At 40.9% G+C, this 57,671-nt stretch carries 39 protein-coding genes (2 of these 39 running past the window's edge); 14 read left to right on the top strand and 25 right to left on the bottom strand.

All coding sequences use genetic code 11. From position 1 onward, the window contains the following. Both glpK and LRQ06_RS14985 read right to left on the bottom strand, forming a co-directional pair. Window positions 1-224: the beginning of a glycerol kinase GlpK gene (gene glpK / locus LRQ06_RS14990; RefSeq protein WP_232767821.1), read on the bottom strand. Its footprint begins 1,291 nt before the window's first position; 224 of the gene's 1,515 nt are visible here — the first part of the coding sequence; it begins with the start codon at window positions 222-224; the stop codon falls past the left edge of the window. Between the two features lie 44 nt (window positions 225-268). Then, window positions 269-1,129: an MIP/aquaporin family protein gene (locus LRQ06_RS14985; RefSeq protein ID WP_232767819.1), complete on the bottom strand. Its 861-nt coding sequence runs from the start codon at window positions 1,127-1,129 to the stop codon at window positions 269-271. A 312-nt stretch (window positions 1,130-1,441) separates the two neighbouring features. On the opposite strand from LRQ06_RS14985, the gene LRQ06_RS14980 reads away from it, so the two are divergent. The 6 genes from LRQ06_RS14980 (at window position 1,442) to LRQ06_RS14955 (ending at window position 9,185) form a co-directional block, all read left to right on the top strand. After that, window positions 1,442-2,203 carry a DeoR/GlpR family transcriptional regulator gene (locus LRQ06_RS14980; RefSeq protein ID WP_232767817.1) on the top strand — a complete coding sequence of 254 codons (762 nt, stop codon included), beginning with the start codon at window positions 1,442-1,444 and terminating at the stop codon, window positions 2,201-2,203. A gap of 210 nt (window positions 2,204-2,413) precedes the next feature. Further along, on the top strand, window positions 2,414-4,060 hold the full coding sequence (glpA, locus tag LRQ06_RS14975; protein ID WP_232767815.1) for an anaerobic glycerol-3-phosphate dehydrogenase subunit A: 1,647 nt from the start codon (window positions 2,414-2,416) through the stop codon (window positions 4,058-4,060). Window positions 4,061-4,066: 6 nt separating this feature from the next. Then, on the top strand, window positions 4,067-5,407 hold the full coding sequence (glpB, locus tag LRQ06_RS14970) for a glycerol-3-phosphate dehydrogenase subunit GlpB (RefSeq protein WP_232767813.1): 1,341 nt from the start codon (window positions 4,067-4,069) through the stop codon (window positions 5,405-5,407). Next, window positions 5,404-6,615 (top strand): anaerobic glycerol-3-phosphate dehydrogenase subunit GlpC, encoded by a 1,212-nt coding sequence (gene glpC, locus LRQ06_RS14965; protein WP_232767812.1) that lies wholly within the window; start codon window positions 5,404-5,406, stop codon window positions 6,613-6,615. Before glpB ends, glpC begins: the two co-directional genes overlap by 4 nt. 227 nt (window positions 6,616-6,842) lie before the next feature. Continuing rightward, window positions 6,843-7,277 carry a universal stress protein gene (locus tag LRQ06_RS14960; RefSeq protein WP_232767810.1) on the top strand — a complete coding sequence of 145 codons (435 nt, stop codon included), beginning with the start codon at window positions 6,843-6,845 and terminating at the stop codon, window positions 7,275-7,277. Window positions 7,278-7,979: 702 nt separating this feature from the next. Further along, window positions 7,980-9,185: a hypothetical protein gene (locus LRQ06_RS14955; protein ID WP_232767808.1), complete on the top strand. Its 1,206-nt coding sequence runs from the start codon at window positions 7,980-7,982 to the stop codon at window positions 9,183-9,185. A 403-nt stretch (window positions 9,186-9,588) separates the two neighbouring features. Here LRQ06_RS14955 and LRQ06_RS14950 read toward each other — a convergent pair whose 3' ends face one another. The 8 genes from LRQ06_RS14950 to LRQ06_RS14915 all read right to left on the bottom strand — a co-directional run bounded on the left by LRQ06_RS14950 (window position 9,589) and on the right by LRQ06_RS14915 (window position 25,498). Then, entirely contained in the window at window positions 9,589-10,578 is a 990-nt protein-coding gene (locus LRQ06_RS14950; RefSeq protein WP_232767799.1) for an MARVEL/CASP family protein, read from the bottom strand. A 5-nt stretch (window positions 10,579-10,583) separates the two neighbouring features. Next, window positions 10,584-14,528, bottom strand: a complete 3,945-nt coding sequence (locus LRQ06_RS14945; protein ID WP_232767797.1) for a toxin VasX — start codon at window positions 14,526-14,528, stop codon at window positions 10,584-10,586. Next, complete coding sequence (locus LRQ06_RS14940; RefSeq protein WP_232767796.1) at window positions 14,518-15,342, bottom strand: DUF4123 domain-containing protein; 825 nt, start codon at window positions 15,340-15,342, stop codon at window positions 14,518-14,520. The genes LRQ06_RS14945 and LRQ06_RS14940 overlap by 11 nt, the downstream gene beginning before the upstream one ends. After that, entirely contained in the window at window positions 15,342-17,489 is a 2,148-nt protein-coding gene (locus LRQ06_RS14935) for a type VI secretion system Vgr family protein (RefSeq protein ID WP_232767794.1), read from the bottom strand. Before LRQ06_RS14935 ends, LRQ06_RS14940 begins: the two co-directional genes overlap by 1 nt. Window positions 17,490-17,624: 135 nt before the next feature. Continuing rightward, window positions 17,625-18,143, bottom strand: a complete 519-nt coding sequence (locus LRQ06_RS14930; RefSeq protein WP_232767775.1) for an Hcp family type VI secretion system effector — start codon at window positions 18,141-18,143, stop codon at window positions 17,625-17,627. A 287-nt stretch (window positions 18,144-18,430) separates the two neighbouring features. Continuing rightward, window positions 18,431-20,608 carry a 1,4-alpha-glucan branching protein GlgB gene (gene glgB, locus LRQ06_RS14925; RefSeq protein WP_373054854.1) on the bottom strand — a complete coding sequence of 726 codons (2,178 nt, stop codon included), beginning with the start codon at window positions 20,606-20,608 and terminating at the stop codon, window positions 18,431-18,433. A gap of 191 nt (window positions 20,609-20,799) precedes the next feature. Continuing rightward, window positions 20,800-22,980 (bottom strand): 4-alpha-glucanotransferase, encoded by a 2,181-nt coding sequence (malQ, locus tag LRQ06_RS14920; protein ID WP_232767768.1) that lies wholly within the window; start codon window positions 22,978-22,980, stop codon window positions 20,800-20,802. Between the two features lie 64 nt (window positions 22,981-23,044). Further along, window positions 23,045-25,498, bottom strand: a complete 2,454-nt coding sequence (locus LRQ06_RS14915; protein WP_232767765.1) for a glycogen/starch/alpha-glucan phosphorylase — start codon at window positions 25,496-25,498, stop codon at window positions 23,045-23,047. Between the two features lie 405 nt (window positions 25,499-25,903). On the opposite strand from LRQ06_RS14915, the gene malT reads away from it, so the two are divergent. Next, entirely contained in the window at window positions 25,904-28,600 is a 2,697-nt protein-coding gene (malT, locus tag LRQ06_RS14910) for an HTH-type transcriptional regulator MalT (RefSeq protein ID WP_232767763.1), read from the top strand. Window positions 28,601-28,614: 14 nt separating this feature from the next. Here the strand turns inward: malT and cyoE are convergent, their stop codons facing one another. From cyoE to LRQ06_RS14865, 9 genes are all read right to left on the bottom strand, one after another. Then, on the bottom strand, window positions 28,615-29,481 hold the full coding sequence (cyoE, locus tag LRQ06_RS14905; protein WP_232767761.1) for a heme o synthase: 867 nt from the start codon (window positions 29,479-29,481) through the stop codon (window positions 28,615-28,617). Window positions 29,482-29,500: 19 nt separating this feature from the next. Continuing rightward, complete coding sequence (cyoD, locus tag LRQ06_RS14900) at window positions 29,501-29,812, bottom strand: cytochrome o ubiquinol oxidase subunit IV (RefSeq protein WP_232767757.1); 312 nt, start codon at window positions 29,810-29,812, stop codon at window positions 29,501-29,503. Beyond that, window positions 29,812-30,408, bottom strand: a complete 597-nt coding sequence (cyoC, locus tag LRQ06_RS14895; protein ID WP_232767754.1) for a cytochrome o ubiquinol oxidase subunit III — start codon at window positions 30,406-30,408, stop codon at window positions 29,812-29,814. The genes cyoD and cyoC overlap by 1 nt, the downstream gene beginning before the upstream one ends. Continuing rightward, a complete protein-coding gene (cyoB, locus tag LRQ06_RS14890) occupies window positions 30,398-32,434 on the bottom strand; it encodes a cytochrome o ubiquinol oxidase subunit I (RefSeq protein WP_232767753.1) in 2,037 nt (678 codons plus the stop codon). The genes cyoC and cyoB overlap by 11 nt, the downstream gene beginning before the upstream one ends. A gap of 5 nt (window positions 32,435-32,439) precedes the next feature. Continuing rightward, window positions 32,440-33,402: a ubiquinol oxidase subunit II gene (gene cyoA / locus LRQ06_RS14885; RefSeq protein ID WP_232767749.1), complete on the bottom strand. Its 963-nt coding sequence runs from the start codon at window positions 33,400-33,402 to the stop codon at window positions 32,440-32,442. 371 nt (window positions 33,403-33,773) lie between these two features. Beyond that, window positions 33,774-34,490, bottom strand: coding sequence for a YebC/PmpR family DNA-binding transcriptional regulator (locus tag LRQ06_RS14880; RefSeq protein ID WP_232767737.1), 717 nt, complete (start codon window positions 34,488-34,490; stop codon window positions 33,774-33,776). A gap of 76 nt (window positions 34,491-34,566) precedes the next feature. Beyond that, window positions 34,567-34,776, bottom strand: coding sequence for a DUF3283 family protein (locus LRQ06_RS14875; RefSeq protein ID WP_232767736.1), 210 nt, complete (start codon window positions 34,774-34,776; stop codon window positions 34,567-34,569). Between the two features lie 160 nt (window positions 34,777-34,936). Further along, entirely contained in the window at window positions 34,937-35,134 is a 198-nt protein-coding gene (locus LRQ06_RS14870; protein ID WP_232767734.1) for a PA3496 family putative envelope integrity protein, read from the bottom strand. Window positions 35,135-35,531: 397 nt separating this feature from the next. Then, the gene (locus LRQ06_RS14865) at window positions 35,532-37,508 is read right to left on the bottom strand and encodes a replication initiator protein RctB domain-containing protein (RefSeq protein ID WP_232767732.1); all 1,977 of its coding nucleotides are present in this window, start codon (window positions 37,506-37,508) and stop codon (window positions 35,532-35,534) included. Between the two features lie 1,230 nt (window positions 37,509-38,738). Here LRQ06_RS14865 and LRQ06_RS14860 point away from each other — a divergent pair. From LRQ06_RS14860 to LRQ06_RS14840, 5 genes are all read left to right on the top strand, one after another. Beyond that, the gene (locus tag LRQ06_RS14860) at window positions 38,739-39,956 is read left to right on the top strand and encodes a ParA family protein (protein WP_232767730.1); all 1,218 of its coding nucleotides are present in this window, start codon (window positions 38,739-38,741) and stop codon (window positions 39,954-39,956) included. Window positions 39,957-39,962: 6 nt separating this feature from the next. Continuing rightward, window positions 39,963-40,934, top strand: coding sequence for a ParB/RepB/Spo0J family partition protein (locus tag LRQ06_RS14855; protein ID WP_232767729.1), 972 nt, complete (start codon window positions 39,963-39,965; stop codon window positions 40,932-40,934). Window positions 40,935-41,147: 213 nt separating this feature from the next. Then, complete coding sequence (locus LRQ06_RS14850; RefSeq protein WP_232767727.1) at window positions 41,148-43,157, top strand: tRNA(Met) cytidine acetyltransferase TmcA domain-containing protein; 2,010 nt, start codon at window positions 41,148-41,150, stop codon at window positions 43,155-43,157. Window positions 43,158-43,328: 171 nt separating this feature from the next. Further along, entirely contained in the window at window positions 43,329-45,005 is a 1,677-nt protein-coding gene (locus LRQ06_RS14845; protein WP_232767725.1) for a flagellar assembly protein A, read from the top strand. Window positions 45,006-45,160: 155 nt separating this feature from the next. Further along, window positions 45,161-46,156, top strand: a complete 996-nt coding sequence (locus tag LRQ06_RS14840) for an ABC transporter substrate-binding protein (protein ID WP_232767722.1) — start codon at window positions 45,161-45,163, stop codon at window positions 46,154-46,156. Window positions 46,157-46,278: 122 nt separating this feature from the next. Here LRQ06_RS14840 and LRQ06_RS14835 read toward each other — a convergent pair whose 3' ends face one another. The 4 genes from LRQ06_RS14835 to LRQ06_RS14820 form a co-directional block, all read right to left on the bottom strand. Beyond that, window positions 46,279-48,393, bottom strand: a complete 2,115-nt coding sequence (locus LRQ06_RS14835) for a type I secretion system permease/ATPase (RefSeq protein WP_232767719.1) — start codon at window positions 48,391-48,393, stop codon at window positions 46,279-46,281. 11 nt (window positions 48,394-48,404) lie between these two features. Continuing rightward, entirely contained in the window at window positions 48,405-50,315 is a 1,911-nt protein-coding gene (locus LRQ06_RS14830; protein WP_232767716.1) for a bifunctional diguanylate cyclase/phosphodiesterase, read from the bottom strand. Between the two features lie 10 nt (window positions 50,316-50,325). Next, window positions 50,326-50,967, bottom strand: coding sequence for a transglutaminase-like cysteine peptidase (locus LRQ06_RS14825; protein WP_238484048.1), 642 nt, complete (start codon window positions 50,965-50,967; stop codon window positions 50,326-50,328). 74 nt (window positions 50,968-51,041) lie between these two features. Further along, complete coding sequence (locus tag LRQ06_RS14820) at window positions 51,042-52,433, bottom strand: HlyD family type I secretion periplasmic adaptor subunit (RefSeq protein ID WP_232767706.1); 1,392 nt, start codon at window positions 52,431-52,433, stop codon at window positions 51,042-51,044. Window positions 52,434-52,669: 236 nt separating this feature from the next. Between LRQ06_RS14820 and pdxH the strand changes: the two genes are divergently transcribed. Beyond that, a complete protein-coding gene (gene pdxH / locus LRQ06_RS14815) occupies window positions 52,670-53,305 on the top strand; it encodes a pyridoxamine 5'-phosphate oxidase (RefSeq protein WP_232767705.1) in 636 nt (211 codons plus the stop codon). Between the two features lie 66 nt (window positions 53,306-53,371). Here pdxH and LRQ06_RS14810 read toward each other — a convergent pair whose 3' ends face one another. Together LRQ06_RS14810 and LRQ06_RS14805 are read right to left on the bottom strand one after the other, a co-directional pair. Then, window positions 53,372-55,339 (bottom strand): SUMF1/EgtB/PvdO family nonheme iron enzyme, encoded by a 1,968-nt coding sequence (locus LRQ06_RS14810; protein WP_232767703.1) that lies wholly within the window; start codon window positions 55,337-55,339, stop codon window positions 53,372-53,374. 156 nt (window positions 55,340-55,495) lie between these two features. After that, on the bottom strand, window positions 55,496-56,611 hold the full coding sequence (locus LRQ06_RS14805; protein WP_232767700.1) for a PEGA domain-containing protein: 1,116 nt from the start codon (window positions 56,609-56,611) through the stop codon (window positions 55,496-55,498). Window positions 56,612-56,964: 353 nt separating this feature from the next. On the opposite strand from LRQ06_RS14805, the gene LRQ06_RS14800 reads away from it, so the two are divergent. Next, a protein-coding gene (locus tag LRQ06_RS14800; RefSeq protein ID WP_232767697.1) for a helix-turn-helix domain-containing protein crosses the window boundary here: on the top strand, window positions 56,965-57,671 show its 5' portion. The gene runs 118 nt beyond the window's last position; 707 of the gene's 825 nt are visible here — the first part of the coding sequence; it begins with the start codon at window positions 56,965-56,967; its stop codon lies off the right edge, out of view.

The following is a 57,671-nucleotide window of genomic DNA, read 5'->3' as shown; positions in this document are numbered from 1 at the left end:
GCAACCTGATCAGACCGGATACCTTTTTTACCAAGCGCTTCGATCATTGTTGAACTTTGAGTCGCATAAATTTCCAGAGGATCATGTTCAACCCAACCAGCCTGCGGATAAATCTGAGTAAACTCTCGCTGAGATACACTAACAATATTAGCATTATGATCCAGAACAACCGCCCGGGAACTAGTGGTGCCCTGATCAAGAGCGACTATATATTGATCGTTCATTTTAAAATTCCTTGTTTCATTTTATTGGATTATTTTTTTATTATTTATATGTGTGCTTCGTTATTATCAGTCACGTCAGTTTCTTCACACTGATTCGGTATCGTACAACCGGTACCAACAGTAGGAAGATAAGCGCCAACCAGCTTTGGATATGCCCAGCTTCCAAAACAGGCTCCGAATGTGGTAGCAAAAACCGGAACCAGAAAATAAGGAATATCTCTCGCCCCGGTTAACGCATAATCCCAACCGGCTAAATAAGCAAATAATTTCGGGCCAAAATCTCGGGCCGGATTCATTGCAAACCCGGTTAAAGGTCCGAAAGAGCCACCGATAACAGCAACCACTACACCAATTAGCAATGGATTAAGAGGACCTCTGGCAGCACCGTTATTCTCATCACCCAATGCTAAAATCGCAAACATCAGCACAGCGGTAATACAGAATTCCACGGCAAATGCTCCAGAAAAAGAAAGTGCTGGATTCGGGTAAGTTGAAAAAATACCGGCAGTCGCTAAAGCCTGAGGTGAATTTCTGGCAATATCATGACTCACCTCCCAAGCAACAAACAAATTGCTATATAGCGCATAAACCAGTGCTGCGGCGCAGAATGCCCCTGCAGTCTGAGCCACAATGTATGGTATGACTTTCCTTTTATCAAACCCCTGAAAAGCTGCAAGACCAATAGTGACAGCAGGGTTAATATGAGCACCCGAAACCCCGGCAGTACAATAAACGCCGATAGCAACAGCAAGGCCCCACATAATGCTGATTTCCCATTGTCCAAATTTTGCGTTGGTTAGTACGAGTGCAGCGACACACCCGACACCGAAAAAAATAAGTAGCCCCGTACCTACAAATTCGGCTATGCACTCACCAAGGAGTGTATGTTCTTTTTTACTAGCCATAGTGTATTCCCCTGGAAATAAATGGAACACTATCCCACATAGATAGCGTGGTTATAATTATAGAGCCACCACCAAAAACGAAAACAAACCGAACTCATAAAACGATCATACGAACATAAAAATGCTAATTTTTTATTCGTTTTTGTTAAATAACGCACAAACATAGTTCCAAATAAAATGGTAACAACCGTAAAACAAACATTCTTATTCTTACAGTAAACAATTGAAAATATTATCCAAATTTAAGGGTTTCCAATCCTATGATGAACAATTAGACTATTATTAGTCACAATTGAATGGACAATATCAACGGTGAAAGCAAATAAACGGCACGAAAAAATTATCGAACTGGTTAAAAATCATGGCTATGTGAATACTGAAGAGCTGGTAGATAAATTTAATGTCAGTCCGCAAACCATCCGCCGGGATCTCAACGAACTGGCCGAGCAAAATAAAATTAAACGCAATCACGGTGGCGCCACTTTATTCACCAGCTCCGAAAACTCATCTTATCAAATACGAAAAATAGCAAACCGGGATGAAAAACAAAAAATCGCTCAAAAACTCGTTGAGCACATACCCGACGATGCTACTCTTTTTATTGATATCGGAACCACTCCGGAAGCGGTCGCATACGAACTTCTTACCAGACATCAAAACCTGAGAATCGTCACAAATAATATTAATGTTGCCTCTATTTTAATGGTGAAACCTGATTTTAAAGTCATACTGGCCGGTGGAGAAGTCCGTAACCGTGACGGTGGAGTGACCGGTGAAGCCACGATGGATTTTATTTCACAATTTCGTTTAGATTTTGGGATTTTAGGTATCAGTGGTATTGATTTCGACGGTTCACTACTGGATTTCGATTATCATGAAGTTCGGGTGAAAAAAGCCATCATAGAGAACAGTCGAAAAGTCTTTTTAGGGGTTGATCACAGCAAGTTTGGCCGGAATGCAATGGTCAAACTAGGACGCATCGATGAAGTCAACCTGGTGATCACCGACCAAACGCCACCAGAAGAAATTTGCAACATATTAAAAGAAAATAGTATCCCGCTCGATATCGTTTAAAATTTTCGTTTACCCACCAACCAGCCTCTCCGGCTGGTTTTTTGTTTCTGATATATGAATTCTGCTCATATATTGAACTCAATCACTCTATTCTGTGCTATTGTTATGATAATTTATTTTCGAACGAACATTAAAACCATAAAAACGAGCGTTTAATTTGTTTTAAACAATTCATTGTCACACTGAAAATGAACAATAACGGGCGAAAAGATGAAGAATCAGTATCAGACAGACGTCATTATCATCGGAGGAGGCGCAACCGGATCTGGGATTATGCGCGATTGTGCTCTGAGAGGCATTGACTGTATTTTGATTGAAAGAGATGACCTGGCTTCAGGAACCACAGGAAGAAATCATGGTTTGTTGCACTCTGGTGCCCGTTATGCTGTTACCGATCAGCATTCAGCAAAAGAGTGTATTCAGGAAAACCGGATACTGAAACGCATTGCCAGACACTGCGTAGAAGATACTCAGGGACTTTTTATCACACTTCCTGAGGATGATTTAAATTTTCAGGATACTTTTATTTCGGCCTGTCAGTCCGCCGATATTGAAACTGAACAACTGTCACCCAAAGAAGCTCTTCTTCTCGAACCCAATGCAAACCCATCCATGCTCGGTGCAGTAAAAGTTCCGGATGGAACACTTGACCCATTTCGGCTTACCGCCTCAAATGTCTTAGACGCAAAAGAGCACGGCGCACGTTTATTTAATCATACTCTGGTGACATCATTAATCCGTCAGAGCGATCAGGTACTGGGGGTTAACTGCATCAATACTCAGACCCACGTTAAATTTCAGATTTTTGCTCATCAGGTCATCAATGCTGCCGGAATATGGGGGCAGGGTATCTGCGAATATGCAGAACTCGATATTAAAATGTTTCCGGCAAAAGGCTCATTACTCATTCTGGATTACCGTATAAATAATCTGGTCATCAACCGTTGCCGTAAGCCGTCCGATGCCGACATACTGGTCCCCGGCGATACGATCTCTCTTATCGGTACCACTTCGGAACACATCGATTACGACAAAATCGATGATTTGCATGTTACCACCGATGAAGTCGATCTGTTACTGAAAGAAGGCACCAAGCTGGCTCCCATCATGGAGAACACTCGGGTTTTGAGAGCCTATGCAGGAGTCAGGCCTCTGGTTTCAATCGATAATGACAGCAGTGGCCGTAATATAAGCCGTGGCATTGTTCTGCTGGATCATGAAAAAAGAGATGGATTGAAAGGATTTACGACTATTACCGGTGGAAAACTCATGACTTACCGCCTCATGGCTGAAATGGCAACGGATGTGGTGGCAGAAAAACTGAGTAACACAACCCCCTGTACAACTCATACCACCCCACTTCCGGGATCTGTCGAATCACCAAAACAGCTGAGAAAAAATGCCAGTATTGCAAAACCAGTTTATGAGTCGGCAATTTACCGTCATGGGGAAAGAGCTTTGTCGTTTCTCTCAGAACAACCCCGCAACCAGAGCATTATTTGTGAATGTGAGATGGTTACAGCCGGTGAAATTGAATATGCCATCAAAAATCTCGACGTCCGAAACCTGATCGATCTGAGACGCCGGACAAGGCTGGGCATGGGCCCCTGTCAGGGAGAGCTGTGCACTTACCGGGCTGCCAGTTTGTTTCATGAATATGGCAACTTATCTGGCTACGAGTCAGGTCAGCTGCTGACAGACTTCCTTGAAGAACGCTGGAAAGGCATTAAACCTATTTTCTGGGGAGATGCGTTGAGAGAAGCCGAATTCAGTTACTGGATATACGAAGGTTTGTTCGGTGCCGGTGATATTGACCATTCCCAAAGCACAGCCAAACATCCTGAACAGGGAGAGTAACGCCTTATGTTAAACTACGATGTGATTATTATTGGAAGTGGTATTGCCGGTTATTCTGCCGCACTGAGATGCCTGGATCACGGTTTGAAAACCGCCATTATCAGCAGCGGGCAAAGTGCACTGCATTTTTCTTCCGGTTCAATTGATCTCTTATCCCACTCTCCTATTTCTCACCAATTAGTAAGAGATCCATGGAGTGAAATAAGCAGGCTTCACACTTCTCTACCACAGCATCCATACGCAAAAATAGGCGTTCGGAATATTCGTCAGGCAATGAGCTGGTTTCAGTCTATCCTATCTGATGCCGGTATACCAATGAGCAGTTTACCCACTCAGGAAAACCATCTTCGTATCACTACCCTAGGGACATTAAAACCGGCCTGGTTATCACAACCTTATGTAAAAAAACTGGATTTTGACTGCCGCAACCTTCAGGACATAAAACAAATCGTCATGGTTTCCATTGAAGGTTTCCGGGATTTTCAACCTAATATTGCCAAAGAAGTGTTGCAGCGCAATGCCCTTCCGGTCGGGAACATCCCCATTAGGATCGTCAAAATTAACCTGAGTGCATTTAATCAGCTACACAGAAATCCAAACGATTTCCGCTCTATTGATATATCAAGAGTGTTACGTAATAAACAGAATTTCGATGAATTCTCTGATCAGTTATCGGCTACTGCAACACCTGATGATTTGGTGATCATTCCGGCAATACTGGGCAATGGAGACGGGTTACAGCTGATGCATAAATTAAGCAATCAAACCGGTTTACATTTTCACGAAGTGCCAACAATGCCCCCGTCATTGTTGGGTATCCGGATAGAAGAAGCTTTAATGAAAACATTTACTCATCGGGGCGGCATTCTGCACAAAGGCGACGAAGTTCTCGGCGGTAAATTCAACACCAACGAAAACAAGTTGCAGTTATCTGACATCCGTACCAGAAAAATGGGCGACCTGACGTTATCCGCCAAACACTATATCCTGGCTTCAGGCAGTTTTTTCAGCAAAGGGCTTATCGCCGACCGAAACCACGTCACAGAACCGGTTTTCGGGCTGGACATATCAGAGACCGGAGACCGTTCATTCTGGCATCAAAAAGACTTTTTTACCCAACACCCTCATGAATTCCTGTCATTCGGTGTTGAAACCGATGAACAGTTCGTGCCTTGTATTCAGGGCCAGAAAGTTCATAACCTGACGTGCGTTGGCTCTGTCTTATCAGGGTATAACCCGATTACTCACGGGTGTGGCGGAGGTATAGCTATCAGTACGGCATACGCCGCGGCTGAAAAAATAATGGCAGAACGAAACCCTAATATACCACTGGAGGCGAGAGCATGAATGTCGCCAAGAAAGATACTACCTTTGATCAATGCATAAAATGCACAGTATGTACTGTCTATTGCCCTGTCGCGAAAGCAAATCCAGACTTTCCGGGACCCAAACAATGTGGCCCGGATGGTGAACGACTGAGAATGAAAAGTCCTGAATTTTACGATGATATACTCAAATATTGTACGAACTGTAAACGCTGCGAAACAGCCTGTCCATCTGGTGTCAGAATCGGCGATATTATCGCCGTCGCCCGGGGAAAATACGGCAAAAAACCACTTAATCCAAAACTGATCAGAGACTACATTCTCAGTCATACCGATCTGTTTGGCTCTCTGGCTACGCCCGTCGCTCCGGTGGTAAATGCAGCAACCTCATTACCCGTAATAAAAAAAATCATGCACAAAACCATTGGTGTGCATAATCATAAATCCCTGCCAAAATATTCACATGGCACTTTCAGAAAATGGTTTAAAAAACAGGAATCCGAACAAGCGCAGTTTTCCAGACAAATCAGTTACTTTCACGGATGTTATGTTAATTACAATCATCCTCAGCTGGGAAAAGATTTCATCCGGGTAATGAATGCCATGAATATCGGTGTCCGTCTTCTGGATAAAGAAAAATGCTGTGGAGTTCCTCTTATTGCAAATGGCTTTTATGATAAAGCCAAAAAAAATGCGGAATTCAACATTAAAAATTTAAAACAATCCATCGATTCCAACAGTGAAGCCATACTCTCTACTTCTTCAACCTGTTCCTTTACCCTTCAGGAAGAGTATCCTCATGTTCTCGGTGTCGATAACCATCAGGTCGCCGATAAAATTCATTATGTGACCCGCTTTTTACTCAAAGAGTTTATGAGTGGCAATATGCCCCAAATGAAGCCATTGAACAAACGCATCGTTTATCATACACCGTGCCATCTGGAAAGAAGTGGCGGCAAAATTTTCACTATTGAAATGCTGAAAATGATTCCGGGACTGGAAGTCATCGTCCTCGACAGCGAATGCTGTGGCCTTGCAGGAACCTATGGCTTTAAAGAAGAAAACTACGATACTTCCATGAAAATCGGTGAAGGTTTATTTGAACAAATTAACCATTCAAATGCTGACTACGCAATCACTGACTGCGAAACCTGCAAATGGCAAATTGAAGAAAATACCGGTTTAAGCTGTATTCACCCTGTCAGCCTGCTGGCTGAAGCACTTCTATAACTCAGCAAATCATTACAAAAATAATGGTTACCTGTCACATTTATCTGTAAGTCCTCACTTACAGATAAATGGTCATCGTCAATCTATACTAATATGAATAAAGTTGTATTTGTAAGAATGAAACTTTTGTATGTCACTGCCCTACTTTAGATGAATATATTGTCAGTGAGTATTTGATTGCGACATTTATGAAATCTGAAGTAAATTCAATCAGGTAGGAGTTGAATATGACTTATAAACATATTTTAGTCGCTGTTGATACAAATGAAGATTTGGAAAACATCGTAAGTAAAGGAGTGAATATTGCGAAGAATAATGAGGCCGACATTTGTACAGTACACATTGATATGAAGCTTGAAAATTACTATATCAGCCCATTAGAATTTGATGCAGAAAAATACGATAAAACATCCAGAACACATTCCAAAGCCAATTTACTTGATAGATTGAAACGTATTGGTTTTCCAATTAAAAATTCGATTATCTGCTCTGGTGATATACCCGTAAAAATTCAGGAAATGATTGATCGCTACGAAATAGATCTGTTAATTATCGGGCACCATCATTATGGTAAATTAGGACAGGTTTTCATTTCCACCGCCGCCCCGTTAATTGAAACAATGCCATGTGATATTCTACTGATTAAATTGACTAATGATTAAAGCACCCAGACAGTGGCGTATTTAGGTCATAACTGAATACGTCCTGTTTCTCACGATTCCGTAATAGTTCTTAGCATATAATCTCACTCAGCAGAAACCGTATTTGCTCATCAACAAAGCTTTCAAACTCCCGGATATCCTTTTCTCCATGACTCTTTAGCCAGAGAAAAAATCAGATCAATCCCCTGGCCGATGGCATTCTTTATAACCCCAATGCCCGAAAAACATTCCTCTACAGCTATTGATAAATTGGGAAGTCATTAACTTTCAGCACACGCCATTATAAAAATAAATCAATGATTCCCTTTTATGAATATTTAGTGACAGAGTTGGCAAAAATTAGAAACCGGTTTCCAATTTTCTTCTAGATGTGTACAAAGTGTGCACTAAAGCACATATTTATTTCAAATATATGAATAACCTTATAGCTGTTTTAGAGTAATTAAACGTATAAAATCATAAAAAATCATCGATAAAGCATAAACACAGCGGTGGTCAATCTTTGTTTTATCTTTATTTTTTATTTATTATGGAAACCGTTTTCCATAATTTGCCAATTTATGGAGTATGTTTTCCCTAATTTAATTTAGGTATGCCTGCTCTGATAGCAATACGTGATGATGCTCTGAAACTGTTAAAGCAATGAAACAACGAAACAACGTTTGCCAAATAAGCAGACCCTACACTTATAGGATAGAGTTAATGAGAAAAAAACTATTAGCATCCTCGATTGCTATCAGCTGCGCATGCTGGTCTCTTTTATCAGCCCCGGTATTTGCCGACACATCGGTTGATCAAAAGGCCCTTGATGCACAAATGCAACGTATGGAAGAAATGCATAAAAGCTACGAAGCAGAACTGCTTAAAATGACTCAAATGCGTAAGGAGTATGAAGCCAGACTGGAACAAGCTAAAACGGAAGAAGCTACGCCAGGTGCTATGAGTGAAGAATCCTACGAAAAGCTTAAGTCTCTGGTTGACAGAATTTATTTTTACGGTTTTTTCAGAGCGAAATACGATGTTGATGATTTAGATACAGATGTCGGCTCCGGAACCAACAACCGTCACTTTTATTTAGACTTCGAAGCTAAAATGAAAGTCAATGATAACTGGAATGCCTTCTTCCAAAGCGAGACGAGAAAAGGCTATACCGTCAATCAATCCTGGCGTGAAGGGGATGCCGGAAGCAGTGACCAGGATGGCACAGTTCAACGTATCTGGACAGAAGGTAATGTACACGGTGTCGGTGTAACTGTTGGTACCAAATGGTGGGGACTGGGTTTTCAGGCTGTGCCATTCGGCCACGCAGCCGATGGTATTCAGTTTGATTACGACGTCTATAAAGACTGGAACGCAAAAGCCTTCTGGTGGCGGCCTCGTCAGGGTGATCTGATCTCAATGCCGAATGGTCAGGAATCATCAATCTATGGTACTAACCTTACCGGTAGTATCACGGATGAGTTAGCAACCAGTCTGACGGTTGCTGGCAACGAAAACCATGGTGACGATCAAAAAATGAGCCGTATGGCAGCTGCTGAACTTCAGTGGAAAGCGTATAAAGACATAACGTTGACCGGTAGTTTTGCCTGGACAAATGCGGATACCGATAACACCAGCCAGGAATACCGTATTGACTATAAAGCAACCGATTTAGACAAGATAGGCTCTTACAATTTATATGCACGGTATATTGATTTTGAAAAATACGGTGACTACTCACACGATGACGAATGGGGTTCTCTTCCATCCGATACCCAGGGATGGATCGCCGGTGTGAAATATGTATTGTTTAAAAATGTTGTATGGGAAACATTCTACTCAATACAAAGAAGAAACCGTTCCGAAGAAGCAAATGGCTTAGGAGGGCACAGAGATCTATTCAGAACACAAATCGATTTTCATTTCTAAACTGCTTTATGCTTAACACCTAAAATTCATGTCTGTTCTTTTGCCGCATTCACTCAGACTCTGTGAATGCGGCCTTTTTTTGTCTATTCACAAACTATTCATAAATATCAATCTCAGGGCCACTTGCCGGTATTTTCTTTTGCTTTTCCACAATCTCTTTTAACGTGGCCATATACTTTCATTTGTCATTGAACGCCAATATCTGGGATTGCGACCCGTTTTTTTATCATCTTCAGCGGTTATCGGATCCAAATTTCTGAATGGTTCTAACATGGGAATATCGGGTAATGGCTGACTTATATCCATATAACGCTGAATTACATTCCAGAAGCGATGATAGTCAGCCACCGGGGCACAAGCATTAAACGATAACTAAGAATATCCAGAGTCTTTTAAGCTAAACCTATGTAGCCTGAAATATATCTATCTTATTTCCCAAGGTTTCATTAAATCCACTTTGCCTTCTCTCAATGGCAAGCATGGCATCAACATATTCCTGATCATTCATATCTCGCCAATACGTTGGATTTCTACCGGTTTCTTCATCATACGCTTTCGTTGTTGGATCCAATGATCGAAACTCTTCTAAATAGTAGGTATCCGGTAGAGGCTGGCTGATATCCATATATAATTGAATCATATTCCAGAGACGGTAATAATCTGAAGAGACCCCTTTCACTGAAAGAATAACATGCAGTGGAACGCCTTCTGCATAATCGGTATAACGATGTTTCAGCATTAAACGGTGATTTAATGCTCCCCCCGCAACCGGAATGGTCTGAAAAATACAGTCAAATTCTAAAAAGGGATGAGAAAATTTAACACTGCCATCTTTATCAAACAGCGTCACCATCCCCGTTTCCCGGTTAAGTTCGAAGTATTTAAATGAGGCTAATTTCTTTTCAATTGCCTTTATCCGAAATCGCCCTGACACATGCAACTCCTGATATTTCCATATAATTAAACCCGGTAATCCAAACAGAAAAAAATACCAAGAAAAAAAAACAAGTGTTGAAGAAAAACTATCCCCGGCAAAAAGAAAGAAAAGACAGCTAAGAATCGTCACTGGCCCAACAAACAAAACAAATACTTTCCCAAGTAAGCCGAGTAACGATAACGCACTCATCCAGCCATTACCCTGAAAAGCCATTAAGGTTTTATGATTCCAGTCATCTAACTTCCCCCCATTTTCTTGTCTTATTCTCTGGTAACCACTTGGTAGTACACCGCCGTAGACTTTAGTACAAATAGTCCTAATTGGCTGCGTCCAGGGTAATATCTCTTGGCCCGTCTCAAGAATGCGGGTAAATGTCGATTTGTTTTCGGGCGGTACCTGTAACGAAGTAGCCTGACTGTTATACGCTGTGTGTGTGTAGTGTGTTTCTGCTTGCATAGTTATCAATCCCGAGTATCAGCCCAATACGCATTTTTAGGTATGGCTGGTGCATCAAACATGTATTGAATAATTCCATGAGTCTGACCATCAGAAAAATTCGCCACAGATTTAGCAATTTTATTATCTTTTAAATACTGCAGTGTCTCTTTATATTCATCTAAAGACGGTTGAGGGAAAATATAATTACCCACTTCTATCTGAGCAAGGGCTTCAATTTCTGTCGAATACATTGTCGTATACCCGCCAAAACCTGAAACAAACGGTTTTTGAGCATACTCAGACTTAAACAGATACAGTTTTCCATCGGGTAACTCTATCACTTTAAAAGGTTTTATTGATACAGGTTTGGATTTTTGATTTGTCACCATACCGTTACTGATAATGGTTTTAATGTCTGTTGCCTGAAACTTCTGATGGAATTTAATATCTTTGGCTTTTAAGCCAAAGAATGCCATCGCATTTGTGGACAAACGAACAAAATGTGTTGCACCTTCTTGCTTGCACTGAACTCTTAACTGTTTGGAAAGTTGGGCTTCTTGTTCGTCGGTCAATTTATATTGAGTGGATGTAGAACTGATAATTCCTGAATATAATTGTACACAAACAAAAATATTTAATAGTTGTAGATACGCTACCTGAGGATCCTCTCTGATAAAGTCATAATCTGAACTATGGTCTGCTTCATAACCAAAAACGCTTTGTTTAATCCACTTTTCCAAAGGAGAGTCTGTCCATAATGCACCAAGCAGGCAAAAGATGGACACCAGTGCAAAAATAATCCAGCCAATAATAGGAATGGATAAAAAGGAAACAGAAGTGATAAATACGGTCAGAATGGAGCCAATAATCAGGATAGTACCGGCAGCAATCATAGCTAACCCGGCATCAGTATCACCATGACAAAATAAAACAATTCCCTGAACGACAAGTAAACACCCCGTCAAAACACCAAACACAGCACCAGCAAGAGTCAGAAAAGTAATTTCACCGCCCACAGCCAAACCAATACGAGAGGCACTACTTTCTGCTGCTTCTGTTGCCGATACCCCTGCACTATTAGCATTCAGTTTGAATGCTTTAGCAAGCCCTTTACCAATACGTGTTTCTTCCGCATTCCAGAGCGTCTTAAAGGTATTTTGTGACAGAGTCTCATACACCTGAGCAATAGCAACTCCAGAATCTCCTAAAGCACTGAGGATGTTTAATTGATCTAAAAAAGCTGGTTCATATCCTAACTTTTTCTTTTGCATATAAACACTCATCGCAGAATGCAAATTCCACATTTCAAAAAAGAGGAACACCATAGGAATTCCTGCTTTCTTATAGGCTGAAGCAGCATTAAATTTATCCATGTGTTCGCCCCGGGCAATATCTCTCACATTCTTACTTTTATATCGCTTCAAATCCGCAATATTATTCTCAAGCGTTGGCGCTATTTTTGCCGCTTCCGGTGACTTATTTTTATCAATGAAGAAGGCTTTTACCTGACTAAGTGTTGTGTTTTCACCTGCCCCAAGTCTTGCTTTGCTGGTACTGGCAACCGTGTTACCTGATGCATCATGAAAATCTCCGGTCATACTGGTTCTTGTTCCACCACGACCAAAATTATTGGTTTTCTCCTGATGAACTGGCGCACTGTCTACTCTTAACAGGTTATTACCAAATTCTTCAATAACACCGGCATTATTTGTCCCTTTCATATAAAGCATGATCATATCCAGGTTTGGATTTGCTTTAAAGGTTGATTTAAATGACAAACCATCTGCAATTTTTGACATCCACGCTTTTGAATAAGCCGATACCTTGGTCATTAGTTTACCGATATGCATTTCTTCCAATGCATTCTGAACAGTCTTTAAATCCTTTCTTAGATTTTCAGACTTACTGTCGTAGGTCATTTTTGCAGTTAATGCCGCAGTATAATAACTACTAAACATGTTATTCACTTTATCCAATATAAGCCGCTCTTGATAAAGTGTGTAACCTTCAGCTAAAGAACCTGTTTGAGCTAGGGAGGCAATAGCTTCTGGTTGTTCTAATACATAATTCTCATCAGGCTTAATATCCTGAGACCCAAGACGAATAATATGAGCTAATTGGGCAATACCTGTACCGTCATTCACATAATCTGCATTCAGATAATCTTTGGTACTTGTTGTCCCCTCAATATAATTGCTGACTTCATCATACTCATCATCTTCACCAAGTAAGGTCAGCTTCAGTGGATGTTTGCTATCATTAAAGAATAGTTTGTTTAATTTAATGAATAAGTTAGGGTCTCTTATTTTTTCATATTCCGGTAACAAACTATCCTGATCGTGAGAATCCAGTTGTATTGCATGACGACAATTGTTCACGATATTGTAAGCCCCTCGGGCTCGCTCATTGTCGTTCAAACTAGTAATGTCTCTAAGCGCAAAAGAAAAGGACTTTTCTGTTAAAGCATCAAATACCGTTTGCTGTAATTCTCTAATATCTCGACGAACAAAAAGCCGAAGATAAGTTCGCATTGTCTTGTGGTAGATACTATGTGATGCATACCGATAGTTTATATTATCGGCAAATTTGTGGAGTGGATTTTCTTTGTCACCATATTTAGGTGGGATAACAAACATTTGCAACAACTGTGCACTCCTAAAATCTCTTTGAAGAGTTGCATCTGTATGAATAAACTGTAAATATTGTTGAGCACTCACTAACACAGCATTATGATGGCGAAGGAGAAAAATCGGATCATTAACAATACAAAAGCGTAGCTTTCGTTTTTGGGCATCCAATAAGTAATTACTTTTTGCCTCTGCTGTCCACGACTTTTCAATGTCACAAGATAAATCGCCTAGCTCTTTTTCTTTATTCCGAGCATCAGAGACCAATTTCTTTGCTACTTTTGTTTTTTCACTATTGCTCGAGTGATCCGTAATATCACCAGAGTCATCAGCTGTTTCTTTTTTCTTGAAGCTTTTATTAAGATCTTCAGACAGTGAAGTCATTCTGGCTTTGTATTCAAAAAGGATGTCATGATCCTGAGTATAATCATCTAATTTTTTATATTCATAACTCAAATGTCTGGCTTGATTAAGACGCTCTAATAACTTTTTTCCTGTTAAATCCCGGTTAAAAGCAATTGGATTAGATAGTTTTAATTCAAACTGTTGCTCTCTTGCTCTCATCTCTGGTAAGTCTGTCGAAAGCTGATACGAATGAGCAGTTAATTTTTCCATTCTCTGAAAAATATGCGATTCTTTTTCTTCGAAATATTTTAATCGCTCCATACTCCACTGAACTTCCGAGTATGCAATATAAAGAGAAGAAACATTCTTATTATTATCTTTAACCGGTATCCAAATATCTTTCAAAGCAACCCCGGTTGGTTTACGTTGATCAGAACCGATTTTAAATTCCTTATCTCTTCCTTTTCTGTAGGAATACAAGTTGATATCTCTGAATTCAGGTAATCCATCCTCTGTTGAGGTGATTTTTATTTCGCGCCAAACTTTACCTTTATATGCAATATACAAATACCCTTCTTTCAATGGAGCAACACGATCTTTGTCATCCACTTTTGAGATCGTTTTCCCATCTTTCGTTATAATAGATGGCATCAACGTCATCGGTACTACGGACTGTAGCAGGTAATCCTGATCTCCACTTCTTAAGTTATAAGATGTCACATCTTCAAATAACGGGAGCTTAATCGGCTGATCTTCTGTCGGAATACTCAACCAAACATTGCGATTTTCTGTTTCATCACACCAATCCCAGCTAAAGATCGACGTTTCCTCTTTTTCATCAACTTCCTGCTTATTTTCCAGAGCCTCCTGTTCCGTCATGTTCGTCAGATCATAAAATTGTATCGCCTGCTCTTTACCATGTTGTACGCCAGTCACTTCAACATAGAATTTCTTTCCTTCACAAGCGGTTTTTCCTACATATGAACTACCTGACATGAATAAGCTCCCTAACCATTGTTTCTTTTATTTGTTTTAATTTGTCGAACTGATCTAATGAACTGAGTTGTTTTTGATCGAATATAAATTTATCAATATCTGCCTTTTCTTTATGGACAAAATTCCTCAGAGAAACAATCAAAGAGAGATGACTCAACCCAACCTGTTCTGTAAACGTTTTGACTTTCAGTTGGTGAGTCCAGTTGATTTCTGAATGACCATTCTCTTTCATCCATTCAACAATATCTTTTTCATCCATTTGCTGGATTAAGGCATTATGCTGAGAATAAGCAATACTCCAGACGCCCCTCTGAAGCTCTGCATCAGGACGATTGTCAGATGGACTGATTAACACCCAATCATCAGCACAACTGTGAATTTGACGATAGACAAGCACAGCCAAAAGCGGCGCTAACCACTGCGATGTATCCTTCGGCTCTGATAACCCAAAAAAATAACTGGCGACGGCCGGATGATAGAAATGAAATAAGCCTTTTCGGTTTCCATCGAAAAGAATGTTCATTCTTAAACGTAAATGATCGATGACCTGCTCAAAAGAAACGGTTGATTCGGCAAAAAAATACAAAGAATGAGAATCCGGTAACTTCTCTGTAATAGGGTCATCCGCATCTTTTAACTGGATCAATACCGGACTTTTCTCAATTAATGGTTCAAGCATGGTTTCAACATACAATGGTTCTATTTCATGCTTATCAAGCACAGAATAAACCTGCTCACGCATGCCTTCATAATCACTAATCAGGGCATACCAGTTTCCATCCAGCCCAAGATCATAATAAGACAAATCAACCATTACACATTATTCCCACATGGACAATCACTTAACGGACAGGTTCCATCCGATCGCTTCTGACATAGCTGAGTAATGGGTGTACCCTGAGCTAAATCATATTGCACCTGCTGAAAAACCACCGGCTCTGCGGATTTCAGAGTCGCAGCTGCAGAAACCAGACTCGCTGTCACCTCATCCTGCACCAACTCATCCGGGGCTTTCAATGCCTCAAGCGTGGTTGGTAACTCAGCCACTTTGCCCGCATAACCGGAGCCGCTACCGGCACTGCCACCAGAGTTCAGCCCGATTTTCGGGCCAATCACATGCGCACCTGCGGCATCAAGCTTGATAATTCCGCTTCCTCCTTTGAGAGTCACTTCATTACCCGCCTGCAATACAATTTTATTCGACGCTTTTAGATGCACTTCCTGACCAGCCTGAAGCGCCGTTTTCTTACCCACCTTCTGTTGCAGAGACTGACCCACATTCAGACTGCAATTATTGGCAATTTTAATCCTTTGCTCCCCATCAATGGTCAGGTGATCGTTAACTTTTACATTGGAATAACGGTCATTATCAACCGTAAGGTGACGGTCATGTTTTATATGGCGGGTAGCATCATTTTCCACCAGCGACTCTATATCCTTCTGAGCATGAATATAAATCTTCTCACTGCCGGACTGATCCTCAAAACTGAGTTCATTGAACCCTTTCCCCTGATGACTTTCAGTACGGATCACCGTCTTCGTCTTATTATCCGGTAATGTATAGGGAGGCGTATTTTGGGCATGATAAGTACGACCGGTTACGATTGGCTGATCCGGATCGCCATTTAAAAACGACACTATCACCTCATGGCCGATACGGGGAATCATCATCATACCATACTGAGCCCCGGCCCAGCCCTGAGACACCCTGACCCAACAAGAACTTTGATCATCTCCATTGCCGTAACGATCCCAGGGAAACTGCAGTTTCACCCTGCCATACTCATCGCAATAAATCTCTTCTTTATCCGGCCCCACAACTAACGCAATCATCGGTCCGTCAACTCTGGGTTTGGGTTGCGGTGTCGCCCGCCAGGTAATGTTCGCCGGAATCACCGTAAACTGATTGGCATAAGTGGTTGCGCCATGTCCGCCCATTTCTTCCAGAGCCTGAGGCTGAGTTCCCTGATGCGCTACCGCAACTAGCAGCCAGTCGCGGTTCATTTCAGCGTTAATATGATCCGTCAGCACAAATGTGCTTCCGGCTTTAAGATGAGACTGATTGCTTTTCCCGGTTGCGGTATGGGCATTACGGCGCAGATATTCCAGCCGGACCTGATTAATCAGCTTGCCTTGTGCATCATCTTTAAAACGGCCGGGGGCATCAAAATGTTCGTAAGTATGCAACTGATATTCCATATCAGAGCCCTGCGCCGACTGAGCAAAATGGTAAGCCGGCTTTTTAAAACTGTAATCCTGCATGGCAATACGGTCTGGCTCCGACTGGCGGTGTTCATCCATCTGAGAAACATAAGGCGTATCGGTTGTCCCACCTGACAGTACATTGTAAGGCACACCTTCTCCAATATCCGGAAGACTTTCACTGCTATCGGTGAAGAATAAAATGTGCCGGTCATCTTTATGAATGAAGCTGTAAACCAGCCCTTCTTCTGCCGCTAAGCGGTGGAAAAAGTCCAGATCCGATTCCCGGTACTGCACGCAGAATTCCCGTTTAGCGTACTCATTTTTCAGCGCATAGGTGTAATCGGTAATGTTCATTTCCTGCAGCAGGACCGACAAAATCTCCGGTACACTCTGCTGCTGGAAAATGCGGCTGTTATGACGCAATGACAAACGTTCTAGAGAAGGCACCACTGTGATCGAGTAAAACGTATGATGGTGTCCGGTATCACCTTTGGAAAAAGAACGTACAATACCATGAACTTTCTGGACTACTTCTCCATTACGCACAATCTGAAGCAATGCTTTACTGTCCACGATATCATCCGCCGTTAAGTCCATACGGCGGCTGGCCAGTTCAATCTGATACCGGTAACCAAAACAAGGTCTTCCGGCCCAGTCAACGGAATCCGAAATGGATTCATGTCCCTGATATTCCCGCACCACTAACGTATCATCATCTAAACCATCGATGGTTATCTGAAAGCCTAACGTTGCCATTTGTATCCTTTTCTTTTTATAGGTTTGTTTTATACGGCGAAAACCTTAAGCGCCATACACTCATTAAAATGCATTGCGCTTAAGGCTTGAAAAGTCACCTGCCGGAGCAGGCGACTATGAATTCGAGACGTAAAATTACGCTTCGATTGGTTTACGCCAGTCATCAGCACCTGAAGTACCAGAATTAACGTGATCCCAGGTAATTTTACGGTAAGACATAGACACAGTTAGGTTCTGAGTGAAATCTGCATCTTTAGGATCCTGACAGTGTGGCATTTCACAACGAACGTCAACGATGGTGGCGTTTTCCAGCGTGGTTGTGAAGAAGTTTTCCTGTTTACCTTCGATTGAAGTGCGGTACCATTTCAGTTTCACCGATGTCATTTTTTCACCAGAAGACAGCGCATTGTAAAGTAGCGGCACTGCTTTGTTCAGGTTCACAGTAAATTTGAATGGTTTGTGAACACGCTGACCGGCAGGCTGACCAGATTGAGGATCAGTCGGTACTGTCACCACGTGATCAAACTGCTGAACCAGCATTTCATCTTCATGACCTTCAACGTAAGCATCACCGATAGAGTCAGAAGTACATGCACCGGAAGTGATAAGACCCTGAGTTTCCCCTTCAATAGAGATATAACATGGAGTTGGCATTGCAAATTCCTTATATATGTGTGAGTCAAGCAGGACTCACGAATTCAACTGAAATTGTTAGATGTGTTGTGTTTTCACAAACACGGTCACAGAAGAGCAAGGACAATGCCATTTTTTGAGGTAATAAAAATCAATAAGTTATAAATACACTATCATCAATTGAGCAATATATTGCCCAGACGCAAGCAATATATTGCTTATTTAGCAAAGAATTACTTCAAAAAAATACCCGATTCACACTGTAAATCGGGTAATCCCATTCAAAGGTAGTAATATTTTAAAAGCTGCTATGCTTTTTTGAATTTATAAAACACCGTTGATAGCGGAGGTAACTGCACCAGAATAGACTGATCCAGCCCTTCGCTCTGAACTTTCTGCGTTTTAATCAGTTTAGTGATAGGGAAGCTGCTACCGTAATATTTTTTATCGTCGGTATTCAGTAACAATTCATAGCTGCCGGCAAGAGGGACTCCCAAACGAAAACGCTCATGTGGAACCGGAGTAAAGTTTGAAATGACTAAGATACGCTCACCCAATTCACTCATACGCTCATGTGCCAGAACACTGGCATCAGCCGAATCCGATAACCGCCATTCAAAACCTTTTGGCTCATTATCACATTCAAATAACGCCTTTTCTTTGCGATAGAGTTTATTCAGATCCCGGGTCAGTTCTCTTACTCCCTGATGACGTTCATAATCCAACAGGAACCACTGAAGCTGACTGTCATGCTCCCATTCACCGGTCTGACCAAATTCCGCCCCCATAAAGTTCAGCTTCTTACCCGGCTGACCATACATATAACCAAAATAGGCTCTCAGGTTAGCCGTTTGCTGCCATTCATCTCCCGGCATTTTGTTATGCAAAGAGCATTTACCGTAGACCACTTCATCATGTGATAAAGACAAAATATAGTTTTCGCTATGAGCATAGATTAACGGAAACGTAATCGTATTGTGATGATATTTGCGGTGAATCGGCTCATGCTGAATATACTCCAGGCTGTCATGCATCCAGCCCATATTCCATTTGAACCCGAAACCCAAACCGCCAACAAATGTTGGGGCGGAAACTCCGGGATACGCCGTGGATTCTTCAGCAATGGTCATGGCATTAGGGAAATGCCGATAGACTTCCTCATTCATCCATTTTAAGGTTGCAATGGCGTCATAATTCTCATTCCCGCCATCAATATTCGGAACCCATTGATCGTGACTTCGGGAATAATCCAGATACAACATCGATGCAACCGCATCCACCCGGATCCCATCGATATGATAAAAATCAAACCAAAAAAGTGCATTAGCAACCAGAAAGCGACGAACGTGCTCTTTACCCATATCATAAATGAACGAATTCCAGTCCTGATGCCAGCCCCTTTTCGGATCCGGATCATTAAATAATGGCGTACCATCAAAGTTATTAAGACCATGCCCATCTGCCGGGAAATGCGCAGGCACCCAGTCAACAACAACGCCGATGCCCGCCTGATGGCAAAGATCAACAAAATATTTGAAGTCATCCGGCGAACCATACCGGCTTGAGGGCGCAAATAATCCCACGGGCTGATACCCCCATGAGCCATAAAACGGATGTTCGGCAATGGGCATCAGTTCAACATGGGTATACCCCATGTCTACCAGATATGGAACCAACTCATCGGCTAATTCACGGTAGGTCAGGAATTCATTATTCAGTCCCCGTTTCCACGAGCCAACATGAAGTTCATAAAATGACAAGGCTTCCTTTCTCTTTTCCGTAACAGGTCGGTTTTGCCATTTTTTGTCACGCCATTGATATTGAGAATGGTCATAAGTGACAGAAGCAAGAGAAGGAAACTGCTCGGAATAATAACCCCAGGGATCCGCTTTATGTGGCAGCCCTTCACCATTCGGGCCTTTTATTTCAAACTTATACTGAGTCCCGACCGGTAAATCAGGAATAAAAATACCCCAGATGCCATAATCAAGCCTCTGCATCGGATGACGCCTGCCATCCCACTGATTAAAACCACCAACCAGGCTACAAGCAGAAGCATGAGGAGCAAAGACCAGAAAACGGGTTCCCTGAATTGTCTTTCCATCACGCTCCTGAGTCACCAGTTGGGCCCCAAGATTTCGGTACATGTTCACAGGAGTATGCAGATCTTCATATTCCGCATAAATAGAGTGATACTGGTACGGATCATCTATAACCTGCTCAACACCATCCCAGTCTATCGCGAGTCGGTAATGTGTAAATTTAAGATCATTCTCAGCAAAAAGAACAAATCCATCGCCCTCCTGCTCCTTCGTCAGTGGACGTCGGTCACCATCATCCAGTAATAAATCGACCCCCGTTGCACCCGGCATCCATACTCTGAGCACCCCCTGTTCCGGTGAAAGATACGGACCTAAAAATGAAAATGGATCAGCAAAAGCCGCCTTATTTAAAGACTGATAAATTTTTTGCTTTTTAGATAACACTTTTTTAGTTGTAACGGTTTTCAATATCCCTACTCCTAAACCTGCACATGGAGAAAAATACCCGTCAGACACGGGTATTTATTTAAAAAACAATGTGTTTAAATTATTCAAACATAATCAACCGAACTTCACTAGTATTGATTATGCAACTAGTCGAAATCGTCACGATTTTACATATAAAACTTCAATTTTTATGACTTACCTTTTTGTCTGACCTGAGTGATGTGTCTGGCTAAAGACCGGATATCTTCACGGGTGAAAATATCTTCCAGAGTTAAACTTAATTTTCTTCGCCAGTTGGGATACTCATCTACCGTGCCCGGAATGTTGACTGGTTTTTCCATTTCCAACCAATCTTCAAGCTGAACACTCATTAAAGCTGATGCCCCGGCAGCCAGATGCAAGTGCAATCCTTCACTCAAATACGAATCCATAGGTACCAGACTCGCATCACGTCCGATCCCCTCCGGCAGATACCCATGCCAGGCAACAGAATCCAAAATACTTTGTTTAGCCTCCAGTCTCTGATCAAACATACATTGTAATTGTTTCTCATCTGGATAAATGCCAAGCTGACTCCCCATTTTCAAGTCAGTGCAATGCCAGAACCCTCTTAACGTTGGCATATCGTGTGTACAGAGTGCACTCATGGATTGACTCACATAATGACTTGGAGAAATATAACCGCCATCAGGTGCCCGGGAAAAGAAAAAGACTTTATATGAATGAACACCGGCATCGGACAATAACTCGGTCATTTCATCAGGAACAGTTCCTAAATCTTCACCAATAACACTACACTGGTGACGGTGAGACTCTAAAGCCAGTATTGAAAGCAATTCATGAACCGGATAACTCATATAAGCGCCTTCTTTAGCAGAGGCACCACGGGGAACCCACCATAATCTCAATAATCCCAGAACATGATCAATCCTCAACGACCCACAATGGTTCATATTAGCCCGTAACAAACCAATAAAAGAATCATAAGCCCGGTGCCGCATAACCTGAGGGTTAATCGGTGGAAGTCCCCAGTTTTGCCCTAATGGACCTAAATTATCCGGTGGTGCACCAATACTGAGATTAAGCATCAGATTACCCTGATCTGCCCACACTTCAGATCCCGATTCTGCCACACCAACAGCCAGATCACGATACAACCCAATAGTCATACCCTGCTCCAGTGCCAGTTTCTGAACCTCTTCGATTTGGGAATCGGCAATCCACTGTAAATACAAATACAAATTCACTTTATCAGAATGATCATTAATATATTTCTGAACCGCAGAATTCTGAAACTGTTGATATTTTTCAGGAAAAGCCTGCCATCCCCAAATATCCTTACCATCCACACGCAACTCAGTATGCAAAGCATCAAACGCAGCCTGAGCCATAAGAGATTCTCCACCTTTATCAACAAACGATAAAAAGTCCTGGGCTCGGGATGTATTGACGTTAAGATGACGTTTTTTAAATTCCTTATATAACAAAGGGAGAATTTGCATCTTCAGTGATGCGACCTTTGTATAATTTACCCAGTGAGTCTGCCTTGCTTCATGGAGCTGAGCCTGAAATTCAAGGCTGCCAACCTTCTTCTGAGCTTCTGAGCTAAGAGCGAACTCAGGAATAGAGCTGACATCAATATAAAAGATATTAAGCCAGCGCCGTGATGAAGGACTGTAAGGACTGGCCCCTTCCGGATTGGCCGGGAAAAGCGCATGTATTGGATTTAACCCAACAAAATCCGCCCCGAGCTGAGCCATTTCGACCACCAGATGTTTAAGATCACCAAAATCACCCATTCCCCAGTTATGTTCAGTTTTTAAGGTATACAATTGAACACTGGGACCCCACAGCTTTTTACCCTGAGCCAAACCATTTTGCTTATAACAAGTTTTTGGCGCCACAATAACCGTTGTCGTATAAGGCGACTTTCTTCGCTTGCGGGTAATGGATAACTGATGATAGCCAAACGGTAATGCCTGACCAATACTGAAAATTAGAGGGCCTCCATTCTCACGGTCATCTTTAACAATGTCGGACTGAATATAACCAGAAAAAGACTCTCCTTCCTCAGTCGTCAGGCACCATTCAAAATCACTTTCTCTGGCGCTGAGACTGATACGTAAAGGAACTTCAACATGTTGATCTTCTTGTGCAAACACAACCGGGGATAAAATTTCACTTTTTTTTTCTTTTTCAAGAGCAGTCTGTAAAGATTTATCCGATGAAGTATCATAACCCAGCTCCTGAAGCATAAAACTCAGTGTGTGGCTGGAAATATGGGCTTCTTTTCCCCAGCTATCAATATAGCATTCTTTGATACCGGCTTCTTTAGATACCCGAACCAAGGTGTCTCGGTGAGCAACCATACGCGCCACTCCTATCTTCATTTATTGAACACGGGAAAGAGCCAAAGGCTCTTTTCTACGCTACTTATCGTTTAACTGATCCAAGTTTCCAAATATTATTCACATAGTCACGAATACTACGATCTGAACTGAATTTACCGGTTTTCGCTGTATTCAGAATGGCTTTTTTCGCCCACCCCATTTTATCGGCATAAGCCTGATCAAGTTGTTTCTGAGCTTCCACATAAGCCGCAAAATCAGCGAGTACCAGATAAGGGTCACCACTATCTAATAAACTCTCAAAGGTGGCTTTTAACTGCCCTGGACAGCCGGGGGTAAATTCGTCCCCAGCCAAAAGGTCCAGTGAAGCTTTAAGGAGAGGATCGGCGTTATAGTAGTCGTACGGGTTATAACCGCGAGCCCGGAGCTGTTCCACTTCATCCACTTCCAATCCGAAAATGAATATGTTGTCGTCACCAACTTCTTCACGAATTTCAACGTTTGCACCATCCATAGTCCCGATAGTTAATGCCCCGTTCATCGCCATTTTCATGTTACCAGTACCGGACGCTTCTTTACCCGCTGTTGAAATCTGCTCTGATACATCGGCAGCCGGTATCATTAACTCAGCAATGCTGACCCGGTAATCAGGAACAAAGATGATTTTAATTTTGTCGTTAACCCGCTCATCATGATTGATTTTTTCAGCCATCTTATTGATAGCAAAAATAATTTCTTTCGCCAAATGATATCCGGGAGCGGCTTTAGCGCCGAAAAAGAAAACACGAGGAACCATATCAAAATCAGGATCACTTAACAGACGATAATAAAGCGATAAGATGTGTAACATGTTCAGATGCTGACGTTTATACTCATGCAAACGCTTGATCTGAACATCAAATATCGCATTCACATCCAGCTCGATACTCATGTTGGATCTCACCCAATCCGCCAGGCGTTGCTTGTTCTCTTTTTTTACTTCCATGAACTGTTGCTGGAAACCGGCATCATCGGCAAAACTGGCCAGTTTAGAAAGTTGGTCCAGATCCGTTGGCCACTCGTCACCAATTTTTTCCGTAATCAACTCAGACAATCCGGGGTTACAAAACTGAATCCAGCGTCTTGGCGTCACCCCATTTGTCACATTCTGTAGCTTTCCAGGATAGAGCTCATTAAACTCAGGGAACAGATTTTGTTTGACCAGATCGGAGTGTAATGCAGCAACACCATTCACGGCATACGAACCAATGACACTGAGGTTTGCCATTCTGACCAGACGGTGAAAGCCTTCCTGAATAATCGATAGTTTCTGCAGCTTTCCTACATCACCTGGCCACTTCGCTCTGACATCATTAAGGAAATGGGAATTAATCTCATAAATGATCCTCATGTGGCGTGGAAGAAGACGCAGGATCAGTGCCTCATCCCATGTTTCAAGTGCTTCAGGTAACAAGGTATGGTTGGTGTAGGCAAAGGTTTTACTGCTGATAGCCCAGGCGTCATCCCAATCCATTCCTCTCTCATCAATCAAAATTCTCATTAGCTCGGGAATCGAGATTGCAGGGTGAGTATCATTAAGCTGAATGGTTTCATGCTTCGGCAGATCTTTTAAATCAAAACCTGCGGACTCATGACGGCGTAATATATCTCTAATTGATGCGGCACTGTGAAAATACTGCTGCATCAAACGCAGGGTTTTTCCTTTTTCATGGTTATCATTGGGATATAACACTTTCGTAATGTTACCGGCGTCAATCAACGAACGCTGAGCCTCAAAATAGTTTCCATTATTAAAGCTTTCCAGAGAGAATGGAGCAATTGCACGGCACTCCCATAAGCGTAGCGGATAAACAGTATCACTTTTGTAACCGACAACCGGCAGATCCCAGGCCATCGCTTTTACAGTCATTCCCGGCGTCCAAACCTCTTTCTTTTTGCCGTCTTCATAGACGGTTTTTACTTCACCGTAAAAACCGATTTCCTGAGCCAGATCCGGCCGGGCGACTTCCCAGGGGTAGCCTTGAACGCCACACCATTGATCTGGATCTTCTTTTTGCTCACAGTTTTCAAAGGACTGTTTAAATAGCCCATATTCATAGTGAAGACCGTACCCGACAGCCGGATACTCCTGAGCAGCCAAAGAATCCATAAAACACGCAGCCAGCCGTCCTAAACCACCGTTACCCAGAGAAGGGTCCCGTTCTTCCTCAAGCAGATCCGACAGGCTCTGCCCCATATCCTTCATCGCATCATCGATAAATTCATAAACCCCCATATTAAGAAGGTTATTTCCGGTAAGACGACCAATCAGAAACTCCAGTGACAAATAATTCACACTCTTCGCTTCTATGATTTTTTTATCCTGCTCAGTCTCTAGCAGATCACGAGTGGTTAACTCCGCCAGAGCTCTTGCCATTGCAAGGTACCATTCCCTTTGATTGGCTTGTTCTGGTGTGGTTGCGTACGTTGAAATTAAATGGCGTTTTACATTCTCTTCAAACAGGATCTTATCGAAATTTTTTCTCATGATTGGTTTCATAAAAACCCTCACTATCATTGTTGACATCGTTGAGCAGATCTACGTTTTCATGCTGCCATAATCAGGTAGAACGTCATCCTCCTTTAGAGGTACCCAAAAGGCGCAGAGCAGAGGCGTAATTCCGAATAAATACGCAATTTTTGTGATGAACATCCAAAATATTCGGTTTTTTTCTCCCCTAAAACTTCAAAGGGGAAAATGGCCGGAGGAAAAACAACTTAATAAACAGAGCAATTAAGCCATTATTTCATAAACAACCACACCAAATGAGACAAATATCACGCAAAAATCTTACTTAAATGCCAAAAATTAAGCATTTATGTGTATAGTTGAATTATATAAAGGAAATTAACACCACTAAGTGTGATATAAATCACATAAAAAGGGCGTAGACGAGTTATCGAGATGGTAATAAGAAAAGAATTTCAGATACCAAAGATTCGAAAGAAAGCAATCATCAGACAAAGGCTTGAGCAACAGCTAACCCAAAATATCCGGTCAGGACTGATTTTAGTATCTGCACCAGCCGGATACGGAAAATCTGTTTTAATCAGCCAAAGCTTAGCTCATTATTCCCATCTTAGCTGGTACAACATCGAAGATTATGATGATGACCCCGAACAATTTTTTTACTGCTTTATTCTCGCGCTTAAATCAGCGGCTAAACAGCCCTTCCCCATGACAGAAGCGCTGCTTAAAAATACCCGCTATACCGTAAAAAAACTGTTTAATGCATTCAGAGACGACTATTCGTCCATCACTCAACCATGCTGTATCGTACTTGATAACTACCACAAAATTTCTCACAAACGAATACACGATTTTATCCGTCTGCTCCTCAGCTGTCTTCCCGACAATCTCAATATATCCATATGTATACTAAGCCGTCAGATTCCCCCTTTTAATCTGGCCCAACTTCGTCTCCAGAGTAAATTAATTCATATCAATAAATTACAGCTCGTTTTTAGCGAAGAAGAAATCACTACATTTATAAAAATTCACTATCCGGAATTGACAATAACGTCCGACAGAGTCCGACAACTATACCAATACTGTAAAGGTTGGATTTCACCAATCATCCTAGTTTTAGATACCGTAAAAGATGACTACGCCCTTCTGAATCTGATAAATAAAGGATCTGCCCACCTGAACTTTCCATCCATTGATCAATATATTGAGGATGAAATTTTAACATCCTTGTCCAGCTCAACTCTCAGGTTGTGTATGAGATTGTCACTGTTTCCATTTTTTACCGAACGTCAGGCAACAATCATTACTCAGGGAAACGGAACGACAACCAGCCTGGAAGAACTGTTTAATCTCAGCTTACTATCTGTGATTGATAATGAAAAAAATCAATTTTCATTCCATCCTCTGATTCGTGAATATCTCAATATCCGTCGTCTGAAGTGTGCTTCAAAACAGGAATCCGAGCTGACAGAAACCGCAATACAGGCTTATCTGGAAGAAGGATACATAGAAGAAGCGTTATCACTAATAACAGACAGTACTCAAATTATTCCTGTCCTGAAAAAACATGGATGGTCATTGTTTAACCAGTTTAAATTACCTGTTTTAGAGAAGTCCCTCCGCTTACTTTCAGAACAAGATTTATATTTAAACCCTGATATTGGAATTCTTTCCGCCTGGATAAAACTCACCAGAAATGATCCTGATAATGTGTCGCGGATCCTTGCCACCTATGATTCACTCTTACCGGATGTCAAAGACAAAACCGTAAAATATGAACTATCCGGTCAGTTTGAAATACTTAAGGCTCAGTTAGCAATATACCATCACGATCCTAAGTTGGCTCTGGAGCACGCAGAACAAGCTCTTATTTGCCTTGATCATGCTTCCTATCGGGGACGGTGTATAGCTACATCCATCATCGGGGAAGTAAACCATACCAATGGGAAACTTGAACAAGCCCTGTCTTTAATGCAACAAACGGAAAGGTTTGCCCGTCAGCATAAATTAGCCCCACAAATCATCACAGCACAAATTCAGCAGGGAGAAATATATCTGGCTCAGGGAATGTTATCTCTCTGTGATGAAGAACTGTCTAAAGCAAACAAGATCATCACTCAGTATAGATTGTTTCATTTTCCATTTTATTCTTCATTTATTGCCATTCAGATCGAATTTTATCTTGAAAAAAGGATGTTCACCGAAGCCCAAAAATGCGGTGAAGATGCGATGAGTAAAATAGATGATTCTTCTATCCCAGACAGAGACCGGATAGTGGCATCATTAGCAAAAGTAGAAATGAGTCAGAAGAAGTGGAAAAATGCGGCCGATGCGCTTGCCCATCTAACCATTATGGACGAATTAAGCTCTCTATCCGAATGTTCGCCACAAATTGCTGAAGCAAAACTGTATTACTGGCTGCATAGTCAAAATAATATGGCTGTGAAGCTTTGGTTAGATCAAACGCATGAGCCTCAATCCGGATTCAATCACCATACCCAGTGCCAATACAGAAATATCGCTCTGGCCTGTCTGATCCAAAAAAATTATGATCGTAGTGAATGCTTATTAAATCAATCAATCGCCGATGCAGAAAAGTCTCATCTGCTTGTCGATCTCTACCGGTCTCACATTCTTCTGGCTAACGTATACCACATGCAAAACAGAAAAAAACTGGCTAAAGAGTCATTACTTCAGTCTCTGAGCTTATCAGCAGAATACAAAATTTGTGGGTACTACTATTTAACAGGGAAGTGGGTGCTTACTTACCTGAATGAAATTATCAATGTTAATAAATCGACCTTAACCAGAACGGAAATATGGCATACTTATAAACTCAGAGATCATTTAAATACCTATTACTTTGCAGCAGAAGAGACCTCACAACATTCTGAGCACAATTTAGTATTTCAAATTTCTCACTACCAGCGTGAGCAGGGAAGCCCTCTGACACCAAGAGAAGCTCAGATATTCAGTCTGATTTATACTGGCTGGAAAAACGATCAGATAGCCGATTACTGCAAAGTGGCCCCTACTACCGTAAAAAGCCACATAAGAAATCTCTATCAGAAATTATCGGTATCAAACAGACAACAGGCAAAAGCACTTGCCGATCAACTGATGAACCAATGAATAGCAGAACGGATTTACATAGTCATAGAAAACAGTTCCACGCCGAGAACGGAGCTAAATCCCATCACCACCACTAAAGACATTTTAAAAACAGATTTAGACCAGGCTACATAATTGTCCTGATGGATTTCTCTGAAAGTAACCCGAGTCCACATAAAGCACACCGCCGCGGAAACCAAAAGATATTCATAGCCGGTATTACCGAACACAAACAACCCAAACGCAACAGCACTAAAGGCCATCACATAGAAGATCATGTGTTTTCTCGCTTTCTGAATCCCCTCAACCACAGGCAGTACCGGGATGCCGGCGTCCGCATAATCCTTCATACGAAACATGGCAATCGCATAAGAATGGGGCATCTGCCAGATGCAGAACAAAACAAAAAGTAACACTGCTTCTAAACTCAGATAGTTTGTCACTGCCAAATAACCGACAAACGGCGGCACAGCTCCGGATAAACTCCCCACAAATGTCCCAAATATAGACGAACGCTTGTACCACATCGTATAAAAAAAGACATAAAAGATATATCCAAGCAATACCACCACTGCAGATAAAGGGTTCGTCATAAAATACAGCAGTACGGTACCGGTCAGTAATAACACCAGAGCGTAAACAAAAGCATGATCGACGTCCACTTCACCGGTCACCAGAGAACGGTTGCGTGTCCTGGACATTTTTTTATCAATATCCCGGTCATAAATATTATTCACAACACATCCCGAACCAATCACCAACGCCACCCCAGCCAGAGTACATAAAAATAGCATACTGTCTGCCGGCTCGGTTTTGGCTGCCAGAAAAAAACCGGCAGCCGTTGAGATCAAATTGCCAAAGACAATCCCGGGTTTCGTAATCGATAAATAACCTTTTATCATTGGCATCTTCATGATAAGCCTACATCATCATGTTGATATTCAGGTTCCACATGATCCAGATGGATCCCACTATCAATATCAAAACAACAATGGCTGCGAACACCAGAGACAAAAGATTCCACCGTCCCTCACTGGTTTTTGATTCCATATGCAGAAAATAAACAAAATGCACAAAAACCTGAACAATCGCACATCCAAAAATGATCGCATACGTGGCACCCTTAGGTAGCAAATGAGTTCCTACGAGATAAAACGGTATGATGGTCAGAATCAAAGATGCGATAAAACCTATTACGTAGCTTTTTGAACTTGCTTCAGTTGTACTGCTCATCACATCGCTCCCACAAGATAGACAAAGGTAAAGACACAGATCCAGACAATATCTAAGAAATGCCAGAAAAGACTTAAGCAACTAAAGCGTAACGTCATCGTATCCGTCAGCCCTTTGCTGTTCAGTTGTACCAAACAAACAGCAAGCCAGATCAAACCCACCGTCACATGTAAACCGTGAGTACCGACCAGAGTAAAGAAAGCGGATAAAAAGGCACTGTGGTCAGGTCCGTGACCATTCACAATTAAATGATGAAACTCATACAATTCCATCGAGATGAACCCTGCGCCGAGGAAAAACGTCACAATCAACCAACGTTTCAGACCGGCAATATCCCTTTTAGACATGGATATCATACCAAAGCCAAACGTAATGCTGCTCAGCAGCAACAACATGGTCTCAACAAACACAAATGGCAGTTCAAAGATATCTTTTCCACTCACGCCACCCGCCGTACCACTTTCAAGGACAGCATAAGTTGCAAACAAGGTTGCGAAGAGGATGCAGTCCCCCATAAGGTAAATCCAGAACCCGAACAGCTTATTGCCTGCGGCATCATGGTGGTGGTCATGTTCTCCGGCATGATTAACGTGCATACTTCACCTCCGCGTCATCATCGTCATTTTTCTTTTCATGCGCCAGTTTTCGGGCTTTCTCAACATTTCTCCTGTGTTCGGATTCAATGCGCTCAATGTCTTCAACAGGCACATAATAATCCACATCATCGTTAAAACTGTGTTTGATGAATATTGCAACCATTCCAACAAAGCTCACAATGGCAAGCCACCATATATACCAAATCAATGCAAAACCAAACACGGTAGCCAGGCCAGATAGATAGATACCCGCAGTGGTATTCTTCGGCATATGAATCGGCTCATATTTTACTTTTTTATTCAGAGTAAACTCGCCTCTTTCTTTCTGATACCAATAGGCATCAATTTCATCGGATTGCGGTGTTACTGCAAAATTATAAAATGGCGGTGGTGATGAAGTAGACCATTCCAGAGTCCGTCCATCCCACGGGTCACCCGTCAAATCCCGGTTCTGTTCGCGATCACGGATACTGACGAAGAACTGAATAAACTGACATAACACCCCACACGCGATGAGAAGCGTTCCAAAGGCAGCAATAGCCAAAAACGGGAAGAAATCCGGATTGATACCCTGACTGATCCGACGTGGCATTCCCATAAAGCCCAGTGCATACAAAGGCAGGAACGCAAAGATAAAGCCAATCAACCAGAACCAGAATGCCCGCCTTCCCCAGTCTTCATTTAAGGTAAATCCGAACGCTTTAGGGAACCAGAACGTAATACCGGCAAAGCACCCAAAGACCACCCCACCAATAATCACATTATGAAAATGCGCGACCAGAAATACACTGCCATGAAGGACAAAATCTGCACCCGGAACCGCCATAAGAACACCGGTCATTCCGCCAATCGAAAAGGTCACCAGAAAACCAATCGTCCATAAAATCGGAGTTTTGAAAAGCAGTCTTCCTTTGTAAATGGTAAACAACCAGTTAAATATTTTCACTCCGGTTGGTATTGCGATAATCATCGTCATGATGCCAAAGAAAGCATTGACGTTCGCTCCGGCCCCCATGGTAAAGAAGTGATGTAACCAGACAACGAAAGCAAGGATCGTGATGACGACAGTTGCCCACACCAAAGAGGTATAGCCGAACAATTTTTTACGCGCAAACGTGGCCGTCACTTCGGAGAAGACGCCGAAAACAGGCAACACAAGAATGTATACTTCCGGATGGCCCCAGGCCCACACCAGGTTGATATACATCATCATGTTGCCACCCATGTCATTGGTAAAGAAATGGAAGCCTAAGTAACGATCCAGTGCCAACAAGGTAATGGTCACCGTCAGAATCGGAAATGAAATCAGGATCAGAATGTTGGAACACAGTGAGGCCCAGGTAAAAATAGGCATTTTCATCATTGTCATTCCAGGCGTACGCATCCGGAGAATGGTCACAAAAAAGTTTATTCCCGACAAGGTTGTCCCGATACCCGACACCTGCAGTGCCCATATCCAGTAATCCACCCCGACACCCGGACTGAATTTAATACCGGAAACCGGTGGATAGGCTAACCAGCCTGTACGACCGAATTCACCAAGACCAAGTGATAAATTGGTTAAAATAACCCCACCGATAAATAACCAGAAGCTCAGGTTATTCAAAAAGGGGAAAGCCACATCTCTTGCGCCAATCTGCAACGGTACAGCAAGGTTCATTAACCCCACAATCAGTGGCATTGCAACGAAAAAGATCATGATGACACCGTGAGCAGTAAAAATCTGATCATAGTGATGCGGAGGCAAATATCCCGCTTCCCCTGCCGCCGATAGTAACTGCTGGCTTCTCATCATCACGGCATCGGCAAAGCCACGAATGAGCATAACAAATGCCACAATGATGTACATAATGCCGATCTTTTTGTGATCAACAGAAGTAAACCATTCTGTCCATAAATAGTTCCATTTACCCAGTTTTGTTACCCATGCCAGCACCAAAACGCCCACCAATGCGATAACAGACAGCGTGACCATAATAATTGGTTCATGGTATGGAATTGAGTCAAGCGTTAATCTTCCAAACATAATTTTTACCCTTCGTGATGCCCCATTTCGCCTTCGTTCTGATTTGCTTCATGGTGCATATGCATTTGCCCATGACTCATTTCCCCCGCATCTTCTCCCGAGTGATTCATACCTCCCGGATACTGCATAACGACCTCATTGAACAGGTTGTCAGGGACTTTAGAAAAGTAAGCGACAGGGGCATCAATACTTGGCTTAGCCAAAGTACGATAATCATTAAAATCATTAATCGTCTTATCTGAAGACTTCACCTTATCTACCCATTTTTCAAAACTGTCTTTTGAAGGCAGGGCAATAGCAGTGAATTTCATGTGAGAAAAACCTTCTCCGCTGTAACTGGCAGCGATACCCCGGTAATCTCCAGCTTCATTAGCAACAAGATGTAAACGGGTGACCATCGCAGGCATTGCGTAGAGCTGACTTCCAAGGCGGGGAATAAAAAATGAGTTCATGACATCATCTGATGTAAGTTTGAACAAAACGGGCACGTCCTTTGGAAAAGCCACTTCGTTAACCGTCGCTATTTTCTGGTCCGGATAAATAAATAACCACTTCCAGTTAAGCGCGACCACTTCAATCGTCATGGTTTTTTCTTCAGATTTAAGTGGGGTTGATGGCTCCAAATAATGAGACGAACGCCAGGTAATCACAGCCAGAATAGCGATAATAATGACTGGTACAGCCCAAACAACGACTTCAATTTTCGTCGAGTGTGCCCAATCGGGTGCGTATTCTTTCTGGCTTTCGCTGTTGGTCGCCCTGTATTTATGGGAAAAATAAAACACCATCAAAATGACAGGAACCACAACAATCAGCATCAAAAACACTGCTGTTATTATCAATTCCCGTATTTCGAGACCAACTTGTCCCTTGGGGTCAAGAAGTGCAAATTTACACCCAGAGAGCATTAATACTGTAAACAGTAAACACGCCCTTGATATGAGATTTTTATACCGTGAGGCTTTCATCAGCTTTACTTTCTCTTCTTGTATTCTAAGATTTTAGCAGGACAGTACTTACATTAAGCATAGGTAATATTCTGCAACGGTTAATACTTAACTCGCTCTAATTTTTGTAAATTTATAAGCAGTACTAAAAGTTTAAAGGGCAAATGAAAGTTATACAATTGTTTAAATCAGTATAAATATTGTGTAATTATAGGTAAAATAGTAGTTAAATACTTGATATTTTTTGATTTAAATCAATTTAAGGCGGGGTATATTTATTTTAAAAGAATTATTTTTTTTGATGTTTCTCACAGCACAAAGTGTTTTTCACAACAAAAAAGGCCTTCCAAAGAAGACCTTTTAATTCAAGAGCATAAAGAAAGAGAAGTGTTTTACAACACGGCGTTGTGATAAACCTGCTGAACATCATCACATTCATCCAGCATATCCAGGAATTTTTGAAACTTTTCAGCATCCTCGCCAGAGACTTCTGTCTGAGTCTGAGGGATAAAAGTGATTTCCTCAACATCAATATCTAACTCCGGGAACGAATCTGTTAATGCTGTTTTTGCTTTGAAAAACTCAGTCGTAGGAGCAAATACAGTAACAATACCATCTTCTAACTCAATATCAGTGACATCAACATCTGCCATCATCAGAGCTTCCAGAACCGCTTCATCATCATTGCCTTTAAACTGAAAAACAGCGCGGTGATCAAACATGTGTGCAACTGTACCCGGGTTACCGATTTTCGCACCTGTTTTCACAAAACACTGACGAACATCCTGAAACGTACGATTACCGTTATCCGTTAAACAATCAACGATGACGCTTGTGCCACCAGGTCCGAAACCTTCATATCGTGCAGGCTGGTAGTCTTCACCACCGCCACCTCTGGCTTTATCCAGTGCTTTCTCAATAACGTGAGCCGGAACATTATCTTTTTTTGCTTTAGCAATAAGATGCTTAAGCGACAAATTCATATCAGGATCTGCACCGCCATTCTTAGCGCATACATAGATCTCTTTACCATATTTAGAATAAACTTTAATTTTTGCGCCTTGCGTTTTCGCCATAGTGGCTTTGCGCACTTCAAAACTTCTTCCCATTGGGATGTTCTCTCTAGTTCAATTTAACGCGAGGGGTTTTAATAAGAAGCAAATCGTCTTCTATATGGAGCCCGGTTTACGAGACACCCATGATCTTCTTGTATTGATTTATCGATTGTTGAAACCAATCCTTTTCCTGTTCCGAGAGCAGTGAACGGATTTTTTCAGAAATTGCATCAGGCGCAATTTTCCCTTCTTTCAACTGCCAAACCAGAAAAGAAGCCTGTTTATCCAACTCAATCTTAAGCCGTTCTTCAGGACTTTTATTTGCAAGGTTAAGCGACATAGTAAAACGAGTCATCAATAAAACGAAAGGGGCAATATATCATACAGAGAGAAAAAATTAAGTCTGAAAATTATCCTAACACCGAACCAAATCAAAAAAAGAAGAAAAAAAGAGTGGTTTAAAACCACTCTTTCTGCGTATCCTTATTGCTATAAAAAGTCTAGTGTAACAGGCCTAGCTCTCTGGCTTCTTCTATAGACAGACCACTTTCTTTAATTTCTCTAAGTGCCTCTATACGACGTCTGGCTTCAGCCGATTTCAGACTTTTCATTGGCTTATCTGACTGCAATTCATCAGAAAGATCCCATTTGTTTGTAATATCAGTCATTTCATCATGGTTAATAGAATTAATGGACATATGCACCTCCGAAAAAACCATGTCTAAGACAAGATGATATATATCGAAGCACTAAAGTTATGTTAAGAAAAAATGATTCAGATTGTGACGCCATTAATAATTCGTGCAGTTTTATTGTGAGTGAACTCAATAACTGTTTACTCAGGTAGGAAAGTGCCAGTACAGTGAAATAATTCATTCTCAAAAAAGGGGGGTGATATATTAAACAACAGACATTAGAAACAAAAAAAAGCGAGCTAAAAAGCTCGCAAATGTGCTAAGTATGAATATAACAATATGAGCCTATCAGCTATAACTCGATAGGACAAAAGGTTGTCTTTCAAAACAAATGTTATCTACTTCTGCCCTACCCTCTGTCAACTTAGTGTCAATATAGTCCCAGTTAATTGACAGAATGTTACCCCCCTGCAGTTATCTCATCTAATGCTTTAAATACATTATCATCAAGATGGCCTTCAAAAATCAGTTTACAAACTTTTCTTCTGACAGCCAGACCAGAGATTAATCGTTCTATAGACAAATGTTTATTTATATTCCTTGAGTTATAAAGTTCGAGAAGTTTACTCAAAGTTTCATACGGAATAACCCGATCGGTCACTCTTAGCCAATCAAGCTTCTCTATGAGCTCCATACACTCTTCTCTTATAGACTTAGTCGTATGTCCGGTCATAGCAGAAAGAGCCGTTATACTTCGCTCCAGAGCCTCTGGAGAGGTATATTTAGAAAGAGTAATCGTTATTTCATCCGCATTGATTTCAACAAGATGCTTTCTCAGTTTCACTCGCCTTCCGAGATTACCTCTCGGCGACGGATCTTTTCTCTGCACCGGTTCAAACTCACCATCAATAACTGTTGCCAGTTCATCCAGTTTCTGTTTAGAAATCATTTCATGTCGTAGTGGGTTAGGAAGTGTTGGAGCCATATTACGTTTTCCTGCATTTGTCGTCCTGGCTCTTGAATAACGGAGCACTTCTTCCACATCACATTTGATATCCACCTGATAATCAGTAATTTTTGCTTTGCCTTCTAATTGGGTTAGCGTCAGATGGTATCCCCACAAATTCACAATAAAAACGGAGTCAGAAGATTTACCTTTCGATAATTTTTTCAACTCTCGGATCAAATCCATTGAAAAACGACGCCACTCAATATTTCGGGCAAGTTTCTGGTTTAATTCGGATAAAAGAATTGAATCGGTATGTCGGCGTACCATTCTACTTCGGAAATAAGAGTAAAGCTGAAAAACCAACGTATGTTGTTTCAAAATTTCCGGTGGAAACAGGAAAAAATAATCCCGGGTTAGTAACTCTTCGTAAAAAGAAGGTTCCCAAACCAGAATGTATAAATTAGGTTTAATTCGGATTCGACCATCGTCCCCTTCAACCGGCGCCTCTTCAGAAGCGGTAATAGATCTGGCCAAAAACCGGAATCGGTCACTTTTAAATCCTTCCGGCATATTTTCACTTAACCATCGGCCGGTTAGTTCATGAAGCTGAAAATCCGTAAATTCGATTCTGTCAATGCTGTCCCGGATAGAATCTCTGGCAGGACCACTGTCTTTTTTTCCTCGTAAAGATAGGATATCCGTAATGTATAACGGTGTCTTGTTTGGAATTTGCCTTGCATTCAGATGATAATCTTCCCGGTGATGATCGTGATACTGAACAGTTAGTGTAAATAAAGCAAATAATGTCATCAGATCATCGACGGTCATGATATTTTTCGATGACCGGGTTTCAATAATGGCTTTTGTTCCTGATATAGAGACCATCGATTTCTGATAATTCTTACGGGTTCTTGGCGGAGCTAAAGCCTGATCAATAATACCCGCCCAATTTGCCGGAGAAACGACAAACTGGTCTGCTTCGTCTCTCATTGCTGGTGGAGTATTTAATCCATGTTCGTTCAATAAACGGAGATTAACCTGGGTTTGTGCCAGGGCTTTCGAACGTTTTTGTTTTTCTGTTTGCTTAACAGACTCAGTGATGAGACTGGTTGATCCTAGGATAGAAATCAGACGAGTAGGTTTGACAAAGCGGTGCAACATTGTTTTACCGGCAAGACCTTCTTCAAATTTAACGGGGATTTGTTCAAATAAACCTACACTAACTGCTGCTCTCAACCGTTGTTGAATCGCCGCTCTTGTTAAAGCACCATCTGTAGCTTCTATCAGCTCAGTTGTTGATACTAATCCGTCTTTACTACTCATTCCCCGTAATGAAATCAGATTAAGCAACTCTACTATACTTTTGGTGACCCCTTTAAAATGTTGATATTCTTCAATCCATTCAATAGACGATTCTGAGACTTCAAAAAGGTGTCCGTCTTTGTGACTGCGTGGTGCTTTGATTAGAATTTTATCTTTATCACTCATTCGTAATCCAAAATGCAAGTAGAGTAAGTTTAATATCTTTCCGAGGATAAAGAAAAAAAAAAAAAAATAAAGGAAAAGATGTCTTAATAAACTGATCTTTTTGATTAATATGATCTTTATTGTTTATATGATCTTATGATCTGGCAATGATTTATCATTTAACATATTGAATTAAAAGAGTAAAATATTTCCTTGTCTGGAAGCATGATCATCCTCACCCGGGAATTATGATCATCATGTTTCCGAAAAAATGATCATCAGTGTTTAGAACGATGATCATTATAAATCTGGAGAATTGATCAAGGCTTGTTTGGACGCATGATCATAAAATAACAACACCTTATCCACAGCTGCATTATAACATAGGTCCAATTTTTCGTGAATTTAGCGATTTAATTCAGAAAAATGATCAAGGGAGATTCGATTTTCGGTTAAACCAGAGATAGCTATAACTCTTTTCTCTGGATTTTGATGTGTATTTTTTCATTTGTTCTGATTTTTCATCATCTTTGTGCCATTACGGAAACATGATCAAGAGTATATTTTTTTAATTACAATGTATTTTGACTACTTATCAATGGTAGGTTAAAAGATCACTTTCTTTCTGGGATCCCTTGTTTGAAAAGACATGAGCCGTAATTTGTGGTGAAATTTATATGTTTCCGGTGACCTATATTACATGATCATTCTTCCGATCTAATGAGAGTTTTTATCCCTCTATATATCTAATGGGTTGTTTCCTTGATCATTCTTCTGAATTTTTCTATACGTTTTTTTATTTCCGGAAGAATGATCAAGAACAGCCTTGATCATTCTTCTGCTTAAATAGCATTTCAGTTACTATTTTTCTTTTCCCTAACTGTTGAAGAATAAAAATATGATATAAACGTTTCCTTAAAACAAGTTGATTTTACAAACTCCGTAAGTAAAGTTCTCTTTATAATCGTTCCGGGATTAATTTTTTAAGTAGACGAATACAAAATATGACATTTTGATTTACATTGTAAATCATAGTGACACCGTAACACTCTCGCGAAATTGTAAAATCAAATGCAATATTAACTGTAATTAAAGTTAAAATTTCACTCTATATGAGAAGGTGTACAGCAATGTGTTGTTTGTATGATAAATAAAAATAATCTTATTTTTTATTATTTGTACACCAATATGTTGATTTTAACTTTTATTGCTGTACGATAAATAGCAGTCTACTAATAACGGATTTTGGCAATGAAAAGAGATCAGACGATAGATAACCTCTATGCCCTGGCTGCATCGACACAACAAGTTCAGGCCGATCGCATTGAAATTGTACTAGAGGAAAGAAGCGACGAGCATTTTCCTCCTATGTCGAAAGCGTTGATGGAAACGCGGTCTGGATTAACTCGTCGTAAATTGGATGACGCAATTGCAAAATTAGAAGCTGGAGGTCATCAGTTTACAAAAAATAATGCTAATCATTATTCTATTTCTTTGGCTGAAGCGCACATGTTAATGGATGCTGCTGGTGTTCCTAAATTTCATGAGCGACCAAAAAATCAGAATAACAAACCCTGGATTATTAATGTCCAGAACCAAAAAGGCGGTACCGGTAAATCGATGACGGCTGTTCATTTAGCTGCTTGTCTGGCTCTGAACCTTGATAAACGTTATCGTATATGCTTAATCGACCTTGATCCCCAAGGGTCTCTTCGTTTATTTCTCAATCCGCAAATTTCGCTTACTGAACACAATAACATTTATTCAGCTGTTGATATTATGTTGGATAATATTCCGGAAGATAGCATTGTTGATGCGGAATTTTTGGATAAAAATGTTTTATTATCAACTCAGTACCCAAATCTGAAGACTATTTCCGCTTTTCCTGAAGATGCGATGTTTAATGCAGAAGCGTGGCAATACCTGTCAAAAAACCAGTCATTGGATATAGTTAAATTATTAAAAGAAAAGCTAATCGATAAAATTGCTGATCAGTTTGATGTCATTATGATTGATACTGGCCCTCATGTGGATCCGTTGGTTTGGAATGCGATGTATGCTTCAAATGCCTTGCTGATTCCCTGTGCGGCTAAGCGTCTCGACTGGGCATCTACAGTGAACTTTTTTCAGCATTTACCGACGGTTTATGAGATGTTTCCCGATGATTGGAAAGGGCTTGAATTCGTTAGACTGATGCCAACGATGTTCGAAGATGATAACAAAAAGCAGGTATCTGTACTGACAGAAATGAACTATCTGTTGGGAGATCAGGTTATGATGGCAACCATTCCCAGAAGTCGTGCATTTGAAACTTGCGCGGATACTTACAGTACGGTTTTTGATTTAACTACCAGTGATTTTGAAGGTGGTAAAAAAACGTTAGCTACGGCTCAGGATGCGGTTCAGAAAAGCGCTTTGGAATTAGAGCGGGTTCTGCACTCGTACTGGTCATCGTTAAATCTGGGATAATAAGAAATGGCATTAAAAACATCTGATCTAAATGCAAAACTATTTGGTAAAGCCGATAAACGCAGAGCAACAACTCATCAGGAAGCTCAGATCGCGGCGAAAGATAAAGCGAATATAATAGAGTTAGCGATTGCCGGTAGAGACATCGTTACTTTTGAATTGGTGAAAATTTCGGCCGATGCAATAGCTGAAAAAACACGTGTTTTTGAGCAAAATGCCCGTGAGCAATCCTTTTTAAATGAACATGCTTTATCCGATATTTTAGTTACGTTAAGGGAGCGCGGGCAGCAGTATCCTGCTGTTGGACGACTACTAGATGACGGTTCTATTGAAGTTTTAGACGGAAGCCGTCGCCGAATGGCTTGTTTGATAGCCCGACAGGATTTCCTGATTTATGTTGGGAAAGGTATTAGTGCTGAACATGCAAAGTTTCTTTCTGATGTTGCAAACGCACATAAGCCACTTTCTTTGTTCGAAAAGGGTAAAGAAATGCAAGCAAAATTAGAGTCCCACGAAGCCGAAGATCAAAAAGCTTTGGCAAGAATGTTTCAGTGCAGTGAGGCTTTGGTTAGTGGTGCATTAAAGGCAGCCGATTTGCCGTTAGAACTGCTGCAGTCTTACCCAAATGTCGTTGAACTTGGACGTCCAACGATTGTTAAATTACATAAGCAATATTATTCACTGGGTGATGATGAGAAGAAACAGTTGTTGGAAAAATGCCGTGATGAAGAAGGTTTTGTCTGGCAACGTAGTGGTGCCCAGGGCGTTGTTCGTATAACTAAAGAAGTGACGGAAACACTTGAATCCTGGATTGAAGAATTAAAACCTAAATTAAAATCTTCAGCCAGTAAGGTCGAGTTGATTAAGGGAAGAGCATCCTATACACGTAAAGGAAATAGTCTGACACTAAATCTTAAGAAAGTGGATGATGAACTCGTTGAGCAAATCACTCAATATTTAATAGATAAACTGCAATAAGAATGAGGGCCAACTCAAGGCCCTTTCTTTTATCTGCTAAATTTTTTCATTATTGTAACAACACTCTTCCTTCTCTTTTATTCTCCCTTCTATTTATTACTCGGAAAAGATAGCCATTTTGTGTATATCTCTAACAACTTATTCGTGGCAGTTTGAGAAATTGCTTTGCTGGTAAGTTATACTACGGACCATTTCTAATGACGGATAACTGTTGTGAATATTTCTCAGTATTTTTCTAAAGCAATAGCGTTTGCCCAATCTACCCGTTCTAGGTTTGCATCTGTCATCATTGGTAGTGCTGAGTGGCGTAATACCGTTATTACTGCTGCTTTAGAAATGATTAATGGCCGAGCTGTTCAGCTCGGTGGAACTCCTGTCAGTGGCTTTGACTTTTATAAGTCAGAAAAAGGGCATCTTTTACTGGGTCAGGAATGTCATTTGCTGTATATCGATCTATCCGAAAATTATAACGCAAACGCGATTAATGCTGCGTTAGGTATTGTTATTGGCGGTGGTATTGTGCTATTTCGGGGGCCAGTCGATATCCAGAGTAATTATGCTAATCAATGGTTGGACACGGCATTAAAAAATTTAAATATTCTTGACGAGGTGTGCACTCTTCCATGTGTTGGTGACTATACGTTTTCGGCTGAGGATCCTTACAAGGAACAAAAATACGTAATTGATGAAATTATTTCGGTTAAGAGGAGACGGGCTCATCGTCCTCTTGTCATTACCGCTGACAGAGGTCGGGGAAAAACGTCTGCTTTGGGATATGCTGCTGTAACGCTTCTCTCTCAGCCATCCTGTTCTATTGTGGTGACGGCCCCAAGGTGGGAAAGTGTCAAGGGCCTTTTTTCAATAGTTGAAAACCAACTTATTAATTGTGAACATTCTGAACGTTATACATTACGTTATAATGACTCCGTATTACGGTTTGTCGCTCCAGATGCTTTGGATTCCTACCATTCTTCGACAGATATTTTGTTTGTTGATGAAGCATCATCACTACCTTTACCTTATTTATTTAAGTTTTCTGATTCTTTTGCCAGAGTAGTATTCTCTACAACAGTTAATGGGTATGAAGGCTGTGGAAGAGGTTTTTCTCTTAAATTCTTAGCCTGGCTTCAGGAACATAAACCTCACTATCGTGAACTCAAGATGACACAGCCAATTCGCTGGGCAAAAAATGATGCGCTTGAAATATGGGTGAATGAGTCTTTTCTGCTGTCTCAACCTGTTAGAAAAGATTTTAAATTTGATGTGAATGATGTTTTAAATTACGGGAAACTCAAACATTTTACTCAGAAAGAGCTTATTGAGAATAAGTCACTTTTGGAGGATATTTTTCATATTTTAGTTGATGCTCATTATCAGACTTCCCCAAACGATTTAATTCACTTGTTATCCGACCCTTCGGTTTCTGTTTTTGCTTTTGTCTATGATGACTGCCCTATTGGTTGTGTGACGGTTGTTAACGAATCTGCATTATCTGCTGAGTTGGCTCAGCAGGTCCGTGCAGGAACTCGCCGCCCTAAAGGGGCGTTGACACCAATTACGTTTTTAAACCAGATAGGTATCTCTGATGGGGCTTCTGTGGATTGGTTTCGAATTATGAGAATCGCACTTTTACCTGAGTTACAGGGAAAAGGGATTGGCTCTCATATTTTATCCTTACTGTCTTCCATATTAGGTTCTCACTTTATCTCGACCAGCTTTGGGGTAACATCTGAATTGGCAAAATTTTGGATGAACAATAATTTTGTTCCGGTGAAGATTGGCTCTCACAAAGATCAGGCCAGTGGCTGTTATTCTTTACTGATGATTCATCAGAACTCTCTTTCGGAACAGTGGGCTGAGCTTGCCTATCAACATTTTAAATATCTTTTCCCTAGGCTACTTAACCGTGAGCTAAGAGAGCTTGATGTCGAAACTTCTATGCAATTACTTCTTTCCGGCGCCTGTCAGAATTTTCCGTTGGTTCCTTATGATTTAATAAGAAATTACGCATTTGGTGGCTCTAATTATGAGTCTGTTTCGGTTTGGCTCGAGTTATTATTTCTTTCTATTGATAGTGAAAAACGTTCAATTCTTGGTGATATTTTTATTCTTAAAGTATTGAAGAATTACACCTGGACCGAATGTGCTAAGTTAAAAAATTTATCAGGTAAAAAAGCGGTAGAATCCCGTTTAAAAGAAAACCTTCGTTTGTTACTGGAATAATGATATTTACAGTGTAAATTAATTTATGAGTATTGATGTATATATAAAATTTACACTGTAAATTGAAAGTTTGGTGATTGATCCCTTATTTCTTAATATGCAATATAAGTTTATTTGTAAAGTTCTATACTATTAAATAGTTGTTGATAGTTATTGAGAGTGCCTAATTGTATGTGGAAACGAATCTTGACGTTAAGTAGTGACAAAAAGGAAGTTATCGCAGTAATGCCTAAAGACATACCTGCAGAGACCACATTAAAGAAAGACGGCATTATCGAGGTGTTGATTGAGCTGGGAGTCAAAGACTATTTTATCGATCAAGAAAGTATTGATATTTTTATGAAACTCGCATCAGAAGGGAAAAAAGAAGCCTTTCAGGGGATAACTGTTGCGAAACAACTAAATGCTGAAGTCGAAGTTATATTAGAAAAAGATGATATGCAGGCGAATCTTCTTGTAAAAGGTGCTTATGGCGGTAGAGGTCTGAGAGGAAGTGAAATTGTTCATGCTTTATCCAAAGGGCATATTTTAAAAGGTATAAATAAGCTAGCGTTAAAGAAAGTCCTCTCTGCCAGTGTAAGTCTTTCTCCAGGGGAAGTTTTTACTCAGCCTGTCGCGGTAGGTAAGCCAGCTGTAAATGGGAAAGACGCAAGGTGTGAACCTTTAATAGAAGATGTGAGTTCCAGAGTCTTAGTTCCTCAACAGAAAAAAGGTTCTGAAAAACTTGATATGAAGGATCTTGGTGCTACCGTCACCGTTGAGGAAGGCGATGCAGTGATGCGGAAATTTTACGCAACTAAAGGTGAACCAGGTTTTACTGTTACAGGAAAAGTGCTTGACCCAACACCAGGTAAGGATATGGAATTAAAACCTGGTAAAAACACAGAATTGTCAAAAGATGAGCCAGATGTCTTAGTTGCCTCCATCTCTGGATTGCCTATCATAAAAAGTAACACGGTAGATATTGATAATGCGATGGTTCTGAAGTCGATTGGTGTTGAAACCGGTCATGTAAAATTTAAAGGGAGCGTTGTTGTTACCGGGAATGTGGAACCTGGAATGATTGTCCGAGCGACCGGGGACATTATGATTGGGGGATTTATTGAATCTGCCGATGTTCAGGCTCAGGGAGATATTACGGTAACAAAAGGCATCATAGGCCGGACAATTTCTGATGATGAAGGTCCCTGTTGTATTGTAAAAAGTGGTCAGTCAATATCCGCAAGTTATGCTCAATATTCTTTTTTACAAGCTCATAATGATATTAATTTACATGTTCACTCGATGAATAATCAGATTATGTGTGGTCGGAATTTAATTGTTCTGGAAGAGAATGAAAAAGGAGGGACCTTAAGCGGACGTTCTGCAAAAGTTGGGGGCAAAGTGATGTGTTATAACCTTGGCGTTGAAGGGGATACAGCTACTTATCTGCATGCTTTTGCTAAGTTTGATGCCATGAAAAGTAAAGTGATAGCGTTGAAAGAAAAATATGACGAAATGCAGAACAAAACAATGGATGTCGTTCGTAAAGAAATTGAGTTTAAAAAAAGAAAAGCATCTGAACGAACCAAAGAAGAGGAAGCTCAGATTCTTAAGGAAAAAGAAATTCGTAACAGGGAAATGTTAGAAGTAAAAACAGAATTGGGTCGTGCAACAGATGAATTAGATGAGAAATTACTGACGAATATCGTTGATGTTAAAAATCATTTATATACTCATGTTACTGTTCAGTTCGGGAGCGAAAAAATTCTTACAAAAAAAGAGCACGGACCGACGATTTTATCGTTTAATCAGCATGAAATTAAGGCTACGTCCAAACTGGAAAGTGACGATATCTCATCAGATTGATTTCGATTCCTGAACAACTGTGCTTATATTATCTGAGCTATAATTTAGGCAATACTGTGTACTTGTTTAGGATCTATTGATCTTTGGTGAATGAAAATCAACCACAGCAGACCATCAGGCCCTGGTATCAATAAATTTTCTGGCAGGAATTATGAATGCAGAAGAGTAACGGTTTATATCTTATCGCTATTAGTTTTTTCTTATTTTTTTATTCAATAGGTGTATCGGCTAAAACAATTGTGGTGATAAATAGTTATCATATTGGCTATCCATGGTCGGATCGTTGCTTTCAGGGATTCAACGATTATATTAATGCTGGATATAATATTATTTCCTACCAAATGGACACAAAACGAATACCAGAAAAACAATATGAGACTCGGGTTCATAAACTTTGGAATAAAATTACCTCAGATAATCCTGACCTTGTTGTCACTATGGATGATAATGCGTTGAAATATTTTGGTGAGAAGGTTGTGAATCAAATTGGTATTCCTCTTGTCTTTATGGGGATCAATCAAAACCCAAGAGTCTATTTTCCGGATAATAAAATACCGCACTATGTGAGTGGAATAATAGAAAGGCCACTTTTCGAACGTAATGTCATTGTGATTTCTCAAGTGCTTAAATTGAAGAAGAAGAAAATCTTACTATTAATGGATAGCGGTGTTAGCAGTAAAAGTATTTTTGAGTCCGTTTTTTTTAAGCAAAAGAGTATTTTTATAAATGAGATTCAATTGGATATCAAAATGGTAAGTAATTTCTCTGACTGGAAGTTAAAAACTCAGAGCGCGTCTAATGATTATGATGCTTTAATTATTTCTAGTTACGGTAGGCTTCTTGATACGGATAAACGGCCGGTTTCAGTAAAAATATCATCAGAATGGACAAGTAGAAATAGTCTATTACCTGTTTTTTCTCTTTTGTTAAGTGATGTAGGAAAAGGAAGAACAATTGGTGGGTTGGTTTTTACAGGTTATGAAAATGGAGTGGGCGCGGCTAAGATTGCAAACCATATTATTACGACCGGTCTTATACCTCCGATCGAGTTACCAAAACATGGAGAGTTGGTCTTTAGCAGAAGTGAACTGCTTCGCTGGAATATCCAGTTGCCTGATAATATTGAAAAACGAACTAAATTTGTTAAATAGTGATAAAAAGTAGGCTGAATAAAGTAAGCATCCCGAGCAAAATTGCTTAGAGTGAGTGAAATTCAACCACTAAAGCTAAAGATCAATCGATTCTAGAAATTAATGTGTCTTGAACGGAACAATTAATTTACAGCTCTGACCCGTCCTTCCCGCAATGCATTCAGTACTTCTGCTTTTTGTCCATCGGCAATAATGCTACCTTTTTCCATCACAATCACTCTGTCGACAATATCCAGCATGGATGTTTTGTGCGTAATCAGAATTAACGTTTCCTGGTTGTTTAATTGTTTTAGCTGGTTCTTAATGAGCATTTCAGAACGGTTATCCATTGAGCTGGTCGGTTCATCCATTAATAGTACCGGAGGACGGCTTAGAATCGCTCTGGCAATGCTAACCGCTTGTTTTTGTCCACCAGATAAGAGTTGTCCACCTTCACCAACCTGACGTTCCAGGCCTGCGGGATCTGTCTGGGTAAATGCTGTCACTCCAGCTCTGTTTGCAGCGTCCATGACGTCTCGGTCATCTATCAATGGTCTGCCGAGAGTGATGTTATCTCTTATTGAGCCATAAAAGAGAACGCATTCCTGCGGGACACAGCCAATGTTGCGACGGATATCAATATGGTGCAGTTGGCTAATTTCAGTGTCATCAATTCGGACATGACCTTCGGTTGGTTTGTATAAACCCATAATTAAACGTTCCAGCGTGGTTTTACCTGAACCGATACGGCCTATAATTGCCACCTTCTCCCCTGGGTTTATTGTCAGACTAACGTTTCTGATGGAAGCAACATCCGTATTTGGATAGTGAAACGTTACGTTATCCAGTTCGATTTTTCCCTGGATAATAGGGCGATGGATATACCGTTTCCCCTCTTCCTGTTCGTCTGGCATTTCCATGATTTGATCGATGATTGTCATGGACGATTTTGCCTGATTATACCGGGTAGATAACAATGATAGCTGGATCATAGGTGAGATAGCCCGGCTGCTCAACATAGTCGAGGCAATCAGTCCACCCATTGACAAATCACCGGTTGATATTAAATAAACCCCGACAATAATCATGCCTACATTACAAGCCTGTTGGACAAATCCTGCACTATTTTGGATTCCGTCTGTGATTCTGCGGCTTTTGATATTCCAGTTTGCCATATGAGTAACCGCTTCTTCCCAGCGGTACTGAAATTGTCCTTCTGCTCCATAAAGTTTTACTGTTTCCAGGCCCGCAAGACTTTCAATCAGGTTCGCATATTTTTGCGAGGCTAACCGGGATCCTTCTTCAATAGAGCGTCTTAGTCTACCCTGAATAATGTAGGAATAAATACCCAGGATTATGACACCGACAATCGGAACGATAACGATAGGTCCGGACATTAACCCGATGATAACTAAAAAGAGCAACGCAAAAGGTAAGTCAATTAGCGAGCTGATTGTCGCAGACGTAAAAAATTCGCGAATTGATTCAAATTCCTGTAGATGACGCGCAAATGCACCAACTGATGGTGGGCGGTTTTCCATCCGGATCCCAAGCACTTTGCTGTACAGTTTTGCGGAGATAAGGACATCCGACTTTTTACCGGCTACATCAATAAAATAACTTCTGAGTAATTTCAGCGTGACGTCAAATAAAAAGATAAAGAAAATGCCGCTGGCAAGTACCCACAGAGTCTCAAATGCCAGATTTGGAACGACCTTATCGTAAACAAGCCGCGAAAACATGGGCGTCGCAATGGCAAAAATATTGATCAATAATGAGGCAATCAAGACATCTCTGTAGATGCGTTTTGATTGCCAGATCGTGCTCCAGAACCAGTGCCCGTCTTTCGGTTTTAATATTTCCGGTGAGCGTTCATCATAGCGGAATTGTTTTTTGACCATGAAAAAACGGCCGATATAGCGTTCTTCCAGATCGTCAATAGGGTGGGCGATCGGTACCATACCCGATTCAGCAGTAACGATTTCAGCTTCGCCAGCTTCCTCATCAAGACTGTTGATTACGCAGGATTCTCCGCCTCTTAACAGCAAAATAACCGGGAAAACAAGCTTGGGTATCGCTTTTAGCTCAGAACGGTTCTCCTTGGCTGTCAGACCGGCTCTTTCTGCCGCTCTGGGAAGCAAAAAAGGAGTTAATTTCCCATCAGAAAGGGGCAGACCGTTAATCAAGGCTTCCGGAGAATTTGCCAGCCCATAATAACGACTCAGATAAATGAGCGAGTTTAGTAGCGTATCCTGCATTTAAAAGCCTTTTACTTATCCACGATGAAACCCTGAAAAACATCAATAAAATGATCCGCAAGAAATTCCAGCTGTTCTTGCGTCTCAACACGAGAGGCAACCGTTGTAATACTTAAGTTATGCGCCGCTCTGGAAATTGATGTCAGTGTAAATGTTTGTTTTTCATCGTCAATATTATGCGTAAACAGATAGTCCAGCTTGACGTATTGTGGCCTGAATTCGTTCAGGTAATTCAGTTCTCTGAAGTTGCGGCCGAATCCGTCAACTCCGAAATCAGCTCCGGCACTGCGTATTGCGTTACAGAATAAAGCCGTATAATGCGGAGTATGAATAAAGCATGTTTCCGGTAGTTCAAAGTGAAGTTTGCCTGCCACATCTTTGTTTTGATGCAGTAGCTCTGTTATCCAACGAATAAAGCTTGGTTCTGAGATACTGTTTGGTGAAATATTGATTGCCAGGGTGTCGTTCAGTTCATTTTGAACCAGTTTATCGAACATAGCCTGAATAACATATTGGTCAAAAATGTGGCTGACGTTCAGTTGTTCAAGGGCAAACAAATATTGAATGGCGCTGTAGCGCGTACCATCTTTTTCAATGGAAGAGAAGACTTCTTTATGCAGAATATCCCCCTTAGGAGTTGATGCTTTCTGGAAGCGGAATTGTATCCATCCTTTATCCATCGCTTCTTCAACCAGCGCTTTCCACTGTTGTTTACCCATGATCAGCTTATTGTCATTGCTGCTGATGTAGCCATAAAGTTTTTCATGGCTGGCTCTCGCGAGAGCAAGTGCGTTATCAAGCAATGATAAAATTTCAGAAGCCGATTTTTTAGTACTGTTATAGACAAAGCCCAGATACGCTTCGGGACGGGCTTCACCCAATGGATCGGGGTTAAGATTTGAAACACAGTCCATGATTTTTTCTGCGAAATTAGGGATATCTTCTTCATCCAGCATTGGGAATATGAATGCAAATTCCCCGTCAGACAAACGAGCAATACTGATGTCTTTTTGCGTGATAGACAGTTTCAGCAATTCTGCTAACTCTTTCACTTTATCATCGCCGACTTTATAGCCATTTTCTTCATAGATATCTTCAATGAAGGCCGCCTGAAGCAATGCGACGGCACCAATACCACCTTCGGCCAGCCAGCTGTTCAGGCTGCTCATGTAATATCCCCGGTTTCCCAGTCCGGAAACCGTGTCCAGATAAGCCCGGTCTCTCAGTTGTTGAGCTTCGTTTGCCTGAGCATTGAATGATGCTTCTATCTGAGATGACATGCGGTTGATACCGTCAACAACATACACCAGATCTTTTGTTGAAGGGCGGGGTAGTGGTTTTCCGAACTGACTACGGGCCACTTGTTCCATTTTTAATACAATAGCCTGTAATGGAAGCAAGGCATGACGGATGATCAGTGCAATGGCAACCAACCCAAAGATAAAAATACTGCCGAAAACAATGGCAAGGCGAGTTAGCGCATTCCACAACTGACGGTAGGCTTCGCCAGGGTGACTGGTTATTTCAACTTTAGCCAGTTGCAGCCAGCCACTCGTTACAATGCGTTTTTCATGAATTTTTTCAAACAGCCCCAGATTGGTAAACCATTGAGGGACACCGTTTGGTTTTATGGGGTAGTGTCTGACGATCTCCTGACGGTTATCCAGAAACGTCAGTTTTACAAGTGAATAGGTACTTCCATCAAAAAGAGCATTAATCACAGACTCTGCCGCAACTGTATCTTTATCCTCTAAGTACGGAGCAAGGGCTAAACCAACGGTATTGATCGTGTTGGTGACTTCGGAACGTTGTTGTTGTTCAAGATTATTTCGTGTTGTGTTGAACTGAATAATGAAAACAGAACATATCAACAGGATAAACAACGTGATTATTCCAATGACAATTTGCTTATAAAGAGTCATATCTGCCTACTTAATTGTAACTAAATTTAGGTTTATTAAGAATCAGAGTCCGGGCTCTGTTTCGTAAATCGTTCCAGAGACTCAAGCGTGAAGAATCTCCTGCTAACTGGCCGTTTTTCGATTTCATTAACCACAAATTCCGACCATTGAAACTGTATATAGGTAGTAAATCACGCCGCTTACTGGCCGGTTCAATTTTTGGATTAATGTTATCTAAAATTAATGGTTCTGAACTTGGTGTTTCGTAATACGCCAGAACCATATGAAATTGGTTATAGGTTATTGCCTTAACATATACCAGTCTGAGTTTACTATCTGGTATGCCTATCTCCAGCAGAGAAAAATATTTGGAAATCGTGTAATCTTCACAATCACCGGCACCCACTCCCAGAAATTCTAGTGGTGTAGCCCAGTAATCATTTTTCCCCCACAGTTTCTTATCGGTGACCCAGTGCATTCTATTCATAAACTGGTTGACCCGCTTTAATTTCATTAGCGTAGGGAGTGTTTTAAACTGTTCTAAGTCTTCCCGCCAAAGTTCGACTCTGCGGCCTCCTTTTTGTCCGTACGCTTTTGTCACTGCATCTACCCATTTTTGCTCCTTAGTACTAAGAGCACTCAGACTGGTCGCAGTCAATACAACACTTATCATAATCAGAAAACAGATAAAGAATTTTCTGTTTGATGTTTTCCTTTTTGTATGTGGGTTTACGTACGTTTCCATCATCATTCCTGAAAAGCATTGTCTTTTGCGCGCAACAGTGGACGTAATAGGTAATCTATCACCGTTCGTTTTCCGGTTATGATATCAACACTGGCGGTCATTCCCGGAATGATCGGCAGTTCTCCGTCTTTGTTGAGTGTTGTTGCAAAGGTTCTGACCCGGACAATATAATAACTGTTTCCCTCTTCATCCGTATCGGTATCTGCACTGATGTGTTCTAATGTCCCCTCTAATCCACCATATTTACTAAAATCATAAGCCGTAAACTTCACAATAGCTGGTAAATTTGGACGCAAAAATGCAATGTTTCGGGGGGCAATTTTGGCTTCTACTAAGAGTGTATCCTCTGACGGAACGATTTCTACGATATCCATTCCAGGCTGGATTACACCGCCAACGGTGTTGACGTTTAATGTTTTTACAGTACCGGTAACGGGTGACACTACAACGGTGCGGTTTACCCTGTCTTCTAGACCGACGGCCGATTCCGTCATTGCAGATAATTTATCCTGAGCCTGATTTAACTTATCCTGTTGCTGGGTCCGAAACTTCTGAGCTGCATCGATTCTGTTGAGCACAGCTTCCCGGACACTGGATTTAGCCAGTGGAATTTTTAATTCACTGGATGTCATGTCGCGGCGTGTATCATTCACCTGTCGTTGTAATTTGAGCAGTTCAATTTGGGGTACGACTCCTTCGTCAGCCAGAGGTTTGGTTATTGCGAGTTCTTTTTTGGCAAAATTATAACTTTGCTTTAAGTTATTGTACCGAGCTTCCAGTTCAATTAAGTCTTGTTGCTTTTGCTTTACCTGCTGGTCTATTAGGGATATTTGGTTTTTCAGATTGTCCAGATCCTGAATGTACTGTGCTTTTTGCCTGTTGATTAAGCTTGGTTTTTTTTCTGCTAATTTGACTGGGAATTTTAGCTGGTTATATTTGATAACAACGCTTTTCTGCCAGTTTTTTTCATCAAAATTGTTGTTGATCCGAACACTGTTTATTGATGCTGATAACTGAACCACATTAGCGGTTAAACTTGATACTTCCTGTTCCCGTTCCCTGAAATCAGACAGAAACCGGGTGTCATCAATCAGGAGCAGTTGCTGACCTTTTTCAACATGATCCCCTTCTTTTACCAGTATTCTTTTGACCAGACCACCTTCCAGGTTCTGTACTACCTGAACCTGAGATGAGGGAATAACTTTGCCTTGGCCGACAGTGACTTTATCGACTTTTGCGAATGAAGCCCATATGATCGCAATAATGAAGAATACGCAAATAACCCATAAAATAATTCGGGTTGAATGTGGGGTATTGAGCAATAGTGCCGCTGTTTTATCATCAACGAATTCTAACTCATCATCTGAAAGCTGATTGTAGCCTTCTTTTTTCATTTTTATCCCTATTTTCGAAGACAAGCACATTATTTTAGGCCAACAGAGCCTGATAAATACAATACAGATAGTTATATAGTGAATGCAACTAAATACAAATTTAATTTATATTATAGTCACTTATTACTCCATTGGTTATCGTAAGTTATAATGTAATTTTGATAAATTTGCTTAGACTTCTTGAGATCATTTTGAATAGAGAGCAAAATCGGGAAAAATTTACTAAAGGAGTTGTCATGGAGCTCTCAGAGATCAGACGAGAATACACAAAAGGGGGATTACGCAGAAAGGATTTGTGTCATGACCCCATAGAGCAGTTTGAAAAGTGGTTACAGCAGGCCATTGATGCAAATTTAGCCGATCCAACAGCCATGACTATTGCAACAGTAGACGCTACAGGACAACCATTTCAACGTATCGTTTTGCTGAAAGATGTATCTAAGGAAGGATTTGTTTTTTATACCAATTTAGGTAGCAGAAAAGCTCAACATATAGATAACAATAGTAAAGTAAGTATTCACTTTCCCTGGCATTTACTGGAAAGGCAGGTTCATATCACCGGTCATGCAGAGAAGTTGTCAGCGATGGAAAATATGAAATATTTTACTTCTCGCCCAAAGGAAAGTCAGATTGCTGCTATTGCCAGCCATCAGAGTAGCCGTCTTTCAGCCCGTGGCGTTCTGGTCGGAAAATATCTTGAATTAAAGCAGAAGTTTGCAAATGGTGAGATCCCAATGCCAAGTTTTTGGGGCGGGTATCGTGTTACACCGGAAACGATTGAGTTCTGGCAGGGAGGAGAGCACCGTCTTCATGACCGTTTTATTTATTCGAAAGATAATAGTAACTGGAGTATTGAACGTCTGGCACCATAATTTGTAATACAGAGTAAAATAACAAAGGCATGAATTTCGGTATCATGCCTTTTATTTATATGCTGATCAATGGATGGTTCTTAGTACTCTGAAGCCAATGTAGTTTGTTGATGATGAAGGTGAAATATACAACTGACTGAATGCCATAGCTGTTGAAGGCGAGAAACACCATGCTCCGCCCCGAGTCACACCTTGCTTCTTATTGGTCCACTCCCAGACATTTCCGATGACATCATAAATGCCCCATGCGTTAGCTGAGAACGATTTGACAGGAGAGGTACTTTTATTCGACCAGTAAGTTCCGCCCCATCCAGTATTACCGGCACCGGGTAAGAATCCATCTCCCCACCAGTAGTTGGTTGTTTTCCCGGCACGACTGGCAATTTCCCATTCTTCCTCCGTTGGCAGGCGGTAAGTGAACCCAGTTTTTTGTGTTAACCAACGAGTATAGGCTTCTGCATCATATTTTGTGACACATACGACTGGATTTTCGTTTGTCTGACGAAAGCCCGGAGATTTCCAACTGGCATTTTTATCTGAAACCGTTTGATCGTTTTTCATCACCAAGCATGATTTCGAAATTTCTGCTTTGGTTTTGTAATTGGTTGATGTGACAAATTCTTTATATTGAGCAACGGTTACCGGTGTTGCTGAAATTGCGAAAGCATGATCAAGATTATACTGTATGGAACTGTATTCGCCCAGATAGTAAGTTCCGGGGGTAACAGCGACAATTTCGGGTCCGCTATGTTGTTTATCTATTGAGTCTTTAAATTTAAAGCCAGTTTTTAAAGGGTTTCCTTTTTGGCTTAACACGGCACGAATATTCGTATCAGCATGCAGTTTGAAAGAGTTTCTGAATGTGACATAACCATCTTTTTTCACTACTAGAGTATGAATTCCCTTAGGCAGTGAAATTTCAACTGGAGATTTGCCATAACTCACATCATCAATATAGACGTGATCATCATATTGATTGGAGCGGATTGTGACATTGTACCAAGCCATCTCCTGTTGTTTTTTCATGGCTTTCTTAACAGCACAGTATTGGGCTTTCAGATTCAGTAACTGACATGAGGTGGATTTAGATATTTTACTCTTAAGCAGTCCCTGTAAAACAACCTGATAGCGGTTTTTATCCTGAAACCCTGAGCGGATTACATCATATTTCAGAATACGGACATTGAATGAAGTATGTTTAGCATTTGGAACAACAACATTAGATTCAGTAGTATCCGCAAGCAAATTCTTTTTAAATTGTTTAACAGTTTTTTGTAATCCGAGTTCAATTGTCTGATCTTCACATTGCTTGAGTGTCATACTAGCTGAACAGCGATTTGTAAAAGAGACTTTTTCGGTTCTCTCTTCAGACAGTTCTTCATAAAGGCGTTCGGTTCTGGCTAATTTTTTGTTTTTTTCAAGGCCATTAATCTTTGCTTCAAAAATCGATATTTTTGTTTCAAGTGCTTTTAAGACGCTTTTTTGCTCTGTAATACGCTGTCCGGTTTCTAACCTATCCTGCTGATTTTGTTTTACATCGGACCAGATATTCTGATAGTTCTTCTGATATTTAGAAATGTCAAAGTCTGGAATGGTTAGCATTTTATCGTAGGCCGCTTTCAGGGCTGATTTTGATTTTTTTAACTCCTTGTCCAGCTGTTTAGCATGAGTTGTTAATCTTTTCAGGTTGTCCTTCAGATTAGATAATTTATTTTTCTGAATCTTATATTTTTTATTGGTTTTTTCCAGTTCTGAGTGCTCGCTGAAAAGAGCATCATCAATAGAAATAATAGAGGTTAAATCAACTTTTTTCTTCGTCGCCACTTTTTTAGGCTCAGGTTGATTTTTCGCTATAAGTTCTTTTGGTACGATAGTGGTTGTGTCTTTGGGGGCATTGGTCGTGTTATTAATCAATTTTTGCTGTGACGCATCTTGATCGTTCTTATACGATACTTCCGCTTCCTCAGAAGAGATGCTAAACGCAATTAAGCAAGGGAAAATATAAAATAATAAAGAAGGTATTCCTTGTCGCATTTGTTCACACTTGTTATTAATTAATAATTCGGGATCATATTGATATATTTTTACCAAAAACGCCATCTTGGAGTTCTATTATTACCTTAGTAATTAAATCCCAAAATGGCGTAGCTCCACCAGTTACCCTGACTGAGAGGTGACTACAGTACTATATTAGTTTGATTTTACTGGTCTTAGTTTGACCCAAATCGTATCATTGGCATTGACTGTAACCGATTTGTTATAGGTTTCATACCCATTTTTCTTCACGGTAATTCGGTGCTGACCTGTTGTTAGTGAAATATCAACAGGTGTGCTGCCATAATTTACGCCATCAATGGTGACAGAATCGTTATACTGATCAGAGCGAACTGTTATATTTGCCCAGTGTTTTTCTGTTTTGTGTTGCTTGACGGTAATGACTTCACCATTCAGGCAATATCTTGAAGAAACATTTAGCAGCTTGCAGGCTGCTGTTGCTTCTGGGTGAGCCTGAACTTGCGCCTGTACTTCAGCAAAATAATCGTTGTTACCCTGAAAGCCACTTTTTAGTGTCTGACTATCTGATATATGGACATTTAGCTGAACCTGTTTCAGGTTTTGTTTTGCCAGAATAGATTCGGTTAATCCGTTAACTAATTTGCTTCTGAATGAACTGACGGCCTGTTGCTTGGTCAGATAAATACCCTGACGCGAGCATTCTCCTAATGTCATTGAAGAAGAACAGGTTGTTTTATAGCTTGCTTTAATAACACCGCTTTGTGTCAGCTCAGCATTAAGACGCTTGATTCTGGCGTCGACACGCGATTCTTTGAGGTTCGCATAGTCACTGTTTAATCTACCCAGTTTTTGTTTGAACTGAGAAAGTTTTATTCCGGACTCAGCCAAGGATTGCTCATTATCTAACAAGTCAGATTGGTTGGATTTTACGTCTGCCCAGGCCTGTTGATATTGCTTTTGAAAAGTAGCCAGGTCGGTATTGGGGTCTTCGAGAAGTCGGCTGTATTGCTTATCCAGTGCGGCCTTAGCCCGGTTTTTTTTCGCGTCAAGTTCTTTACTGGTTCTTTCCAGCTTTTCTTTTTCATTTTTTAGTTGTTGAAGTGTTGCCACCTCAGCATCATACTGACTGGAAATTTTATCGATTTCACTTTTCTTTTCATCGATCCGGCTATCTATCGTCGCAACAGGATCGACCTGAGAGACGGCAGCTTCTTCCGCATACACCGATGATGTAGTAACCCAGAGAGGGCTTAGCGCTAACATAAGCGCTGGGATGTGACGTTTTATCATAGGTCCCTGCAACAAATAACGTTTGTCCACAAAAGTGTGGTGAAAAACAACTAGGCTTTAAGCCTAACACTAAATCAGCTCACTCACATAATAGTTGCTATAAGTCTTATCGTATAGAGAGACCCACGACACAAAAAACGTTAGGTTGCTGATTTTGTGAATGTTAAATATATCAGTATTCATTTTGAGCACAATGAAAAATTATGCAAGCTTTTAGGTGTAGAAATTTTTAGTTGAGGAGACATTAACCGTAATTTATTTCCTCTTGATCATCTTTCCAGAGCCATCTTTGTGAAGTTATCTGGGTTGATGTATTATTTTTATTCCATTAGTTGTTCTGAGAAATAGTTTTCATGAATACCGTCATTTCAGACCATAAAGATAACAGTGATATGAAAGTATCGGCGATTAAGCCTGCCGAGCTGGTTACGCTTCCTTCTGAGATGAACTGCCATGATCATAACTACACTCAGATTGTCATTGGTCTCAGGGGAGAAGCCGATTTCGAAATTGAAGGGCACGGAAACCGTATCGGGCCCGGAAAAGGGTGTATTGTCTCTTCTTGCTCCGGTCATGCATTCGGTGGCGTGGTTAGTCAGTCTGATATATTGGTCCTGAATTTGTGCGCCGTTCCACCACAAGGTTCCGGTGTGATTGACCGGATAAATCATCTGGCAGAGTCTGATATGTATTTTTATCTGGATGGACAAATTCAGAGATTAATAAAAATGCTGTCTGATGAAATGAAAGTCAGTCCTGATGATGAACTTTTAAGCCAAGCCTGTAATGACACGCTGATGGCATTATTACAGCGCCATATAAAAGGAATGGGATATCAGAGGGGTATCCCTAGGCTTGATTTGAATGTCATAGATCGCTATATCGAGAAACATATAGCATACCGTATATCGGTCGCCCAGCTTGCTGGCAGTATCTACTTGGGTGAGAGTCAATTTCATCATTTATTTAAGCAGCAAACTGGCGTTACGCCTCATCAATATGTACTTAGTAAACGAATAGACATTGCAAAAAGTTATATTGAAGAAGGTCGTTATACGTT

The sequence above is a fragment of the Vibrio salinus genome (assembly GCF_021272385.1).
Classification (GTDB): Bacteria; Pseudomonadota; Gammaproteobacteria; order Enterobacterales; family Vibrionaceae; genus Vibrio; species Vibrio salinus.
The sequence above is the reverse complement of the archived record's forward strand: the minus strand, read 5'-3'. Positions and strand labels throughout refer to the sequence as shown.

What these genes read in the sequence shown, in the direction of transcription:
- LRQ06_RS14880 (WP_232767737.1), bottom strand. Translation starts at nt 34,490, where the DNA reads ATGGGAAGAAGTTTTGAAGTGCGCAAAGCCACTATGGCGAAAACGCAA.
- LRQ06_RS14845 (WP_232767725.1), top strand. Translation starts at nt 43,329, where the DNA reads ATGTGGAAACGAATCTTGACGTTAAGTAGTGACAAAAAGGAAGTTATC.
- cyoB (WP_232767753.1), bottom strand. Translation starts at nt 32,434, where the DNA reads ATGTTTGGAAGATTAACGCTTGACTCAATTCCATACCATGAACCAATT.
- LRQ06_RS14840 (WP_232767722.1), top strand. Translation starts at nt 45,161, where the DNA reads ATGCAGAAGAGTAACGGTTTATATCTTATCGCTATTAGTTTTTTCTTA.
- LRQ06_RS14940 (WP_232767796.1), bottom strand. Translation starts at nt 15,342, where the DNA reads ATGGTTGATTTGTCTTATTATGATCTTGGGCTGGATGGAAACTGGTAT.
- LRQ06_RS14825 (WP_238484048.1), bottom strand. Translation starts at nt 50,967, where the DNA reads ATGATAAGTGTTGTATTGACTGCGACCAGTCTGAGTGCTCTTAGTACT.
- LRQ06_RS14835 (WP_232767719.1), bottom strand. Translation starts at nt 48,393, where the DNA reads ATGCAGGATACGCTACTAAACTCGCTCATTTATCTGAGTCGTTATTAT.
- LRQ06_RS14810 (WP_232767703.1), bottom strand. Translation starts at nt 55,339, where the DNA reads ATGCGACAAGGAATACCTTCTTTATTATTTTATATTTTCCCTTGCTTA.
- malT (WP_232767763.1), top strand. Translation starts at nt 25,904, where the DNA reads ATGGTAATAAGAAAAGAATTTCAGATACCAAAGATTCGAAAGAAAGCA.
- LRQ06_RS14935 (WP_232767794.1), bottom strand. Translation starts at nt 17,489, where the DNA reads ATGGCAACGTTAGGCTTTCAGATAACCATCGATGGTTTAGATGATGAT.
- LRQ06_RS14930 (WP_232767775.1), bottom strand. Translation starts at nt 18,143, where the DNA reads ATGCCAACTCCATGTTATATCTCTATTGAAGGGGAAACTCAGGGTCTT.
- LRQ06_RS14945 (WP_232767797.1), bottom strand. Translation starts at nt 14,528, where the DNA reads ATGTCAGGTAGTTCATATGTAGGAAAAACCGCTTGTGAAGGAAAGAAA.
- LRQ06_RS14955 (WP_232767808.1), top strand. Translation starts at nt 7,980, where the DNA reads ATGAGAAAAAAACTATTAGCATCCTCGATTGCTATCAGCTGCGCATGC.
- LRQ06_RS14855 (WP_232767729.1), top strand. Translation starts at nt 39,963, where the DNA reads ATGGCATTAAAAACATCTGATCTAAATGCAAAACTATTTGGTAAAGCC.
- LRQ06_RS14860 (WP_232767730.1), top strand. Translation starts at nt 38,739, where the DNA reads ATGAAAAGAGATCAGACGATAGATAACCTCTATGCCCTGGCTGCATCG.
- cyoD (WP_232767757.1), bottom strand. Translation starts at nt 29,812, where the DNA reads ATGAGCAGTACAACTGAAGCAAGTTCAAAAAGCTACGTAATAGGTTTT.
- LRQ06_RS14820 (WP_232767706.1), bottom strand. Translation starts at nt 52,433, where the DNA reads ATGAAAAAAGAAGGCTACAATCAGCTTTCAGATGATGAGTTAGAATTC.
- cyoA (WP_232767749.1), bottom strand. Translation starts at nt 33,402, where the DNA reads ATGAAAGCCTCACGGTATAAAAATCTCATATCAAGGGCGTGTTTACTG.
- LRQ06_RS14960 (WP_232767810.1), top strand. Translation starts at nt 6,843, where the DNA reads ATGACTTATAAACATATTTTAGTCGCTGTTGATACAAATGAAGATTTG.
- LRQ06_RS14875 (WP_232767736.1), bottom strand. Translation starts at nt 34,776, where the DNA reads ATGTCGCTTAACCTTGCAAATAAAAGTCCTGAAGAACGGCTTAAGATT.
- glpC (WP_232767812.1), top strand. Translation starts at nt 5,404, where the DNA reads ATGAATGTCGCCAAGAAAGATACTACCTTTGATCAATGCATAAAATGC.
- pdxH (WP_232767705.1), top strand. Translation starts at nt 52,670, where the DNA reads ATGGAGCTCTCAGAGATCAGACGAGAATACACAAAAGGGGGATTACGC.
- LRQ06_RS14865 (WP_232767732.1), bottom strand. Translation starts at nt 37,508, where the DNA reads ATGAGTGATAAAGATAAAATTCTAATCAAAGCACCACGCAGTCACAAA.
- LRQ06_RS14985 (WP_232767819.1), bottom strand. Translation starts at nt 1,129, where the DNA reads ATGGCTAGTAAAAAAGAACATACACTCCTTGGTGAGTGCATAGCCGAA.
- LRQ06_RS14950 (WP_232767799.1), bottom strand. Translation starts at nt 10,578, where the DNA reads ATGCAAGCAGAAACACACTACACACACACAGCGTATAACAGTCAGGCT.
- LRQ06_RS14870 (WP_232767734.1), bottom strand. Translation starts at nt 35,134, where the DNA reads ATGTCCATTAATTCTATTAACCATGATGAAATGACTGATATTACAAAC.
- LRQ06_RS14830 (WP_232767716.1), bottom strand. Translation starts at nt 50,315, where the DNA reads ATGACTCTTTATAAGCAAATTGTCATTGGAATAATCACGTTGTTTATC.
- LRQ06_RS14915 (WP_232767765.1), bottom strand. Translation starts at nt 25,498, where the DNA reads ATGAAACCAATCATGAGAAAAAATTTCGATAAGATCCTGTTTGAAGAG.
- malQ (WP_232767768.1), bottom strand. Translation starts at nt 22,980, where the DNA reads ATGGTTGCTCACCGAGACACCTTGGTTCGGGTATCTAAAGAAGCCGGT.
- cyoE (WP_232767761.1), bottom strand. Translation starts at nt 29,481, where the DNA reads ATGATAAAAGGTTATTTATCGATTACGAAACCCGGGATTGTCTTTGGC.
- glpB (WP_232767813.1), top strand. Translation starts at nt 4,067, where the DNA reads ATGTTAAACTACGATGTGATTATTATTGGAAGTGGTATTGCCGGTTAT.
- glpA (WP_232767815.1), top strand. Translation starts at nt 2,414, where the DNA reads ATGAAGAATCAGTATCAGACAGACGTCATTATCATCGGAGGAGGCGCA.
- LRQ06_RS14805 (WP_232767700.1), bottom strand. Translation starts at nt 56,611, where the DNA reads ATGATAAAACGTCACATCCCAGCGCTTATGTTAGCGCTAAGCCCTCTC.
- cyoC (WP_232767754.1), bottom strand. Translation starts at nt 30,408, where the DNA reads ATGCACGTTAATCATGCCGGAGAACATGACCACCACCATGATGCCGCA.